This is a genomic window from Paenibacillus lautus (genome assembly GCF_050482385.1).
GTDB lineage: Bacteria > Bacillota > Bacilli > Paenibacillales > Paenibacillaceae > Paenibacillus_AQ > Paenibacillus_AQ lautus_B.
In genome coordinates, this window is sequence record NZ_JBCNHV010000020.1 from 57,672 (window position 1) to 115,342 (window position 57,671).

Consider the following 57,671-nt stretch of genomic DNA (forward strand, 5'->3'; position numbering starts at 1 on the left):
TCATTACGGCAGCATGGACGAAATGATTGAGGATTTATACGGATATTTGGACCCGTTACTGGATGAAGCTGATTTTGCTTTCTTCGGCCATAGCATGGGAGCCCTTGTCGCTTACGAGCTGGCGCACGCCGTAAGGAAGAAGAAGGGGCGCGAACCCATCCATTTATTCGTCTCGGGGACCTATCCCCCTCACGCCCGCCGGAATCTTACACTGCATCTGCTATCTGATGCAAGGCTGCAGCAAGAAATTAAACTGCTTGGCGGAACCGAGGATGAAGTGTTTGAACGTGAGGAACTGCTGAGACTGTTTTTGCCAGGTCTGCGGAGAGATCTGGAACTGGTGGAAACGCATTGCTTTAAGAGCAGAGAGGAGCTTATTCCCTGTGATATATCCGTGCTTAACGGAAAAGAGGATAAAGCGACAGAAGGCATCAACCTGATGGAGTGGTCCGCGTATGGCAGCCGAGACTGTCAACTTTATGAATTCGAAGGAGGTCACTTCTTCATAAACGAACATACCGAGCAAGTAGTGTCGCTCATCAACGATGTGCTAAGCAGCTCTGTTGAACTAATGTCCACCAAAAAGGAGTCGTGAATTCATGATACGAACCGTCGGAGTAGTCGGTGCGGGTGTAATGGGCAGTGACGTTGCTTTGGATCTGGCTTGCTATGGATACGAAGTGGTGCTCAAAGATATTAACGAAGATGTCTTGCATCAAGCGAAGGAGAAAATTAAGACAGATTTCAGGCTGTTAAAGCTGGTCAAGCCTCAGGCAAAACAGCTTACCGTAGAGGATGTTCTGTCCCGGATTACCTTTACCACAGCTTATGATGACTTCGCACGCGTCCAGTTTGTTATTGAGAACGTGACAGAAGAATGGGAACTGAAAAAGGCGGTGTTTATGGAACTGTCCGAGGTGTGCGCCTTACAAACCACCTATGCCGTTAACACAAGCTGTATTTCCATTACGAAGGTTGGCTCGTTAATCCCAAGACCGGAGAATGTCATCGGCATGCATTTCATGAACCCCGTCCCGATGAAGGAACTGGTCGAAGTCATCCGGGGCGAGCATACATCGGACGAGACCGTTGCCTGCGGGGAGGGGTTTTTAAAATCATTCGATAAAGTCCCGGTAGTGGTTAATGATTTTCCCGGTTTCGTAACGAATCGAGTCCTCATGCTGACGATTAACGAATGCGTCTGGACCGTGCAGGACGGAGTTGCAGAGCCGAAGGATGTCGATAAGATTTTCCGCTTGGGCTTCGGCCACAAAATGGGGCCGCTGGCTACATGTGATCTGATCGGTCTGGACACCATTCTCAATTCGCTGCTGGTGCTGCAGGACAGCTACAAGGATCCGAAGTTTCGACCCTGCCCGCTGCTCGTCAAGATGGTGGATGCCGGTTATCTGGGCAAAAAATCAGGAAAAGGGTTTTTCGACTACAGCAAGTAGGGAGGGATAACGATGAACAGAGCAGCGGATAAGCTTAAGGAAGTCAAATGCGTGATCTGGGATCTGGACAATACGATGTGGGATGGCATTTTGCTGGAGTCCGACGAGGTTAAGTTGAAGCCGCGCATGCGCGAGCTTCTCGTGGAACTGGATTCTCGCGGCATTCTGCAATCCATCGCAAGCCGCAATGATACGGAGCATGCGATGGACAAGCTGAAGGAATTCGGCATCGACACTTATTTCCTGTACCCCGAAATCAACTGGAATGCCAAATCAATGTCGATCGATAAAATACGTTTGAACTTGAACATCGGGATGGACACCATTCTGTTCATCGACGATCAGCCCTTCGAACGGGATGAGGTCCTAAGCGTCCATCCGGAGGTAGAGTGTCTGGATGTGACGCGATACGAGACATTGCTCGGTCACCCGCGTCTCAATCCCCGGTTCATTACGGAAGATTCAAGACGTAGGCGGGCCATGTATCTGGAAGACATACTGCGCAAAAATGAAGAAGAATCGTTTGCGGGACCCCAAGAGGCATTTCTAAGCTCGCTCGGCATGCGCTTTGTCATTAGCGAGGCTAGAGAGGAGGACTTGAAACGGGCGGAGGAACTGACCATCCGCACGAATCAGCTGAATGCGACGGGTTATACGTACAGCTATGAGGAACTGGACAGGATCAGACAGTCGGATGATCATCTCCTGCTCGTGTGTGAATTGACGGATAAATATGGCTCTTATGGCAAGATCGGGCTCGCTCTGATCGAATTGAAGGACAGCTGCTGGCATCTGAAAATGCTGCTCATGTCCTGCAGGGTGATGTCTCGCGGAGTCGGTACCGTCATGCTCACGTATATCATGCAGCAGGCGAAGAATGAAGGGAAAGTACTTAGGGCCGACTTTAAACAGACGGACCGCAACAAGATGATGTACGTCACGTACCGTTTCGCTAATTTCACGGAAATCTCCAATGACGGAGAAGGAAACATTCTGTTCGAGAACGATTTAAATCATATTCAACCGTTCCCGCCTTACATTGATGTGCTGGTAACGGTTGCCGGGAGAAAGGGGTAACTAAATGGAAATCAAACAAAAAATCCGCAGTTTTATTGAAAGCAATCTGGTTGTATTTGAAGACGAGGCCGTGTTCACTGACGATGATCATATTTTTCAAAAGGGCTTCGTCAATTCGTTGTTCGCGATGAAACTTCTCAGCTACATCGAACAAGAATTCGGATTCACGGTCAGCAATGAGGATTTGGATATTGCTAATTTCAGCACGCTTAACAATATCGTAAAGCTAATCGAAAAGCATAAGCAGGAGGCCTAAGCGATGATTGGACAGACATGCGCGTCTGCAGCCCAAGTCGTAGAGGAGGCTAAAATTTTTGCCGATCGGGAAATCCGGCCGCTCGCAGGAGAAATCGATGTCAAAGGCGAGCTGCCCCGCGGGTTAATCAACAAAATGGGACAATTGGGATATCTGGCGGCCAGCTGGCCGGTGGAATACGGCGGTCTCGGACTAGATCCTGTGGCATACGGACTGTTTACAGAGCAGATTGGCAAAGCATGCTGCAACACGAGAGCTCTGATAACCGTTCAAACCTCACTGCTTGGAGAGACCATCCTGCGCTTCGGCACAGAGGATCAGAAAAAACACTGGCTGCCACAGATGGCACGGGCGGAGAAGCTGGGCGCGTTCGCCTTGTCAGAACCGAATGTGGGATCGGATGCTCAAAGCGTACAGACCACCTACCGTAAAGAAGGAAGCCATTATATTCTGAATGGCAGCAAGAAGTGGATTTCATTTGCAGCAATCGCAGATTTTTTCGTTGTGATCGCAGCCGATTCTGGCGGGCAAATCACCTCATTTATCGTAGAGCGCGAGCGGGAGGGAGTGCATACAATCCCTATGCAAGGGATGCTCGGCAACCGGGGGGCTCACATTGCGGAGATTCAGCTTAATGAAGTGAGAATTCCGGAGGAGAACGTGCTCGGCATCGTAGGCGGAGGCTTTACGTATATCGTATCCACCGCGCTTGATCATGGCAGATACAGCATTGCTTGGGCAGGAGCGGCAATTGCAGGCGAGGCGCTGGAAGCGATGGTAGCCTACTCGATGTCGCGGTCCCAATTCGGAGAGAAGCTGCATCAGTTCCAATTGATCAAAGGATTGATTGGGGACGCGGTGACCAAGGTTCATGCCGCGCGTACGCTTTGTATAGCCGCAGGTGAAATGCGCAAAGGCGGGGCGGCGGAAGCGGTTGACGAGACAGCGATCGCCAAATATTTCACATCCAAAGTTGCTGTTGAGGTCACGAACGATACAGTGCAAATTCACGGCGGCAACGGCTGCCGCAGCGGTTACCCTGCCGAGCGGTTATTTCGGGAAGCCAAGGTGCTGGAAATCATTGAAGGCACCAGCCAGATTCAGCAGCAGGTCATTTCTCAATACGGACTTCGCAAATATGCGGCAAAGAAGCAGGGGAAGTTCGAATAGAAAAGGATGGGTGAGAGTGTGAAGAAACCTCAGAAGCTGGATAAAAGCAATGTTGAAGATATTTTGGCATTGTCTCCTATGCAGTCCGGGATGCTGCTTCAATACTTGAAAGATCCCGAAACTACGCAGTATGTAGAGTTGATCGCACTTGGCGTCAGCGGAGAGCTGAAGCCCTCGTTGTTTGAACAGGCGTGGGCCTACGTAGTGCAGACCAACGAGGCGCTGCGGTCCTTGTTCCGCTGGGAAGAGGTGAACCAGCCTGTTCAAATCGTACTGCGGGAACACCGTCCCATTATTCGTTATGAGGACTATTCCGATTATGAGGAGAATGCGCAGGCTGGGCTGATTGCAGACCGGATTGCCGCCGATAAAAAGGAAAAATTCCAGCTGGATCAGGTGCCCTTCCGCTTGACGCTGTGCAAGCAGACCGAGCGTAAACACACCATGCTGATGAGCTTTCACCATATCTTGTTCGATGGCTGGAGCACCGGAATCCTGTTGAAGGAATGGCGGAGCGCCTACCTGATGCTGGCGCAGGGACAGGAGCCGGAGCGGCAATTCAAGCCGCACCTGAAGCAGTTTATCTCTTTGCTGCAGCAGCAGGACAAGCAAACACAAGAGAACTACTGGAACCAGTACTTGCATGACATGCAGAACCGGCCCATTCTTACAAGGAGCGTAAAAGCTTCGGGGATACCGGTTATGGCTTCATACTCGGAAAAACGGGATAGCACCTTCACTGCCGGACTTCACCAGTGGGTCCGTTCCGAGGAAGTGACGCAGGCCACTCTATTTTATACGGCGTGGGGGATTCTGCTTCAGCACTATACGAACAGTGACGACGTATTGTTCGGTACTACTGTGTCGGGACGTAATACGATTATTCCCGGAATGGAGCACATGGTCGGTTTATTCATTAACACGCTGCCGTTTCGGATGACGGCGGGTCCGGATAAAATGATACCCGAGCTCCTGGCCGAGGTGAATGCATCGATTCAAGCAAGCGAAGAGCATGCGAACACTTCCTTGACGGATATCAAAACATACGGAGGGCTCCGAGCTGAAGGTAGTCCGTTCGATACCCTGGTCGTAGTGGAGAATTATCCGCTGGATGAAGTGGTTACAAGCACCGACGGACCGCTAATCATGGAACCTCATCATATTGAGGAAGAGACCGAGTTCGATTTGACACTGCGCATTACAGTGGCCGAAGAGCTGGAATTAACCTTCTCTTATAATAAACAGGCGTATCACGAGGATATGGTCAAGAAGCTTGCTCATCATTATCTCTACATTCTTGAACAAATCACACAAGTCCAAGCCCAGGTTACTACTTACCGGGAGACCAGGCTTAAGGATATTGGGATTCTTACCCATGAAGAGCGGGAGCAAATTCTGTTATTCAACCTGACTACTTCAAATTATCCCAGTGAGAGAATGGTTCATGAGCTATTCGAGGAACAGGTGCTGTTGTCCCCGGAGAGTACGGCTGTAACAGATGAGCATATATCCTATACCTATCGCGAGCTGAATGAGCAGGCTAACCGGATTGCTCGTTCGCTGCAGGCGAAAGGCATGGAAAGTGGTCAGATTGTGGGCTTGATGGCGCACAGATCCACAGAATTGATTGCCGGAATCTTCGGCATTCTGAAAGCGGGAGGGGTCTATCTGCCGCTTGATTCCGCGCATCCTGCCGAAAGGATTGCCTATATGCTGTCCGATGGCAATGTGCGCACGGTGCTCGCTTCACCGGGCCTTGAGGTTCTGATACCGGAACATGCCCAGGTGCTGAAGCTGGACGAAGCGCTGCTTCATCTCGGCGAAGCGTCCGAGTTGCCTTCGATAGGCAGTTCGGAACATCCGGCTTACGTCATGTATACATCCGGTTCGACCGGTAAGCCCAAAGGTGTCATTGTCGGGCACCGAGGAATTGTGAGGCTGGTTCGGAACACGAACCACGTCCAGTTCGAAGCGCATGACTGCGTCCTTCAGGCAGGAGCAATCGGCTTTGACGCTCTAACATTCGAGGTGTTCGGAGCGCTCCTGAACGGGGCTAGCCTGCATATTGCGGACAAGCATACGCTGCTTGACAATGCCAAACTGGATGCCTTTTTGCGTACGCGCGCAATATCGGGCGGACTGCTGACTCCGGCATTATTCAATCAGCTGGCCCAGCAGCGTCCAGATATGTTCGCCGGGATGCGGAACCTGGTCGTAGGCGGCGATGTACTCTCTCCGAAGCATATAGAGGCAGTTCGGCAGGCATGTCCTGGACTGACGATTTGGAACGCGTACGGTCCTACCGAAAACACGGTTATTTCGACCTGCTTCCGTATCGACCGTGAATTTAACGAGCATATTCCGATCGGGCCGCCTATCAGCAATTCTACGGCTTATATCGTCGACCGTTATGATAACCTGCTGCCGATCGGCATTCCCGGCGAGCTGATCGTCGGAGGTGACGGTGTTGCGCTCGGCTACTTGAATCGGCCGGACCTGACGGCAGAGAAATTTGTACTGGATCCCTTCCGCTCAAGCGGGATTATTTACAAGACAGGCGATATGGCGCGCTGGCTGGAAGACGGAACCATTGAATATATGGGACGAATGGACCAGCAAGTAAAAATCCGCGGCCACCGCATCGAAATCGGTGAAATCGAGACGATGCTCCTGCAGCACAAATCAGTTCAAGAAGCAGCGGTGACGGTGCAACAACGGGGCGCTCAAACTGAGTTATGCGCCTACGTAGCGGCTTGTGAGAAGGTGTCTGCATCTGACTTGCGGGCGTATCTTGCCGCGAAATTGCCCGATTACATGATACCGTCTCACATTGTCCAGCTGGAACAAATCCCGTTGACACCTAACGGAAAGCTGGACCGCAAGGCACTCCCTGAGCTTGCGGAGACTCCTCGCGTGGTTCAAGAAGCGGCGATGCCTAGGACAGAGCTGGAGAATCTGATCGCAGACGCCTGGAAGACTGTGCTTGAGCTGGACCACATCGGTATCCACGATAAGTATTTTGAAGTAGGCGGCAATTCGATTAGCCTTATCCAACTGCAGAGCAAGCTGCAAAGGCAGCTTAAGCGTGAGATTTCAATCGTCACGCTGTTCCAATACCCCACCGTGTATGATCTGGCTGTGCATTTGGCAGGCGAAACGGAACGATCGGCAGAACGGAAGAGCGAGAGCGCAGCACCCACCAGGAAGAACGAGCAGCCTTCCCTGGCACAACCCGGCCGTGTGAAGCACGAGAATGAAGGTCGCCGGGATATTGCAGTTATTGGTTTGGCCGGCAAATTCCCTGGCGCACGAAATATCAGTGAGTTTTGGAGCAATTTGCAGCAGGGCAGAGAGTCGATCTCATTTTTTTCGGATGACGAACTGGCGGAGTATGGGTTCGATCGCCAGCTTTTGGAACGTCCGGAGTTTGTCAAAGCGAAGGGCGTACTCGATGAGATGGATAACTTCGATCCTGCCTTCTTCGGTTATACTCCCGATCAGGCGGCGATGATGGATCCTCAAGTTCGCCTGCTGCACGAATGCGCGTGGCATACGCTGGAGGACGCCGGCTGTGACCCGCAGCGACACGTTGGGTCTATCGGGCTGTTTGCCGGGGTTACGAACAATTTCCACTGGTTGTCGCAGCTGTCTGACCGCCTGCACGGGAATTTATCGGATATGTTTGAGGTTGATTCGCTGAATGATTCGTATACGGTCAGCACCCGTATTTCGCATAAGCTGAATTTGAAGGGTCCTGCGATCAGTTTGCAAACAGCCTGTTCTACCTCACTGGTAGCTGTACATTTAGCTTGCCAGTCTATTCTTAATGGGGATTGCGATCTGGCTCTGGCCGGAGGCGCATCCATCGTGCTTCCTCATAAATCGGGCTATCTTTATCAGGAAGGAATGGTTAAGTCGCCGGACGGTCATTGCCGCACCTTCGATGCCAAAGCGAAGGGGACGATAGGCGGAGACGGCGTTGGATTCGTGGCGCTCAAATCGCTCGAGGCAGCTATCGCAGATGGTGACCGGATTTATGCGGTAATCAAAGGCTCGGCCATCAACAATGACGGCAGTCGCAAGGTCGGCTATACGGCGCCAAGCGTACAGGGCCAAGAGGATGTTATCGCCAGGGCTCAAGAGGCTGCAGGAGTTCCAGCCGAAAGTATCACTTACGTTGAGGCGCACGGATCGGGAACTACGCTTGGCGATCCGATCGAGATCGAGGCGTTGACGAAGGCATTCCGGACGGACAAGACCGGCTTCTGCCGCATAGGCTCCGTAAAAACGAACATAGGACATCTGGATGCCGCAGCAGGGGTGGCGGGTCTGATCAAGACGGCGCTGGCGCTTCATTATAAACAGCTTCCGCCCAGCCTGCATTATGAGACCCCGAATCCGAATATTGATTTCGCGAACAGTCCTTTCGTGGTCAATACCGGCCTGAGAGATTGGCGCAACGATGACTATCCGCTGCGTGCGGGAGTCAGTTCCTTCGGAATAGGCGGAACGAATGCCCACGTCGTCATGGAAGAGGCTCCTATACAGGAAGCAGCCGGGAAGGGCCGGACCCATCAGGTGCTGGTATTGTCCGCGCAGACACCGGATGCGCTCGATTCGATGACGGCCAATCTGGGCGTCTATCTCAAGGAGCATCCTTCAGTGAATTTGGCCGACATTGCGTATACCTTGCAGACCGGCCGGCGGCACTTCAGATACCGGCGGATGCTCTCCTGCAGCACGGTTGAGGAAGCGATAGTGGCACTGACGCCTTCTGCTGACAGGGCAAGCTACGATGCACGGAAAGTAATCTCCAGCACGACCGGGGAGGAGCGCGGTTCAATCGTGTTCATGTTCTCCGGGCAAGGCTCGCAATATATCAACATGGGGAAGGGTTTGTATGAGACCGAGCCCGTGTTCCGAGAAGAGATGAACCGCTGCTTCCGTCTGTATCTCGACATTACCGGCTCTGATATGAAGGTAATGCTGTATCCGGGCGCAGAAGCGGAGATTGCGGCAGCGTCCCTTCAATTAAATCAGACTAAACATATCCAGCCTGCCATGCTTATGCTCGAATATGCGCTCGCGCGTCTTCTCCTGTCATGGGGAGTGAAGCCGGATGCGATGATAGGTTACAGCTTCGGCGAGTATGCTGCCGCTTGTCTCGCCGGCGTCATGTCACTGGAAGAGGCGATGCGTCTCATCATACTGCGCGGAGAGCTTATGCAGCAGGTGCCGCCAGGCGGGATGCTCAGCGTGCCTCTTTCTGAGCAAGATATCAAACCCCTTCTTAGCGGCTCCTTATCACTGGCTGTTGTCAACGGGCCTTCCTGCATTGTATCCGGCCCAGAAGAAGAAATCGCTGCATTCGAACAGCAGATGAAGGCGGGCAAATTCGTTTGTATGAGATTGCCGGTGTCGACGGCTGCTCATTCTTCGCTTCTTCACGAAGTGGCGGAGCCGTTCGCCGAAGCCGTCCGACAGGTCCGTTTGAATCCGCCCCAAATACCGTATGTCTCCACAACGACGGGCAATTGGATAACGGATGAAGAAGCGACAGACCCGGGTTATTGGACTCGGCACATGACGGATACCGTTCGTTTTGCGGATGGGATTGAGCGGCTTGCAGAGCAGCAGGGCAGGCTGTTCGTGGAAATCGGTCCGGGACAGGATTTAACACTCTTGGCGCGTCGCTACATCGATACAGCGCGCGGACAGCAGGCACTCAACCTTATGCCGCCTGAGCATAGCAGTATACTGGACACCTCCCTGCTCGTTAACCGGATCGGGAGATTGTGGCTCTACGGCCAGTCCGTCGATTGGAGAGCATTTCATGGAGAAGAACCGCGCCGGCGTATCTCTCTGCCTCTTTATCCGTTTGCTAGACAGCGCTATTGGATTGAGTCTGCTGCCGGTACTTCACTGCCGGTGGGCAGCGGTAAAAGCAAGATTCAGGGCGCGGGTGGCAAGGCGGCCAAGCTGCCCGATATGTCCGACTGGTTCTATGTACCGACATGGAAAAAAGAACAGCTGCTTCCTGGCTCCGCCAGCATGAACGCAAACATTGCCGGAAATTGGCTTGTATTCGCCGATGAAAACGGCCTGGCTGCCGATATTATCAAATCCCTTGCTGAGTGTGGAGGGCAAATTATTGTAGTTCGTGCGGGCGAGCACTACGAACAGGCGGCAGCTCATCAATATACCGTGAATCCGCATAATGAACATCATTATACGAAGCTTTTTGCTGATCTGGAAGCTGGGGGAACCTTGCCTGACCTGCTGCTTCATACCTGGGGAATCTCCGCTCCATCTCCTCGTTACAGTGGTGCATCATGGCTGAGGGCCACACAGGAACGCGGATACTACAGCTTGTTATACACGGGCAAAGCGCTGAAAAAACAAGCTTCGGGGCATGAAATGCGCATGTGGGTGCTAACGGATAATATGCATGCCATTGCCGGTGAATCTATCTTATATCCTGAGAAAGCGACAGTACTGGGACCGTGCCGGGTTATTCCGCAGGAATTACCGCACATTCATTGTCACAGCATCGATATTAACCTGCCGGAAGCGGGGAGCTGGCAGAGAGATAGATTGATCCGCCGCCTGCTGGACGAATTTAGCGCTGCCCGGTTCGAATTGGCGGCTGCCTATCGCAACAACGAACGCTGGGTACTCGGTTATGAACCGGTTAAGGTAGCAGAACCTGAAGCGGGAGCGGCGGGAGTCCGTCAAGGCGGCGTCTATTTGATCACAGGCGGATTGGGATATATCGGTCAAGTCCTTGCAGGTCATCTGGCCCGAAGCGTACAGGCGAAGCTTGTCTTTACTAGCCGCTCACCATTTCCGCCAAACGATAAATGGGAGCAGTGGCTTGCCGAATACGGCCCAGAGAATACCGTCAGTATTCAGATCGGTAAGCTGAAACAGCTTGAATCTCAGGGAGCCGAAGTGCTTGTATTTACAGCGAACTCGTCGGATCAAGGGCAAATGAAGGAGGCTATCCGGCAAACCGAGGCGGTGTTCGGTTCATTGAACGGGGTGATTCACACAGCCGGTATGACAGGCGAAGCGGCATTTAGGATGCTGGAGGAGACAGACGAGGAATTAAGCGAGCAGCATTTTCAAGCAAAGCTATATGGACTCCATGTTTTGGACCAAGTGCTGGCTGACAAGGAGCTTGATTTCTGCCTGCTGGCTTCGTCGCTGTCTCCGATGCTCGGCGGATTAGGTTTTACCGCCTATTCGGCAGCGAATCATTTTATGGACGCGTATGTACACGATCGCAATCGCCGTATGCGAACACCTTGGACCAGTATCAACTGGGACGGTTGGCAGCTGGAGAAAGAGCAGATGATTCATGGGCAGGCGGGCGCTTCGATATCCGAGCTGCTCATTGCGCCAGAAGAGGGGATCGAACTGCTGAGGCGTGTGTTATCGGTCCGGGAAGCAAGCCAGATCGTCCTGTCGACCGGCAGCTTGCAGGATCGGATCGACAAGTGGGTGAAACGGACGGCTCAGGAAGAGGCTCCGCTCCCGAAAGGAGACGGCGGTTTCTACACCCGTCCCGCGCTGTCCGGTGAATATATCGCTCCCGTAACAGAGTCCGAACGCAGGCTCTGTGGGATGTGGGAGCAGTTTTTCCGGATAGACCAGATCGGGGTGCAGGATGATTTCTTCGAACTGGGTGGAGATTCACTCAAAGCAATTACGGTTGTTACCGGGATTCATAAGGAAATGAAGGTGGAAATCAGCTTGCCTGTCTTTTTCAATATGCCGACAATCCAGCAGTTGGCCGCCTATATCGATGAGGCGGAACAGAGTGCCTACCAAGATATTGAAAAGGCTCCGCCACGCGAATGTTACGAGCTGTCCTCTGCGCAGAAGCGTCTGTATTTGATCCAGCAGATGGAGAAGGGACATACGGGATATAACGAAATTGTGGCAGGCATTCTGATAGGCAAACTGGACAGGGCCCAAATGGAAGCGGTACTCCGGCAGCTGATAAAGCGTCATGAAAGCTTGCGTACTTCATTTGAATTGGTTAACGGCTTGCCCATGCAGAAAATCAACGGAACCGTCGAGTTCGAGGTTGAATATGCGGACTTCAGCGGCGAAATTGAGCTGGGGGCTTCGGACGCTGGACTCCTTGATGAGGAAGGGGAAACGGCTGCGAAAATCCGCGAAGCAGTGGCGAAGTTCGTGCGGCCCTTTGACTTGACCCGGGCGCCTTTGATGCGCGCCGGACTCATCAAGCTTGAGGATGAGCGGCATGTGTTGATGGTGGATCTTCATCATATCGTGTCGGACGGTTTATCACAGGACATATTCGTTAACGATTTTATGGCTCTGTATGCCGGTCGTGAATTGCCCGAGCTTGAGCTGCAATATAAGGATTTTTCAGATTGGCAGAACCGGATGAAGGAAACGGAGGAGCAAAAGCGGCAGGGAGAATTCTGGTTAAATCAGTTGCAGGAAGTTCCCCGGTTAGCCCTGCGCACGGATTATCCGCGCCCGGAGACAAGAAATTTCGCCGGCAGCCGAGTTCCCTTTGATCTGAGTATGGAGCAGACCCAAGCGCTGAAGTCGCTCTGCCTGAAGGAAGATGTGACGTTGTTCATGGCATTGCTCGCCGTTTTCAATCTGCTTCTATCCAAAGTTTGTGCTCAGCAAGACATCGTTGTAGGGACTCCGATTATTGGCCGCAAACAGCAGTCTTTGCAGCTTATTATCGGCAAATTCGTCAACATGCTTCCGCTGCGTAATCAATTGGATGAAGAAATGAGTTTCAGCGCCCTTCTACAGACAGTGCGAGCCACAACTCTGGATGCATTTGCCAATCAGGATTACCAGTTTGAGGAAATGGTTCAGCAGTTGGGGCAGGATCGTGATTTAGGACGTAATCCTATTTTTGATGTCGTATTCGCGCTCCAAAATATGCAGAACCCTGAGATGAGCATTCCCGGTCTGAAGATGGAACCCTTCCCGTTCGTTCACGACGCCTCTCATTTTGATTTGTCTCTGATCGCGGAGGAGGACGGAGAAAGACTGTCCTTCAAGTTTGAATACAGCACCCGCTTATTCCTGAGGGACACGATTGTGCGTTTTGCAGGTTATATGCAGGATATTATATCCGGTGTTCTGGCAAATCCGGACAAGAAGCTGAAGGACATCACGATTGCTCATCATTTAGCTGAGCCTGAACCTGTCTATCTTGCCGGAGCCCGGGGGGAATTCGGACTATGAGCGAAAGCCGGAGGAAGAAAGGGAGGAATAGGGATGGAGCTTGAAAATCGTTTGGACCGTCTGGCAGTGGCAGCTTCTCAAAAGAGCAAGGAACGGGATTACTGGCTGTCCGCATTGTCCGGAGAATATGACAAGAGCGGGTTTCCTGGCGATTACACGCGCGGAACAGGAGTGACGGTTGAAGAAACTTCGTTCTCCTTCCCGCAGGAACTGGCGGACCGCCTGCTGCAAGTCAGCAACGGATCGGATTCAAAGCTTCATGTCGTACTATCTGCTGCACTCGCCGTTTTGCTGGCCAAAATGTCCAATCGCAGTGTCGTTACGCTAGGGACTCCGATCTATAAGCAGAAGGAAGAGGCGGAATTTATCAATTCCGTGCTGCCTTTGCGGATTAAGATCGATCACTCACTCTCGTTCAGACAATGTCTTCTTCACACGCAAGATACGGTTGTGGCAGCCGTGGATCATCAGAGCTATCCGATGGAGATGGTGGCGGAACAGTTGGCGCTTCAAACGGATGATCCCATCGCCCATCCATTATTCGAGGCGGCATTGCTGCTCGACAACATTCATGAGGAGCGTTATTTCCGGAATGTGAAATGGACTACGTTGTTTTCTTTTTGCAGGAAGCAAGACGGCATCGGCGGTACGGTCCAATATAACGCACAGCTCTACCGCAGCGACACGATAGATAAACTTGTCTCGCGTTACACACTTCTGCTGCGGGAGACGCTGGCGAATCCGGATCTTCCGCTGAACAGCATCGACATTCTGCTGCCTGGGGAGAGAGAGGATCTTCTCGGCCCTCTGGCCGGCAGTCCAGCCGAATTTCCTGAACATAAGACCGTTCAGCAATGGTTTGAAGAGCAGGCGGCACGGACCCCGCATGCGCCTGCCATCGTTAACCGGGGGCAGCACATGACATATGGCGAGCTGAATGAGAAGGCCAACCAGCTCGCCCGGATACTGCGGACGGAAGGAATCGGGGAGGGGGACATCGTAGGCATGCTGTTTGCGCCTTCCGCTGACATGATGCTTGGCATGATGGCCGTCCTTAAAGCCGGCGGTGCTTTCCTGCCGATCGATCCGGATTATCCCGACGAGCGCATAACGTACATGCTGGAAGACAGTCGCACACAAGTAGTGCTGACACAACAGGCTTTTATCGGCAGAATGACAGGCCGCAAGACGCTGTGTCTGAATGATGAAGAGTTGTTTGCCGGCGAAGCAGGTAATTTGGCATTAGAGAGCACAGCGGATGATCTGGCCTATGTTATCTATACATCCGGGTCAACAGGACGGCCGAAAGGTGTCATGATTGAGCACCGTTCACTTGTCAATCTGGCCTTCTGGCACAATCGCACTTTTGGTGTAACAACATTGGATCGCAGCATCAAGTATGCCGGTTTCGGATTTGACGCTTCGGTGTGGGAAGTGTTCCCCTATCTGCTTGCAGGGGCATGCATTTATATCGTGCCATCCGAGATCAGACTGGATGCAAACAAACTGGATGATTTTTTCACGGAGAACGGCATTACCATCGCCTTCCTGCCGACGCTGATGTGCGAGCAGTTTATGGATTTGCCGGACCGGGAACAGACCCCGCTGCGAATCTTGTTAACGGGCGGCGATCGCTTGAAGTGGTATAAGCCGGGCAGCTACAGGCTGTTCAACAATTACGGTCCTACTGAGAATACGGTCGTGACTACGTTCACCGAAATTAAGCCGGACAACGGAGGCCTTCCGATCGGGCGGCCGGTCGATAATGCCAAGGTTTATATATTAGACGCTAATTTTCAACTGCTTCCACCAGGATTGCCTGGCCAAATCTGCGTTTCGGGTGCGGGTCTGGCTCGCGGTTATCTCGGTCGACCGGAGCTGACAGGAGAGAAATTCGTGCCTCACCCGTTCGCTTCCGGAGAGCGCCTGTATTTGACGGGTGATCTTGGACGCTGGCTCCAAGACGGAACGCTGGAGTACTTGGGCCGACAGGACGACCAGGTCAAGGTACGGGGATATCGCATAGAGCCCGGTGAGATCGAAGCTCTGCTGCGACGTCACGAGGAAGTTCGCGAAGCTGTAATCCGCATCATGGAAGATGAGAGGGGGCAGAACTTCTTATGCGCGTACTATACCGGGCCGGATGATCTCTCCGCTGCTAAACTTCGGGAGCATCTCTCCGGGCAGCTGCCCGCTTATATGATTCCGGCCTATTTTGTCTACCTGAACGAGCTTCCTGTAACGGCAAACGGCAAACTCGATATGAAAGCTTTACCGGATCCGAAAGCTCATGTTCATACTGGCAAGAGATACGTGGCACCACAGGGTGAAACAGAGAACACACTGGTCCGGATCTGGGCCGAGGTTCTGGCAGTTAGCGAAGACAAAGTCGGGGTCCAGGATACGTTTTTCGACCTGGGCGGCAACTCATTTCAGCTGGTCCAGGTAGTCAATATGCTGAAGGAAACCTTCGGGCATGACATTCCAGTACCTGTCATGTTCCAGTACACTACGGTTTCGGCTCTCGGCGGCTATTTGCAGAGGATGGACAATGGGGAGGCTCCAATGCCCCAGGATATGGCCGACAACGAAGAGATGGATGCGGGATTCGAAACCATGGAACAGACGATGCTGATTCTGGAGGGAGCGCATGATGACTAAAAGCAGACATTCACAAACGGCTACCGGGCTGGAAATCGCTGTGATCGGCATGGCGGGCCGGTTTCCCGAAGCCCGAAATATAGAGGAGTACTGGGATAATCTGAGAAACGGCAAGGAATCGATCCATTTCTTCTCCGATAGCGAACTTGAGGCGGCAGGCGTCGATCCCGAACTGATTCGAAATCCCAGATATGTAAGAGCGAAAGGGCTTGTACCGGATGCGGAATGGTTTGATTCTGATTTTTTTGATTATTCGCCGCGCGAGGCTGAAGTCATTGATCCGCAGCTGCGGATCTTCCATGAGTGCGCCTATGAAGCGTTGGAGCATGCAGGCTACGACACGGAGCAGACAAACGGCGCTATCGGTCTGTACGCAGGGGCATCATCGAGTATTTACTGGCAGCTAGTGGCCATGCTTTCGCGCAGCGAGAGCACAGCCGAGCAGTTCGCCGCACTGGCTTTGTCGGACAAAGATTTCTTGAGCACGCGTATTGCCCACAAGCTGAATTTAAAAGGCACGAGTGTGAGCGTGGATTCTGCTTGCTCCACCTCCCTGCTGGCCATTCATCTGGCCTGCCGAGCACTGCTTACGGGCGAATGCAGGATAGCGTTAGCCGGCGGAGTTACCGTAACGGTACCCCGGACGGAAGGTTATTTATACGAGGAAGGGATGGTCAGCTCGCCGGATGGCCATTGCCGTGCTTTCGCTTCAAATGCCAAGGGAACCGTTGGCGGTGAAGGGGCGGGGGTCGTTGTGCTGAAGCCGCTTAAGCAGGCATTAGCCGACGGAGACGCTATTTATGCGGTTATTAAGGGTTCGGCGGCAAACAATGACGGTATGCGTAAAATGGGTTACTCCGCTCCCAGTGTAGAGGGACAGGCCGAGGTAATACGGGCGGCGCAGCGGATGAGCCGGGTCACTCCGGAGAGTATTAGCTATATCGAAGCGCACGGTACCGGTACAGCGCTGGGCGATCCAGTCGAGATCGAAGCGCTTAAGCTGGCTTTCCAGACGGACAAAACAGGGTTCTGCCGGATCGGCTCCGTCAAGACGAATATCGGCCACTTAAACAGCGCCGCAGGGGTTGCGGCGTTCATCAAAACGGTGCTGGCACTGATGCACAAGCAGCTACCGCCGAGCTTACATTTCGATAAGCCTAATCCCAAAATTGATTTTGCCAACAGTCCGTTTATCGTCAATACAGAGCTCACGAGTTGGACGAGCGACCTTCACCCACTGAGAGCCGGGGTGAGCTCGTTCGGTATCGGTGGAACCAATGTGCATGTGGTGCTCGAAGAAGCACCTCCCCGGGCGGAAGAAGCCAAAGGAAGAGATTCACAGCTGCTCCTATTGTCCGCAAAAACGGAATCAGGACTTGAACAAGCTACGGCTCGCTTCCGCGAGTATTTACGGGCTAATCCAGGCCTTTCGCTACCGGATGCGGCCTATACACTGCAGATCGGCCGCAGGGCATATAAGCATAGGCGTATGCTCGTAAGTTCTTCTGTGGAGGAAGCGCTGGAGCTGTTGGACAGCCAGCTTCCTGAACGGGTTTACAACCGTGTTGGCGACAACGAACAGCCCAGGCTCGTATTTATGTTCCCTGGACAAGGCGCGCAATATGTCAACATGGGACTGGATCTGTACAACCGTGAGCCGGAATTCCGCGAAGCGGCCGACCGGTGCTTTGCCATTATCCGTCCGTTGATGGACGTTGATTTAAAAGATTTGATGTACCCCGCCGGCAGCCAAGCAGCCGGTGATCATAGTGATCGCTTGAAGCAGACGGACGTGACACAACCGGTCATGTTTATATTCTCCTATGCGCTGGCAAATCTGCTGATCGGATGGGGGCTGAAGCCCGCCTCCATGATCGGACACAGCGTCGGAGAATATGTGGCCGCTTGTCTGGCCGGAGTATTGACGATAGAAGAAGCGCTGGAGCTGGTCGTGCTGCGGGGTAAACTTATGCACAGTCTGCCGGGGGGAGCGATGTTAAGCGTACCCTTACCCGAGCAGGAACTCATACCGTTGATGAACGAAGGCTTATCGATTGCGGCAGTTAACGGTCCGGCGATGTGCGTCGTATCGGGATCTCATGAGGCGATAGAGCTTTTGGAAGAAAAGCTGACTCGGAAAGGGCAGGCCTGCACAAGACTGCATACGTCACATGCCTTCCACTCCGCCATGATGGAACCGGCAATGGAGCCGTTTCGCCAGAAATTAAGCGGCATGAAGCTGCAGGCCCCGGACATACCCTATATTTCCAATGTAAGCGGAGGCTGGATTACGAAGGAAGAAACGGTCGATCCCGATTACTGGGTCCGGCATTTGCGCGGCACCGTACGCTTTGCCGACGGTCTTCGAGAGCTGCTGCATGACGATAAGGCCTTATTTGTGGAAGTTGGTCCCGGCAACACATTAAGCGCATTCGTGCGCCGTCATCCGGACAAGAAAGAGCGGCACGCCGTCATCAATCTTATCCGGCATGTGAAGGAGCAGGTGCGCGACGACTATTATTTGCAGCAAGAGGTAGGACGCATGTGGCTGGAAGGAGTTCGGCCCGATTGGAAGGCATTCCATGCGCATGAACAGCGCCGGAGGATAGCTCTGCCGACGTATCCGTTTGAGCCCAAGCGTTATTGGGTTGATCCGCCGTTTGATACGGATGTTCTAAAGCAAGGTCTTGTCCGCAAGCAAGCGAAGGAATCAAGACCTCACAGCGTTGCCGGAGTTAAAAAGAATGCTGTACGGGAGTGGCTGTACACGCCAATCTGGGAACGTTCCTTGTTGAACGAAGAGGCGGTTGCGGCTGCGGGCATGAATGCCAAGACCACTTGGCTAGTTTTTGCGCCAGAGCATGGAATTGGTTCCCGGCTGGCAGCGGGGTTACAGGAAGCCGGTCATGGCATCGTTTCGGTTTATCCATCCGATTCGTTTACTAAGCTAAATGACCATGCGTACGGGATCGATCCGGGGCAGCAAGAGCATTATACCTGGCTGCTGCAGAATTTGAAGGAAGCCGGCACCATGCCGGAGCGCATTGTTCATGCCTGGCTGACGGAGGAGAGCGTACATACCGAGGAATGGACCGCTTCCCGCAGCGCAAGGGTACTGGGTAATGGTTATCTCAGCCTTATTGCACTGGCTCAGGCGATTGGGACTTGCGGGCTGCAGGAAGAGCTGCTGCTTACGGTCATAACGTCCGGTATGCAAGAGGTGACAGGAGATGAGCGGCTGCTGCCGGAACAAGCGGCGGTGCTTGGGGCATGTCTGGTTATTCCGCAGGAATACGGCAATGTGCGTTGTCGCAGCATCGATATTGCGGATTTGCCCGGGCAGGAGGTTTCAGAACATCGGCAGCAAGCGCTATTGGGCCGATTACTAGCCGAATTAACCGCTGGTTCTGCGGATATTCTCGTCGCGTATCGCGGTTCGAACCGCTGGGTGCAGACATACGTTCCAATTCCGGTTCCTGCCGCTGTCGAAGAGAATTCCGGCCTCAGGGAAGAGGGGGTATACCTAATAACCGGTGGCTTGGGTGGAATAGGAATGACCTTGGCGGAGCATCTGGCGAAGACCGTAAGGGCTAAGCTCATACTTGTCAGCCGATCGGGAATAGGAGAAGAAGCGGACTGGCGCCAATGCGCCGAACATACGGCAGACGAAACTCAGGTGATTCAGCTGAAAAGGCTCGAGGAGCTGGAGTTGTACGGGGCCGATGTCCTGGTCTGCAAAGCGGATGTAAGCAATGAGCAGCAAATGGAGCAGGTCGTAGCCCGGGCGGTCGACCGTTTCGGAACGATTCATGGCGTTATCCACGCGGCCGGCACGGCCGATGTTGCGCTCATCCAGCGGCGGACTCGGGAGATTGAAGAACGTGCATTGACGGCCAAGGTGAACGGTACGCGTGTCCTTGAGCGAGTGCTGGCGGGAGGGAAGCTGGACTTCCTCGTATTGTGTTCTTCTCTGACCAGTGTGCTGGGCGCCCTGGGCCAAGCGGGGTACTGCGCAGCCAATGCGTTTCTCGATGCTTACGCCTACCGTAAACGCGCACTGGACAATACACATGTCGTCGCGATTGATTGGGACGGGTGGCAGACTGTCGGAATGGCCGCGGCGGCTGAACAAGAAGTCGCCATCGCTGCGGCGCAAGCGGGAGTGTCCGCACAAGGCCCGGACAAGCAGACCCGGTTGTTCCCTGAGGAAGGAATCGCTGTTTTCCGGTATGCACTGGCTTGCGGTCTGCCTCAGGTAACGGTATCGACGACGGATTTGAGCTTGCGGCTGCATGCCGCCCGTACTTCATCCTTGCAATCCCTGGTGGACGGGGAGAGGAGCGGTATAGCCCGCACAACGGCACGTTCCCACGTCAGCAAGCCGTTTGCGCCTTCGGAGGACGAACTGGAGCAGACTTTAACTGAGCTTTGGCAGGACTATCTGGGTATTGATCAAGTCGGCCTGCATGATAACTTCTTCGAGCTGGGGGCTACCTCGCTCGATATTATTCAAATGAACTCCAAGCTCCAACGTTCACTTCAGCAGGAAGTGTCAGTGGTTGACATGTTCAGCCATCCGACCATTTATGCACTCGCTGGGTTGCTGAGAAGATTACAAGCGGGAACCGGTCAGCAGGAAGAGACAGCGGACCGCACAGAACTGATACAGGACGGAAAGCACAGGCTGCAGAAGCGGCTGCAAAAAAGGAATAGAACGTGAAGGAGGTGGCAAGATGAGTGCCGAGAACGAGAAGTACGGAGAAACCGGTTTGGAAATTGCCGTTATTGGAATGGCAGGAAGATTTCCGGGTGCGAAGAACCTCACGGAGTTTTGGGAAAACTTGCGTGCCGGCAAGGAGTCGGTCACTTTTTTTACGGATGAAGAGCTGGAGAAAGCAGGGATTGCCCCGGAAATGCTGAGGCATCCCCAGTATGTCAAAGCAAAGTCTCAGCTAGAGGACGTGGAGTCGTTTGATGCGCCGTTTTTTGAATACACGCCACGAGAAGCCGAGCTAATCGATCCACAGTTCCGTCTGTTCCACGAATGTGCATGGGAAGCGCTTGAGCATGCGGGACACCTTCCCGAAACCGAGGATCAACTCATCGGGGTGTATGCAGGGGCTTCTCCTAACACCTATTGGGTCGCAAGCCAAGTCATGAATGCTGTACATGCCAGTGATCAATTTCAAATTCTGCAATTAAATAATCCTTCGTTTACGACGCGAATTTCATACAAACTGAATCTGAAAGGCCCAAGCGTAAGCGTGCAAACGGCTTGCTCTACCTCTCTTGTATCCATTCATCTGGCTTGCCAGGGATTGCTGGCTGGCGAATGCGATCTTGCCTTAGCAGGAGGGGTTTCGGTCAATTTGCCGCGCACAACTGGCTATCTCTACCAGGAAGGAATGATCCAATCTCCCGACGGACACTGCCGGCCTTTTGACGAAGGCGCAAGCGGCACTTTGTTCGGCGACGGAATCGGAATCGTCGTGCTCAAGCGGCTCGCAGACGCCGTTAGGGACGGCGACGTTATTCATGCGGTTATCAAAGGCTCGGCGGTTAACAATGACGGCAGCCGGAAAGTAGGGTACACGGCGCCAAGCACGAACGGCCAGGTGGAAGTTATTCGCGCAGCCCACCAGATGGCAGAAGTTGATCCGGAAAGTATCGGGTACATCGAGGCCCACGGAACAGGGACTACACTGGGGGACCCGATCGAAGTGGAGGCGCTGCAAGCTGCTTTCGCCACGGATAAAAGGGGCTTTTGCAAAATCGGTTCGCTCAAATCCAATATCGGTCATCTGGACGCTGCGGCAGGAGTCGCGGGTTTCATCAAGGCCGTATTGGCGCTTAAGCATCAGCAAATCCCGCCAAGCCTTCATTTTCATCAACCGAATCCCAAAATCGATTTTGAAAACTCTCCTTTCAAAGTCAATTCGGAGCTTAGCGATTGGAGAAAAACAGAAGGACCTCGGAGAGCAGGAGTCAGCTCCTTCGGTATCGGAGGGACGAATGCCCACGTCATTCTGGAGGAGGCCCCGATTGGCGCGGCAAGTTCGGCGGGACGCGATCTGAAACTGCTCGTACTCTCTGCCCGGACGGAGGAAGGGTTAGAACGGGCGACTCGCAATCTCGGCGAGTTTCTGCGGACTTGTCCCGAAGCCGACTTGGCTGATGCGGCTTATACGCTGCAGACAGGCCGCAAACGGTTCCGTTACCGCCGAACACTGGTCTGCGCTGATGTCCGTGAAGCTTTGGAGCGTCTGGATGCTATCGATGAAGGCAAATTGCAAACGGGCGAGTCGGAGAGGGATCAGACCCGGGTTGTTTTCCTCTTCCCGGGGCAGGGTTCGCAGTATGTGAACATGGGAGCTGATTTATACCGCAAGGAGCCTTTGTTCCGGGCGGAAATGGACCGCTGCTGCGAGATCATTACAGCAGAGGGTGGCACCGATCCAAGGCATGTGCTGTACGGGGCTTCGGACAGTGCGGCAGCTGCTGATAGGATTAACCAGACGGAAGCGGCGCAGCCGGCTTTGTTCGCGTTCGAATATTCGCTCGCGCAGCTCCTGATGTCATGGGGCGTTAAGCCGAATGCCATGATCGGGCACAGTATCGGAGAGTACACGGCCGCGTGCCTGTCGGGTGTTCTGTCACTTAAGGATGCGCTGAAGCTCGTCACACTGCGCGGCAAGCTTATGCAGAGCCTGCCAGCCGGAGAGATGCTGAGCGTCTCCCTTGACGAGGCAAGTTTAGTAGAGCTTCTTCCGGAAGAACTGGCGCTTGCAGCCGTTAATGGACCCGAGCTCTGTGTTGTTTCCGGCCCGTATGCGGCCATCGCTTCCTTTGAAACCAAACTTATCGGGCTGCAGGTGGCGCACCGAAAGCTTCATACGTCACATGCGTTTCATTCGGCCATGATGGAGCCGATATTGGAGAAATATGCGGCTAAAGTCAAGCAGGTCGTCCTATCCGCCCCGTCAATTCCGTATGTGTCCAATGTAACGGGGACATGGATAACGCCGGAGGATATCGCAGATCCCGCATATTGGACCAGGCATTTGCGGGAAACGGTGCGGTTCGCAAGCGGGGCGGCCGAACTGCTTAAGGAGAAGCAGGCCGTATTTATAGAAATCGGACCTGGCAATGTTCTCAGCAGCTTCATCCGCAAACAACAGGGGAAGGACACGGAGCGTAAGCATGAAGTGTTCCATCTCGTCCGTCATCCGCACGAGCAGGCCGCAGATGATGCTTTCTTACTGGAGAAGATCGGCAAACTGTGGATTGCGGGCACGCAGATCGATTGGAAGGGGTACTACAACTCGGAACGCCGACGGCGGGTTGCTCTGCCGACTTATCCGTTCGAACGTCAGCGGTATTCTGTAGAGGGCACACAATTGTCATTGGGAAGCATGCACGAGAGAACAGCCCCGCGGAGAATGGCCCCTCCGGAAACGGAGACCGGAAGCGATACCGTTAAACAAACCCAAGCAGCTGCCCGTATGCGGTCTGCATCCTCTATAGAGCAGACGATTGCAGAACTTGTCCAGCGTCATTTCGGATTCGCGCATCTTGGGATCAATGACAATTTTTTTGAAATCGGGGCAAGCTCGCTCGATATTTCCCAGCTGGCTGATAAACTTGCGGAAGTGCTGGGGAGGGAAGTGCCCGTGGTTACCTTGTATTCCTATCCCTCCGTTCGAAGCCTGGCGGCATTCTTGCGTGAAAACGGGCAGGGAAGTTCAGCGTCCGCTGAGGCAGCGGTTGAAGAGGAAGCAGAGCGCCAGAATGCCATTAACAAGGGAATGGCGCGTTCCGCGCGGATGAGGACCATATCGGTCCAAGAAAGAGATCTGCCGGGAAGGCGGGAACAAACGGAACGTGAAGCCGCCGGGGAGAATGGTCTGGAGATAGCGGTCATAGGAATGGCCGCCAGATTCCCGGGTGCGGACAGCATCGGCCAGTTCTGGAGTAATTTGCGTGACGGCGTCGAGTCCATAACGTTTTTCACGGACGAAGAGCTGGTACAGGCAGGCGTTGACCCGCAGCTTGTATCCCATCCTTCCTATGTAAAAGCCAAAGGTGCTTTGAATGGGATCGATCAGTTCGATGCCGCGTTCTTCGGATATTCTCCGCGGGAGGCTCAGCTAATGGACCCGCAGCTGCGACTGTTTCACGAATGCGCATGGGAGGCAATCGAAGCCGCCGCATACAATCCGGACACCTACTCGGGACTTATTGGCGTCTATGCGGGCGCGACTCCAAATCTGGAGTGGGTTTCCCGCTTTGCGGCTGCTTTGGGCGGAACGGAACGATTCAGCGCCATGCTTCTTAATGACAGGGAATTTTTCAGCACCCAGCTGTCGTATAAACTCAATCTCCGGGGCCCCAGCATCTCTATGCAGACCGCTTGCTCCACATCCCTGGTTAATATCGTTCTGGCCTCGCAAGGATTATTGGCGGGCGCGTGCGACATCGCACTGGCTGGCGGCTCTACCGTCAGCGTACCCGACAAATCCGGTTATTTGTACGAAGACGGTATGATCCAGTCGCCGGACGGGCATTGCCGGGCCTTCGACGAGCAGGCGGCAGGAACTGTTTTCGGAGACGGCGTCGGTGTCGTCGTTCTGAAACGGCTGAGCGATGCCCTTGCGGACGGAGATGTCATCCACGCCGTTATCAAAGGCTTCGGCTTGAACAATGACGGCACCCGCAAGGTAGGCTTTACCGCTCCGAGCACAAAGGGACAAGCCGAGGTCATCCGTGCCGCTCATCGGATGTCGGGTGTGGATCCGGAAAGCATCACTTATGTAGAGGCGCATGGAACAGGCACAAGCATGGGGGATCCGATTGAGATCGAGGCTTTGAAGGAAGCCTTCGGCACGGATAAAAAGGGATTTTGCCGTATCGGATCCGTCAAGACGAACGTCGGCCATCTCAACAGCGCAGCCGGAGCGGCCGGGTTCATTAAAACGGTACTGGCACTCAAAGCGAAGCAAATTCCGCCGAGCCTGCATTATGAACGGGGCAACCCCAACATTGACTTCGCTAACAGTCCCTTTGTCGTCAATACGGAACTGGTGCCTTGGGAAGGCAGCCAGCATCCCCTGCGCTCCGGAGTCAGCTCATTTGGCATCGGTGGCACGAATGCGCACGTCATTCTGGAAGAAGCTCCCCCTAGGGAACCATCCGACGAAGGTCGTGCAGAGAAGCTGCTGATCTTGTCGGCAAGAACGCCAACAGCATTGACGGAGGCGAAAGCACGTCTGGCCGCATTTTTGACAGAGCATCCGCAAGTGAATCTGGCAGATACGGCGTATACGCTGCAAGCAGGCAGGAAGGCTTTTGAGTGGAGAGCCGCATTTGTGTGCAAGGATGCGGAAGAAGCGACCGCCATCTTGACTTCGATAGGGTCCGATAAAATTGCCGAAGGCCAAACGGGGACGCAAACACGTTCTGTCGTATTCATGTTTCCGGGCCAGGGGTCGCAATACGTTGGCATGGGATGGGAGCTCTATCTCAACGAACCTGAATTCAGGGAAGAACTTGATCGCTGCTTCGAGCTCGTTCAACCGTATGTACAGGTTGATTTAAAGGCTGTCCTTTATGCCGTTGGCGAACCGGACCAAGACGCGAGAGAGGAACTCCTGACGCGGACAGATATCGCCCAGCCCGTGCTTTTTATGATCGAATACGCGTTAGCCAAACTGCTGATCCGCTGGGGCATCCGGCCTGAAGCGATGCTGGGTCACAGTATTGGCGAATATGTGGCAGCCTGTCTGGCAGGTGTATTCACGCTGGAAGATGCGCTGCAACTCGTAGCGCTTCGCGGTCGGCTCATGCAGGGGCTGCCGGCGGGATCTATGCTCAGCGTGGCGATGTCAGAAGCGGAATTGCGCCCATTACTGCCTGATCATATTGCGCTGGCTGCAGTTAACAGCTCCTCCTTGTGTGTCGTATCTGGCACGTCGGCTGAGATTGATGCATTCTCACGGCTGTTAGAAGACAAAGGCTGTGCCTGCCGTCTTCTCCACACATCTCATGCTTTCCATTCTCATATGATGGATCCAATACTTGCGGCATTCGGGGATAAAGTGCGCTCGATCCAGCTGCATGAGCCTGAGCTGCCCTTTATTTCCAACGTGTCCGGCACTTGGATCACATCTGAAGAGGCTGCGGATGCGGAGTACTGGGTCAGGCATTTGCGCTCGACCGTGCGGTTTGCGGACGGGCTTTACGAACTGTTGAATAATCCGCGCTCTGTATTCATAGAAGCCGGACCGGGCAATTCGCTCAGCACATTCGTGCGCAAGCATGAAGCGGGTTCGCGTGACCGGATCGTTGTCAATATGCTGAGACATCCCCAGGAAGCTGTTTCTGATATCGCGCACTTGTTGAACAAAATCGGACGCCTCTGGCTGGCCGGCATCGACATCGATTGGACGGGCTATTATGCCCATGAGCGGCGTAGACGCATTGAGCTGCCAACCTATCCGATGGAGCGCCAGCGCTATTGGCTTGATGATGAGCAGCAGCCATTAACGGGAGCGAGGCCACCCTCAGCCCCAAGAGGCGGTAAAAATTCTGACATGGCAGACTGGTTCTATTATCCTTCCTGGGAACGCGCCCTGTTGGAGAAGCAACCGGAAGAAAGTCATCAGAATGGTCATAACTGGCTTGTATTCAAGGATGATTGCGGGATCGCGGATGAGTTGGCTGCAAGTATTCAGAATATGGGTGAGCGTACGGTGATGGTTAAGGCGGGTAACGCATTCAGCGCGCATGAGAATGGAACGTTCACGCTGACTCCAAGCTCTGCAGAGCATTACGTTCAGCTGCTGGAGGAACTTCAAAAGCGAGATTTCGTTCCGGACAGGGTTGCTCATCTGTGGAATGTTTCCTCCTCTAGGGAGGAAGAAGAGGAAATGGAACGCTCCAATATGGAAGCGATTGAACGCCGCCAGCAAGAAGAAGGCTACTACAGCCTGATCTATTTGGCACAGGCACTGCGCAAGCATAAGGAAGAGGATATCCGTATAGCCGTCGTGTCCTCAGGGATGCAGGAGGTAACCGGGATGGAGCGGCTGTCTCCGGGTAAAATGACGCTGCTCGGCCCATGCATGGTCATTCAGCAGGAATACAGCGGAATTACATGTTTGAGTATTGATATTGATGTACAGGAAGAGACCAGGCAAAAGCGACGAATCGCTGACAATATTATCGGGGAATTATCGTCTCCCCCTTCGGATCGGCTTATCGCTTATCGGGGGAATTACCGATGGGTTCAGAATTTCAAGCCGGTGGGACTGCGTCAGGCGGAGAAACCCGCGGCCCCATTCCGGCAGCAGGGTGTATATCTGATTACGGGAGGACTTGGAGGAATCGGGATGCTGACGGCAGAGTTCCTGGCGCGCAATTACGGCGCACGGCTCATTCTCACCGGACGTTCAAGCTTTCCCGACAAGAAAGAATATACGCGTTGTCTGAACGAACATGGAGAGGAGCATCCGCTTTCTCGAAAAATCAGACGTGTATTGCAATTGGAAGAACTCGGCGCTGAGGTTACCTATATGCAGGCCGACTTGTCTAATGAAGAACAGATGCGCCATGTCTTCAAGTTTATTGATTGCGAGTACGGCCGGCTTCATGGCGTCGTACAGGCGGCAGGACTTCCTGGCGGCGAATCTTTCCGAGCGATCGAGAATATTAGCGGAGAGCAGTCCGACGAGCAGTTCCGAGCCAAAGTCCAGGGTTTGCAGACGCTGGGCAGGCTAATTGCCGACAGGGAGACAGAGATCTGCATCCTGTTCTCATCCATCGCCAGCATACTCGGGGGACTTGGATTCAGCGCTTATTCGGCCGCGAATTTGTACATGGATGCCTTTGCCCGCAAACAGAATCGGGCTGGCGGGACGAAGTGGCTGTGCGTCAATTGGGATGCGTGGGAATTCTGGGAAGAACACCGCTCGACGATCGGAGAGTCGCTTGTCGAACTGGCGATAACGCCTGCCGAAGCGCCTGATCTGTTCCGGTACGTCTACAGTCCGTGCGGCAGCAACCAAATTATTGTATCGACCGGTGATCTTCAGACGCGGATCGATCAATGGATACGGCACGCAGGCAAGAAAGAAGACAGTCATGCGGCAAGCGGCGCCTCATTCAGCAGGCCGGATCTAACCACACCTTATGCGGCGCCCCGCAATCGGGTCGAGAAGACGATAGCCGAAGTGTGGAAACAATTTTTCCGTATTGACGAGGTTGGTATCCACGATAATTTCTTTGATCTGGGAGCCAGCTCGCTGGATATGATTCAGGTGACCACCAAATTGAATGAAGCGTTGGACGAGAGTATTGCCGTTGTTGATATGTTCACCTATCCCAGCATTCATGCCCTTGCTCAGCGCCTTACCCACAGCGAAGAAGACGAGGCGGAAGAAGCGGAGATGGAAAATCTAATGATCGACTCCGCCGCGAAGGGAAGAAAGCGGCAGCAGCAGCAAAAAGAAAAAAGACGCAAAGGAGAGGTCTTGCTATGAGCATATCGAACGGTAGAGAGTATAACGGTTCGGAAATTGCCGTAATCGGCATGTCCGGCAGGTTTCCGGGAGCCAAAAACTTGCGGGAATATTGGAATAATCTCTGCAGCGGCAAGGAGAGTATCTCTTTTTTCAGTGATGAAGAGCTGTTGGAAGAAGGCATCGATGTGAAAGCAGTGACTCACCCTAATTATGTGAAGGCCAAGGGAGTACTCGATGATCTCGAGTACTTCGATCCCGAATTCTTCGATTATACGCCTCGCGAGGCGGAGCTTATGGATCCGCAGTTCCGTCTTATGCACGAATGTTCCTGGGAAGCGCTCGAACAAGCGGGTTATGATCCCAAGACATATAGGGGCTCGATCGGGTTATATGTAGGCGCGGCTTTTAATTCCAACTGGTTCATGCGCGCGTTCAAGGGGCTGGGGACAGCGGAGGAGTCCGTCACCCTGGAGACGGCCATGTTGAATTTACGCGATTATATGGCCACGCTCGTTTCTTATAAGCTCAATATGAAGGGACCGAGCTTTACGGTGCAGACGGCTTGTTCGACTTCGCTTGTTGCCATTCATCTTGCTTGTCAAAGCCTGCTCAGCGGGGAGTGCAGCATGGCGCTGGCCGGCGGTGTATCGATACAACTACCCAAAAGAGCGGGTTATTTCTATCAGGAAGGGATGATTAATTCACCCGACGGCCACTGCCGGGCCTTCGACGAGAAAGGGGCGGGCACCGTCTTCGGTGAAGGCGCCGGGATTGTCGCCTTGAAACCGCTGGAGGACGCGCTTGCAGACGGCGACCATATATACGCTGTAATTAAAGGCTCGGCGATCAATAACGACGGCAGCCGAAAAGTAGGCTACACGGCTCCTAGTACGTCAGGTCAGGCGTCCGTAATCCGTGCCGCTCATCATATAGCTGAAGTGGAGCCGGAAAGCATCAGCTATATTGAAGCGCACGGTACAGGTACGACACTTGGCGATCCAATCGAAATCGAAGCATTAAAGACCGCTTTTCAAACGGACAAAAAGAGATACTGCGGCATCGGCTCGGTGAAATCCAACATCGGGCATCTGAACAACGCCGCAGGGGTAGCCGGATTCATTAAGACCGTGCTGGCTCTGACACATAAACAGCTGCCGCCTACACTTCACTATGAACGTCCGAATCCCAAAATCGATTTTGAGAACAGTCCGTTCTTTGTCAATGACCAGTTAAAAGACTGGACCAACGACTCCTTCCCTCTCCGGGCAGGCGTCAGCTCTTTTGGCATCGGTGGCACGAATGCGCATGTTGTCCTGGAGGAAGCGCCGCCGGCTTCCCCGTCCTCTCGGGGCAGGTCGGCGCAGCTCATCTCTCTGTCGGCCAAGACGGAAGCATCGCTCGACAGACTGACGGAGCGGATAGCGCTGCATTTGCAGGAGCATCCGGATGTGAGTTTAGCCGATATGGCCTATACGCTCCATGAGGGACGGGCTGCTTTCTCGTACCGCAGGACACTGGTCTGCGGAAGCGTGGATGAAGCGGCCGTGCTGCTGGCTCAGCCGGGATCGCCCGAAGTTCAGAACGGATTTGCCGCTGCCGATGAGCCGCCGGTCGTATTCATGTTTTCCGGCCAAGGCTCGCAGTACACCGGAATGGGCCGGGAGTTGTATGAACAGGAGCCGGTGTTTCGGGAGGAGGCGGACCGCTGCTTCGAGTTGATGCCGGATGAGATCCGCCATGAAGCGAAGCGGGTTCTATATCCCACCGCCGATGAACCGGATACGTCACTTATTAACCGGACTGACATTGCTCAGCCGGTCCTGTTTACGGTCGAATATGCGCTTGCCAGACTTCTGATGAAATGGGGAGTGCAGCCGCAAGCCATGATCGGGCACAGCATCGGTGAATATGTCGCCGCATGTCTGTCAGGCGTCTTCTCGCTGGAGGATGCCGTGCGGCTCGTTACCCTTCGCGGTCAATTGATGCAGAGTCTGCCAAGTGGTGTCATGCTGAGCGTCCCGCTGACCGAGCAGGAGATTCTTCCGCTGTTGTCCGGCGGCGTATCGCTGGCTGCGGTGAATGCTCCTTCCATGTGCGTTGTTTCCGGCACTTCGGAAGCGGTCGAGTCATTGGCCAGTTCCTTGGAAGATAAAGGAGTCGAATGTCGTCGTCTCCACACGTCACACGCCTTCCATTCCGCCATGATGGAACCGATTCTGGAATCCTATGAGCGCAAGGTAGGCAAGCTTGTATTGAAAGCACCGCAGTTGCCCTTTATCTCCAATGTCACAGGGACCTGGATTCAGGATGAGCAGGCAATCAGTCCGGCTTACTGGGCACAGCATCTGCGTGGAACGGTAAGGTTCTCAGACGGGCTCAGTACCCTGATGAACGAAATGGACGCTGCGTTTGTAGAGGTTGGCGGAGGCAATGCCCTGACCGCATTTGTGAAGAGTCATCGTGAATTCTCCAAAAACTCAGCCGGGACCCCTAAAGAGCGTGTTATGATGAACCTCCTGCGTCATCCGAAGCAGAATACCTCTGATGTCGCTTACCTGCTCCTTCAAGTGGGGCGTCTATGGAATGCGGGGATAAAAATAAATTGGACCCGCTTCTACGGGGAAGGGAAAAGAAACCGTATTCCTTTGCCAACTTATCCGTTTGACCGTCGCCGTTTCTGGCTGGATGAGGATGGAATCCAGATCGTCCACTCCGATTTGCCAGCGAAGAGGGCAGGACAACAAGCTAATACCGAGCGGGATGACCAGAAAGAGACCCAGAAAGAGAACGGGTTATCCGAACCAAGCAACCCGCTGGAAGAGACGCTGGCCGGCATTTGGCGCAATCTGTTCGGCTTGGAGCACATCGGAATTCATGAGGATTTCTTCGAAATAGGCGGGCATTCTTTGAAAGCGACCAGTCTGATCACTAAGATTCACAAGGAACTTGATGTGGAGCTGGCTCTGTCGGATATATTCAACATGCCGACGATAAGTGCGCTTGCCCGTTATATCGGACAGAAAGCTAAAAATAAATATTTTGCAATCGAACCGGCAGAGAGCAAACCTTACTACCGCTTGTCCTCTGCACAGAAACGCACGTTCCTCATTCATCAGCAAATCGGTTCGGTAACGACTTACAACATGCCGATGGCTTTGTGGGTGCACGGAAAAGCGGAAGCGGATCGTTTTGAGCAGGCTTTCATTCAATTGATTCACCGTCATGAGAACATGCGCACCTCGTTTCATATGGTAGACGGAGAACCGGTTCAGCAAATTCATGAGAGTTTCACGTTTACCGTGGAACGCATGGAAGCGGACGAGGAAGATTTGAAGAAAATCATGCGGAAGTTTATCAGTCCGTTTGATCTGGGCAAAGCCCCTCTTATTCGCGCCGCTTTTGTTCGAATAGAGCCGGAGAAACATGTGCTGTTTATGGATATGCACAATATTGTTTCGGATGGCGCTTCAATGAATGTGTTTATTAAGGAATTCAGCGATCTGTATGCCGGAAAAGATCTCCCGCCTCTGCGCATTCAATATAAGGATTTCGCGGAATGGCAGCATCGCCTGTTGAGCGGGGATGTTATTCGGAAGCAAGAGGATTATTGGATGAACCAGTTCCGGCAGACAATCCCTGTGCTGAACATGCCGTATGACTTCGAGAGACCTGAATTTCAATCGTTTGTCGGCAGAGCGCACAAGATCAGCTTGTCCAAGGAAACCGCAGACCGGCTGAATGCTTTGGCCAAATCGCAAAATGTTACGATTAATGTACTTTTGTTTCATCTATACACGATTGTGCTGCATGAATATACCGGTCAGGACGACATTACGGTCGGCTCGCTGGTGGCAGGCAGGCGGCATGCCGATGTGGAGCCTTTAATAGGCATGTTCACGAACTTCCTGCCGATCCGGGTCCGCTTCCAAGACCGGCTCAGTCTTCTCGATCAACTGTTTATTCTGAATGACACGATGATGAACGCCTATGAGAACCAAGACTTCCCGTTCGACCGGATGGTCGAGAAGCTCTCGGCGAAACTACCGCGCGGACGTAATCCTCTGTTTGATACGATGATGATTTTTCACAATGAATTTGATGGTGACACCGTGCTTACCGCCGAAGGACTCACTTTCGAGAATTTTGAAATTACGAAGGGAATTTCCAAGCTCGATTTTAAACTCGATATCGGCTATGCGGATCATGGCGGCTTGCTCTGTGTCATGCAGTACAATACCGCTTTGTTCGCGGAAGCAACCATGGCGGGACTCATGGGGCATTTTACGGATCTGATTGAACTGGCTCTGGACAACCCGGCTATTGAATTGAGCGAAATCCGGCTGTTCACCGAAGAGCAGGAGGCCGAAGCGGCGGCAAAAAGAAGCAGTTCACTGCCGGAGCGTGTCTTTACCGTAACGGCCGTCTCTACCTTTACTGCGGACCCGATCCGCCCTTATGTCAGCTGGTGGGGAGAGCAGTTCGGAACACGTGTCGACATCCGTTTTGCACCATATCAACAAGTGTTTCAGGAGCTATTGAACCCGGACAGCTCCTTCTCGTCCGAAGAGGCTGCCGGACTGCTGCTCGTCCGCTTTGAAGATTGGCTGCGGGATGACCGCTCTTCGGAGGCCCAGCAGATTAAAAAGCTCGAACGGGCACTGGCCGATCTGCCGCAGACATTATCTGCTGGCCGGAGAACGGGCCCAATATTCGCCGGAGTGTTTCCCGTATCCGCTTCTTTAGGGGCTTCTCCGGTCATGGAGAGCTACCTGGAAGAGCTCGGGAATCGTTGGAAGCGCGAATTGGAACGGCTGGATCATGTTCATGTTATCGATTTCAGAGAGCTTGACGCCATGTTCGGTATTGAACACATCCACGATTCCACTGCCGATCAAGCTGCACATATGCCGTTCACGCCGGAATCCTATGCGGCAATCGGGACCCTTGTTGCACGCCGGCTGCTCGCTTGGCAGGGACATCCCTTCAAAGTGATTGCGGTGGATTGCGATAACACGCTCTGGCGTGGGGTATGCGGGGAGGATGGAGCGGCAGGGGTAACAGCCTCGGATCCTTATCGCCAGTTCCAGCGGTATCTGCTGAGCAAGCAGCAAGAAGGCATGCTGCTGGTGCTGGTCAGCAAGAATAATGAAGCAGATGTATGGAATGTACTGGACAATAACCCGGACATGCTGCTTAAAAAGGAGCATTTTGCGGGAACACGGATCAATTGGAATTCAAAGTCCGAAAACTTGCTTTCATTGGCGGAAGAACTGCGATTAGGACTGGACAGCTTTATCTTCATCGATGACAGTTCGCTGGAATGTTCCGAGGTACAGTCACAGTGTCCGGAAGTCCTTACGTTTCAGCTTCCTGAAGAGCGGCTAATCCCGGCATTCCTGGGGCATGTCTGGGCAACAGATCGCCTGCGCGTCACAGAAGAGGATAAACGGAGAACCGAAATGTATGTCTCAGAGCGCAAGCGCAGAGAAATTCGTTTTTCGGCTCCCTCTCTGCAGACTTTTCTCGACGAATTGGAGCTTAGACTGGGCATATACGAAGCAACTGCTGAACAATTGCCCCGCATAGCCCAGCTAATGCAGCGCACCAATCAATTCACGCTGAACGCAGATATAATGGCAGAGCGTGAACTGGAAACCACAAGGGCTGAGCCGGATACGAAATGCTGGGCGATTGAAGCCTCGGACCGGTTCGGACATTACGGACTGACAGGGGCGGTTATAACGCGATTCGAGAAGGAGATTGTTCATCTGGATGTCTTCCTGCTTAGCTGCCGCATTCTCGGGAGAGGGATCGAGTCGGCCGTAATCAGTTCTTTAAAGGCTTATTGCCATGAACGGAAGGCCGAATATATGGAGGCTGTGTGCACAATTACCGGGAAAAATGAGCCGCTGCTCGCATTTTTGAGATCGGGGCCGTGGAGCATCACGGAGGAGTCCGAACGCAAGGTGCGTTTCCGGATTGCAGTAAAGGATATCCCTGATTCCATCAAGCATATTGAAATCCTTAACGAGTCTCTGCCCGGCGCAGGACTGACTCAGTCTCAGCTCACCGGCAGTGAAAATCAAGGAGAAGCCGGCACCGCCGCAGGGACGGTTCGAAGTTTAGAGATAACGGGCTGGGAAGAAGTTCTCAGCGGCCGTGATAATCAGCAGCATCGCCGTCATTTGCTTCCGCTGCAGTATTCTGACGCTTCAAGGCTGCTCCAGATTCCGGTGAAGGAGATAGAAGAGAGCGCAGCTCTGAGAGCTCCGTACCGGGCTCCGTCCAATCAGACAGAGGAAGCCTTGGTACAAATTTGGGAACGGGTGCTCGGGATCGGCGGCATCGGAATTGATGACGATTTTTTCCGGCTTGGCGGAACGTCCCTTCATGCTGTTCGGGTTGAGATCGAAATGGAGAAACAAGGTTTATCGGCAGAAGGACAGCAATTATTCAAATATCGCACGATTCATCAATTAAGTCCGTTCATTCGAATCTCTGTCATGGAATAATACGAGGCAAATCTATCAGCAAGGCATCATGAGACAGGGCTATCGCCTGTCAACGGATGCCTTGCTTTTTTATGGTAAATATAGGATAATGATTAAGTTTCTAGGGAATACAATAATATACAATTATTCATTGTGTTGGATAATATATTTATTAAAGGAGCCGGTGGTAAATATATGAATGAGGAACTGATAGATTACGTTTATTCTCAAGTGTCAATAAAGGAAGGAAAAAAAGTAATTGAGAATATTCTTCTGGATATTTATTTCAAACCGGGCATTTCCACCAAAGAGATTGCCAGAAAAACGCTGCTGCCCTTGCCGCTAGTGTCCGCAATTAAGAAAGAGCTAATCAAGGTTGGCCTCATTGAACAAAAACGGGGGGTGAACTGCACGGCAAGAGGAAGCCGTTTTGTCGAGCAAGTGATGGGGTTCGGCGATTTGGATCATGACTTGTATCAGCGCTTGAAGTACGAGCAGTGGCAGCCTGACGAGTTGAAGGACATGATGACCAAGCTGGAGAGCGTCTTTGAGGGACGGCCTCAGGTCGATGTTACGATTGACCAGTCAAGCTGCACTCTGGCTACGAGCATGAACCGGGCTGTTCTGGCGCTTCGTCACGAGGCTCTAATCGGCAGGGACATCGTTTGTCTGGGGGACGATGATCTCGTCAGCGTGTCGCTGGCGTTTCTGCTGAAGCAGCTTTATCGTAATGATGCCTCCAAGTCGAACACCCGTATTTACGTATTCGAAATTGACAAACGTATTACCAGCTATGTGAACTATCTGGCGGAAACCGAAGATTTGCCGATCGTCTGCTACGAAATGGATTTTCGCGAACAGCTTCCGTCTGAATTTCTGCACCGCTTTGATTGCGTGTTTACCGATCCGCCTTATACACAGCAGGGGATGTCGTTATTCGTCTCCCGCGGAATTCAATTGTTGAAGAAGGATGTAGGACTGCCTATCTTCCTGTCGTTCGCCCACAAATCACCTGACTTCACCTTGGGGATGCAGCGCGAATTTGCCAATATGGGTTTGTTAGTGACGAGTGTCTTGCCTCGCTTCAATGAATATATCGGCGCGGAAATTATTGGTAACACAAGCCAGATGATTGTGTTACAATCTACTGAAGAGACGCATGAAAGTATCGAACGTGAATACAGGCAAGCGCTGTATACCGGAGAAGTCAAACGTACGGTTCGCTTATACGAGTGCAAACGCTGTAATCGCGTGACCGAAGTAGGTTTCCAAATGGAGTGGCAAACGATTGAGCACCTGAAAAAAGAGGGCTGCCCGGGCTGCCGCTATGAGACTTTCGAGCTCATTCAAAAAAAGAACGCATAAGAATACAGATTGGAGTTACAGCACGATGCCGATTAGAGAAATCGAGCCCCAGGATATTCCCGTTATTACAATATTCGAGACAGAAATCTCCATGATTTCATTCGGAGAAGATGCGATTACCGATCCTCTATTTCATACGAAAAAGCTGGAAAAGGCTCTTCGTTATGAGAGGGAAGGAATGCTTGTTCTCGATGTGGATGGGGAGGTCTCAGGCTGGATGTGGATAACCCCGCGTAAAAACTCGGTTACCAAAGAGACGTATGCGAATTTCAAAAGTTTCTATATTGCTGAATCCTGCCGGGGAACCGCCTATGTCGATGAGCTCTTCGAGGCGGGAATGAACTACTGCAGAAGTGAGGAAGTTACGCAGATCGTTGGTAAGGTGCACGTGAGCAATTTGCCGATGCGGCTTCTCTATAAGAAATACGGCTTCAAGCCGACACATTTGACAATGGAGCTATTTCCTAATGGACCCCATGATTAAATGTCTAGTATGGGACTTAGACGATACGTTGTGGCAGGGGACGCTTAAAGAAGACGAAGCAGGCATTAAACTAATGCCGGGGATAATGAACGTCCTCGATATATTGGACCGACGCGGAATTGTTCAGAGCATAGCCAGCCGTAACAACTGGGACCAGGTGAAAAGCAAGCTGGAGGAGCTGGGCGTCGGTCAATATTTTCTGTATCCACAGTGTCATTTTGACTCAAAGGCGCTCAGTATGGAACGGATAGCGAAGGAACTGAACATCGGATTGGATACGCTGGCTTTGATCGACAATGATCCGTTCGAACGGTTTGAAATAAACTATTATGCTCCTCAGATACGTACATATGACGCGCGTCAATACCGGGATTTGCCTGAGTACCCCGAATTTCAGATCGGTCATGCGACCGAGGAATCGGAGAACCGGCGTCAATATATGCAGGCGCGATCTAGGAGAGAAGAAGCCCAAAAAGAGCACAAGGGAAGCCGGGAGCAATTTTTAAAGGAATGCGGTATGAAGCTGCAGATCCGATTAGCGCAGGAGAGGGATTACCCCCGGGTTGTTGAATTGTCCCATCGTACGAATCAGATGAACAGTTTGCTGGAGAGAATTGACATGACGTTCGTCGATTCCTATTGCAAGCAGGACGGCTGCTATTTGTATGTGGCCAAGCTTGAGGATCGGTTCGGCGCGCACGGGCTTATCGGGACCTGTTTTGTGAATATCGTCGACGCAGAGATCAATCTGGATCTCTTTTGCATCTCCTGTCGGATCGAAGGCCGTGGCATCGCTTCGGCATTTTTGTATACGGTTCTTGAACGGCTGGGACAACAGGTGCCGATGGCGGAAGCCGTACGGTGCCGATTGGTGCGCAAACAACGAAATTTACCGGCCAGACTGTTGTTGGAAATGCTGGGCTTCAAGAAATCCGCTGCGGATGACTTGGCATCTACCTACATACTGAAACTGCCGCTTCCGCACAAAGTATTTAATTGGCTTGAGATTGGAGATTGAACGATGAACCGCGATGCGATCGAACAAGAGATTACGGACATCATTAAGAAAATGTTTCAGTTGTCATTTGTTGATAATGATACCGTCTTAATCGGCACGGCCGGCGTATTGGATTCTATGACATTTATTAGACTGCTTGCGGAGTTAGAGAAGCGGTTTGACTTTACGGTGGACGAGGATGATTTGACTCTGGATTCCATCAGCAGTGTTAAGAACCTGACGGAATGGGTGATTAAGAGCAAACGGGAGAACTCCTGAATTTGCAGCAGGCATCAGAAGATAGAATCCTCAAAATACCATGACAAAGCGGGAATTATTCCTGCCTCGTCATGGTATTTTTCATTTTATTGAATAAACAGGTGGATAATCATGCAAGGATCGATCAATTGATAGCACTGCCAATATTCAGTAGATTTTATTTATTATAACAAGTTTTGCCTTCTTACCATAATATTTACATGCTATAATTCTATTATATCTCATACAACTTATGGAAAACTTTCGAAAACTTGTATGTGGTATAAGAGGAAGGAACCCAGGTGTTGTTCTCATCTTATTCATGGCAGGCATAACAGAACTGATTCACGTTTCACGTTGTACAAAGAAAAACTTTGAACTACGGGAGGAATGTAAGAATGTCCAAAGAAGATGTGAAAACGAATGTGACCGATCCGCAGGCGCCAAATCCTGTAACTATTGTCGGGTATTCGAATGAATTCAGCGTCCAGCCCGGTCAAGATCTGCACTTTATGATTGATACCGGAAGCTCGGTATATACGGCTAATGTTGTTCGTTTAACCGAAGGAATGCCTGATCCGGACAACTCGTTTTTTTTGCCGACGGAGCCGGTGACCGCAGATTGTGCGGGTGAATATCCCGGACGGCGACAGATAACGGCTCCAGGTTCCTATGCCGAGCTTCCCCTGCCGGGAAATTGGATGCAGAGCGGCGAATTCTCGGCACAGCTGTGGATTTACCCGACGGTTCCCGTATATGACCATATCCAGACCGTCTGGTCCGCACGCTCTGCAGAGGGCACATCCGGCGCTGCCCTGGCATTGGAAACTGACGGACGTCTGGCGTTATCCCTAACCGGGGGCTGCGGGCAATCCGTTACAGTCCGCACCGATATCCCGCTTAAGGAAAATAGTTGGTATTCCGTAGTCCTCCAGTATGCTGCAAGCACACAGGCAGCCAAGCTTTTTGTCACCAGCTGGGACGGGTGGAAGGCGGATGACGGCCTACAAGTTCATACCGCTGCTGCAAATCTGGATTACAGCAATGTCGCCTTAACGCGCGTCCTGCTCGCTGCGGATTCCGACCCTGCCGCTCCGGGACGCACCATTCATCATTACAATGGCAAAATCGGCAATCCCCGGTTCTGGGGAGAGCTTTTACCCGAGGAGTTATTACCGAACGTGCTGCTTGGCACAGACGGAATTGGCGTTGTTCCCCTTGCGGATTACGATTTCAGCGTCGAGATTGCATCAACACGCCTTGAGGACCTGTCGGCAGGCGGCTACCACGGCACCCTGCATCAGGGGGGCACAAGAGCGGTAACCAGTCACAACTGGACTGGGGAACACCTGGACTACCGGCACGCACCTAAACAATATGCAGCTGTTCACTTTCATGATAATGATCTTGTCGATGCCGAGTGGGAGATTGATATTTCCTGGAAGATCCCGGACGATCTGCCGAGCGGAATATACGCGCTCAAACTTGAAGCTGAAGGCAGCGTAGACTTTATTCCTTTCTTTGTTCGCCCTCTTCAAGGAACCGTAAGTGCACCCGTTCTGTTTCTTGCGCCGACTAATACTTATTTGGCTTACGGGAACGAACGGCTGTTTAAATTTGCCAAAGACTATCTGGGGGAGGACTACGTTCTTCCTTCCCAGGACGTTTATTTGGATGAACATCCCGAGGTGGGCAACTCCATCTACGACCTGCATAACGATGGCAGCGGCGTGCAATTCTCCTCCCGTCTGCGACCGCTTTTGAATATCCGGCCTCACTACCGTAACTGGCGGGCGGTACGCCACTTTTCCGCCGATCTGTACATTACAGGGTGGCTGGAGAAACGGGGTCAGAGCTATGACGTTGCTACGGACGAGGATTTACATCATGAGGGAGTTCATCTATTGAGCCCTTACAAGGTGCTGATCACCGGCAGCCATCCCGAATACTGGACGAGACCGATGATGAAGGCGCTGGAGCAATATTTAGCGAACGGCGGACGGGTCATGTATTTAGGGGGGAACGGGTTTTATTGGGTGACGAGTCTCGATCCGGACCGGCCGTCACTATTGGAAGTAAGGCGCGGTAACGCCGGTTCACGTGCTTCGGACTCTCCTCCAGGCGAGCTGTTCCACAGCACGACGGGAGAGTCCGGCGGTATATGGCGTCATCATGGTTATGTGCCCCAGCGTCTTGTTGGTGTAGGTACTAGCGCTTTGGGTGGCGGGTCTGCTACCGGCTATCGGCGGTTAGATGACAGCTTCAAACCGGAAGCCGGGTTTATTTTTGACGGTATCGGCGACAACGAGATCATTGGTGATTTCGGACATGCTGCCGGAGGAGCCGCTGGCGATGAGATCGACCGTTACGATCTGAGTTTCGGAACACCTTCGCACACGCTGCGTCTGGCGACATCGACCGGTCATGACGATAACTACCAATTCGTGCATGAAGACCTGCTTCATACCGCGCCAGGTCAGGGGGGCACCGCCAATCCGCTCGTGCGGGCGGACATGACTTATTTTGATATTCATGGCGGCGGCGCTGTGTTCTCCGTCGGTTCAGTTAACTGGGCAGGCAGCTTGGGTTGGAACAATTATAACAACAATGTAGTCCGTATCAGCGATAACGTGCTGAGCAAGCTGCTGCTGTAGCAAACAGGACATGCATCAGTCCATTTGAGACAACAGTGTGCAAATGGGGCTCGCATGTGCCCCGTTAATATTTGGGTTCTAGCTTCAGAATACCCGTTAAGGAAGGTGAGGAACTGTGAAAGTTAAGCTTTCAGCTGCTGCCATGTTGGCTCTTGTGCTGGCGTGCTGCATTTTTGGTTTGCAGGTTGCCCAACCGACGGAGGCAGCTGCCTCCAATTCTCGTGCGAAGGCCAAAAACGTAATCTTTATGATTCCGGATGGATTTTCACCTGCTTATGCAGCCAACTACCGCTTGTACAAGGGTGAGCCCTCTGTGATGGACTCCATGTTTGTAGGCATGGTAAGGACATATTCGGCTGATTCCGCGCTCACCGATTCAGCCGCTGCGGCGACGGCTATGGCCACGGGGTACAAGACGAATAACGGAATGATCGGGAGGACTCCCGATGGGATTGAGCGCAAGACCATTCTTGAGGCGGCCCGCGAACAGGGGAAGGCAACTGGTCTTGTAGCTACTTCGAGCATTACCGACGCGACCCCAGCTGCGTTCTCATCGCATGTATTTTCAAGGAAAGATGAAAGCGATATTGCGCAGCAGCAATTGCAAATTGCAGATGTTTTGCTAGGGGGAGGTAAGGCCTTCTTTCTTCCTGAGACTATGGGAGGGAAGCAAAGCAGCCGCAATCTGTTGGAAGAAGCGAAACAGAGAGGTTATCGTGTAGTTGAGAACCGTGCTCAACTGGAATTAGCAAGAGGAAACCGAATTCTCGGTCTGTTCGCGGACGGAGACATGGCGCCTGAGCTGGACCGGGAGCATACGAACGAACCAAGCCTGAAAGAAATGACGGGAAAAGCGATCGATATTCTCCGTAGAGACAAGGATGGTTTTTTCCTGCTGGTGGAAGGAAGCCAGATTGATTCGGCCGGTCACTACAATGATGCCGCATGGGCTATGAAGGACACGGAATCGTTCGAAGAAGCAGTGAAGCTGGCAAGAAAGTTTGCGGAAGATGACGGGAACACGCTAGTCGTTGTAGTCGGTGATCACGACACCGGAGGCATGTCGGTCGGAGGATATGATCAAACGGACGCCAAACTAGAGGTGCTGCGACAGGTACAAGCATCCGGACTCTATATGGCTAAAGAGCTGAAGACGGATAGAAGCAATGTCAAAGAGGTGCTCAAAGCTTATGCCGGCATCGATGCGACGGCTGAGGAAGAAGTCGCAATTATAAATGCTGCTGACGCTATGCAAGCTATAAATAGTGTCATTAGCAAACGTTCCCTCGTGGGATGGAATACCTATCTGCATACGGGTGTGGATGTTCCGCTGTATGTTTTTGGACCGGGATCTGAGCTATTCCGGGGACTACACAACAATACGGACTTGCCGCAGTTGGTCGCTCGGGTAATGAACATCGATTTCGGTGAGGACAAGTATAAAAAGTGAAGCGAGCACTTAAAGCCGAGGGAGAAGCTCCAGGCTATGTGCAGGACGAAGAGGAGCCTGATGAGGACGGATTTTTGGATCTCGTGTATGAGCGCAAACGTGAAACAGGCTGAATGTGAATTCCATATTCTGATAAGGCAATGATATGACAGCGGCTGCTCTCCGGTTATTTTGGCTAAACCATGGAGCAGCCTTTTTTATGGAGATGTGTGTCCGCTCGGCGGCTATAGCGAGGTTGCGATGTAATCGATCCAGGGGTGACCCGATGGAAACTGCTTATGGAGCGCATAGGAAAGCCATGTTTTAGCTTGCGGGTGAAGGAAGGGGAGCACCTTGATTAAATCCTGCTCGTCTTTTTCCCGAATGTTCTTACTGCCACCCTTATATAGAAGCTGTATCTCCGGTTTCAGATAGGGAATTCCTTGGTCAGTTTTTAAGGATATATCTTGGAGAGGTCTTCGGATCGACGGTTCTCTTCGATAAACCCAGCGGTCCTGTTCGGTTTCTACCAACATGATCTGGAATGAAAATGGGGCTTCATCGTTCCGACTTACCCATACATCGCCAACCGAATGCAAATACTCGCCTTCCTCCCAGATTGATAAGGTTCCTTGATCCGCTTTGTACAGCGTCCACTCTTTGGCTAATGCAGCGTAAATGGCGGCCTGCTCTTCGCGAAGGATCAGGACATCGATATCGCCGTGTTCCCTAGTCTGCTCTCCCAAATATAAATCCAAAGCCCAGCCTCCGGCGATATACCAACGGGCAGGGATTTCAGCAAAAATTGTGACGGTATCCGATACGCTGATCGGCTCCCAATGATCATAATCAGTTCTCATGCTCAACTCTCCCTTACGTTTTCATGCGTCTTCGATTCATTTCTCCATTGTATAGGTTTTATCCTGTCCGTGAAATGAGGATAAATAGATAGGGTCAGGCTTTCCCACCTTCGTTGGAGGCAATCTGCATAAAAAGAGTAGGTTGCTTGGTTCGTTCTCTCCCGATATTTCAGTCGGTGTTTATCCCATGCGCTGTATATTTCCAATTGTTTCATAATAGTCTGTAAGGAGGCGTTTATCCAATTCAAGGTGAAAGGGAGTAGAAGGATAACCATGACGGAAAGGCAATGGGGAGCAGGCAGTGAATTGGGAGAGCGTCGATTTGAAGATGAAGAGTTCATCGGAGCAGAGGAGATTATGGCAAACGAGATTTCTCCCGAGACGGATCTGCTGAAGCATTTTGCAATGGCAGGAGGAGTCACCCATGAGGAGGTATTGCTGTTACTGGCATCGCCTGACGATATTGAAGAAGCCCTCAGGGTTTCCGGGATCCGGCATAACGGTACGGACAGACCTTCTTTGACCCGACTGCTGGGGTGGAGTGACAGGAACCGAAGACTGAAAGTCATGAGCCGATCCGCAGACCCTGAATCCATAACACAAGATATCAGGCAAGGTGCTCAGGGAATCGGGCTGATACGCGGAGAGGATGCTGTGCAGCATGGCCTGCTGCAGGAGGTTTACACGGCGTGGTTGAATTCGCGGAGCGCAGAGAAGAGCGCCCTGTTAAGGCGGAGACTTATTATGCTATGGAAGACCTATTGGGTTTCGGTGTTTCAGGCGGCGGGTGGAGCCCGATGTGCGGTCAGCTTGCTGCACGATGCCCGGCTTTCCAACACGATGGAGTTACGAGAAGCGCAGGATGCTCAGCTGGAGTCTCTGTTCCGAGCTATGGAGCAGTGCAGCGAGGAAGGCGTAGAGTGCCAATTAGAGCTCCTGGCTGTACGTCCGGCGCATGCGGATGACTTTATATCGATTCATAATTTTATCGAAGAAGTGGCAGAGCAGACCCTTATGGATCAAAGGCGTTTTGTGCGTATTCGCTATGGGGCGCTGTTCGGAGAAGGGATGAACCCAGTAGCGGCAGCGGAGATTGCCCGTTTGGCCGATGTGATTGTATTCGATTCGGAGGGGACGGAGAATTCCGTATCGTCGGATGAGGCAGGACACAGGGTCTCGGCATTCTCAGAGATCATCCATCGAATTAGGCGAACGAAGCCACAATTAACGCTTCGGATCAATGGGGTGGCTACCACGGATTTACGGATGGTTTACCGGCAGGGCATACACGAGGTGTGCTGTCAGCCCTCAGAGATTGCAGCCATTCGAATAACTGGTGCAAGGCTGGAGATGCGCCGCAGATGTTCGACGATTGTCGATTGATGGAATGGGAGCGCTTTACAAAAATAGGTAATTGTATAAAGAGAAGTCCTTGCGAGAGATCGCAAGGGCTTTTTTACGTGTATAAGGTTCATCATCATCAGGGAACGTCAATAGGCACTCTTTAGCAATTAAAAAATGTGAAAAAATTGTGTTTACAAATCAAGATGAAGTGAGTATGATACATATAAAGTTGTACGAAGGAAAATAAATTGTATAAGTTCAAAAATGATTCTCATTCTCATTTAGCATGCTGCTCCGGCCAAGCCGGGGCAGCATGTGTCATTTTAAGGGTAGTAATAATGGATCTCATTCTCAACTAGGAAGGTGATTGGTTATGCAATGGATACAAAGTCAAACGACGACCGGACGCATATCGACAATAGAAAATGGAGCTGATCCGCGTGAGCCGCGGAAGCCTGGGAAGTGGGATATACGCAGCCTGCTGAGCAACGCAGAAGTCGTGGCTGCACTGGGCAGCGGCCTGCTGATGCTGGTGGCTTGGCTGACCAGCCAATGGTCTGAACCGCTCTCTGTTGTGTTGTACGTGATATCCTACGCCGTCGGCGGATGGGTAAAAGCCAAAGAAGGTGTGGAGACGCTTCTGAAGGAGCGCGATCTGGATGTGAATCTGCTAATGATTGCTGCCGCTATGGGAGCTGCAGCGATCGGGTACTGGAATGAAGGCGCAATGCTGATCTTCATTTTTGCCCTCAGCGGGGCGCTTGAGAGTTATACCATGGAGAGAAGCCGCAAGGATATCTCGTCCTTGATGGAGCTGCAGCCGGAGACGGCCCTGCGCATCGAGAAGGGAGAGATGGTATCGGTATCCATCAGCAAACTGGAGATCGGCGACCTGATTCTGGTAAAGCCGGGCGAGCTTATTCCTGCAGACGGCAAAATTTATCGCGGCAGCTCCTCCGTCAACCAGGCTTCGATTACCGGCGAATCCGTACCGGTCGATAAGTCCATAGGCGATGAAGTATTTACCGGAACCCTGAACGGGGAAGGCGTATTGTACATTGAGGTTACCCAGTCGGCGGAATCTACGTTGTTCGCCAAGATTATCAAGCTGGTGGAAGAAGCGGAGAACGAAGTGCCGGAATCGCAGCGCTTCATCAAGCGGTTCGAATCGATTTATGCCCGTGTCGTTGTCATTGCAACCTTGGCCCTGATTGTTCTGGCTACTCCCGTTCTGGGATGGGACTGGGATACCACCTTCTACAAAGCGATGGTGTTTCTCGTCGTAGCATCCCCTTGCGCGCTGGTATCTTCCATCATGCCTGCGATGCTGTCAGCGATTTCCAATCGCGCCAGAAAAGGCGTATTGTTCAAAGGCGGCGCCCATATCGAGAATATGGCACGTACGGCGGTTGTCGCTTTTGATAAGACCGGTACCTTGACGCTTGGTACGCCAGTGGTTACGGATTTTATCGCAGGTGAGGGCTGGGATCGGCATGAATTGCTTGGCATCAGTGCTTCTATTGAAAGAATGTCGAAGCATCCTCTGGCCTTGGCGATTGTCCAATCGGCTGAGAAAGAGGGAGCTCAATTGCAGCAGGTGGAGAACGGCCAGTCCATAACAGGCTGGGGTATGCAGGCAGATGTAGAGGGCATTACCTGGAAAATAGGAAAAAGCGATATTCTGGATCAACCGACTGTAGATCAGTATTCGAATGAAGCTTTCGCGCCAAATGAATGGAGCGCGCTTGAAGAGAATCGCCAGCACTGGCTGTCCATCCGGAACACGCTGGAATCCGAAGGCAAGACGGTATCCGTTATCCTGAAGGGAGACCGTATCGAGGGCATGATCGCTCTGCAGGATGCGGTCCGGCCTCAAGCGGCGATGGCCGTTAAGCGGCTTCAGCAGCTGGGTATCAAGGTAGCGATGCTGACGGGGGACCGCAAGGCGACGGCTGACGTGATTGCGAAGCAAAGCGGCGTAGACTTGGTGTTCTCCGATTTGCTGCCGGAAGATAAAGTTACACATATTAAGGAACTTCGGTCCCGTTACGGCCATGTGGTCATGGTTGGAGACGGTGTGAACGATGCGCCGGCACTGGCTACCGCGACCGTCGGCATCGGCATGGGCGTTTCGGGAAGCGGAACGGCGCTGGAGGTAGCGGATGCGGTGCTTATGAATGACAACATCGATGAAATTGCCGGCACCGTCAAGGTGGCACGCCGGGTTCAGCGCATCGTGAAGCAAAATATGATATTTGCCATCACCGTGATTTTGACGCTGATAGCAGCCAATTTCATTCAGGGCGTTGCGCTGCCACTGGGCGTCATCGGTCACGAGGGAAGCACCATCCTGGTTATCCTGAATGGGCTCCGTCTTCTGCGCTCTAATCGTTAATCGATCGGTCATTGCTAATCTGTGCTTGTGTTAATGATAAAATCCCCTTCTTTTGCTCTTCGGGAAGAAGGGGATTTTTTATTGGCTCTCAATGGCCGTGGTCGCTCTCGATTTCTCCCAAGCTTCTACGCTGCTAAGTTCGGCATTAGAGCTCGTGCCAGCATTATCCTTTTTTCATCAAACATTCATCTTCCTTTCGTTAAAAGAGTGGGGGAGGCACTTGGTAGCGTTACATTCATCTAACCTCATTTATGTGTACGATTGTTTTCGAAAGTAAGCGTTCCCATAACATCAAGATCGTCTTCTTCATTGGAGAACGGGGTCCATTTCCCAAAGACATTGGATTTCACTGCGATTTATGAAGAATGGATTAACAATATTTTCAGAGAGGGTGTGATGTGGCATATTGACAGACGGCTCTGATATAACCATAATTAATATTAATTTATAATGATTATAATTAAGCGTTCCATATATAGGAGGGAAACGATATGTACAAATCCGTTATTATAGGCACAGGCCCTGCAGGCCTTACGGCTGCAATCTACCTGGCTCGCGCGAATCTGAGCCCACTCGTCATTGAAGGTCCGCAACCAGGCGGACAGCTGACAACCACAACCGAAGTTGAGAATTTTCCGGGTTTTCCCGAAGGTATCATGGGTCCTGAGCTGATGGACAATATGCGTCAGCAGGCTGAACGCTTTGGCGCGGAATTTCGTACAGGCTGGGTGAACAGCGTGGAATTCGGAGAGCGTCCGTTTAAGCTGGACGTAGACGGTATGGGCGAGGTAGTTGCCGAAACGTTAATCATCTCTACAGGCGCAACGGCCAAATACCTTGGCATTCCGGGCGAACAGGATAATGTAGGACGCGGTGTAAGTACCTGCGCAACATGTGACGGCTTCTTCTTCCGCGGCAAAGAGATCGTTGTTGTCGGCGGCGGCGATTCCGCGCTGGAGGAAGCGAACTTCCTGACCCGCTTTGCATCCAAAGTAACGCTGGTTCACCGTCGGGAGGAGCTTCGTGCATCGAAAATCATGCAGGATCGCGCCCGCGCTAACGAGAAAATCGAATGGGCACTGAACCGCACACCGCAGGAAGTCATTGCGGACGAGACAGGCGTCAAAGGCATCAAAGTGCTCAACAATGAGACTGGCGAAGAAGAGACGATCACGGTCAGCGGCGTATTCGTGGCGATCGGTCATCATCCGAACACCGGTTTCCTCGGCGGAAACATTACGACGGATCCGAACGGTTATATCGTAACGACCCCGGGAACATCCGAGACGAATATCCAAGGCGTATTTGCTTGCGGCGACGTGCAGGATACCCGTTACAGACAAGCGATCACGGCTGCAGGAAGCGGCTGTATGGCAGCTATGGATGCCGAGAAATACATCGAGAGCTTGGAACACAACGCTGTCGTGTTGTAAACTGATAGATAGAGATCGAACGGGCTTTAAGCAGAGCCAAATCATGAGTAGAGGAGACTGACCAACCATGGAAAATGTGATTGTATACACTTCGAACAACTGCCCGCACTGCAAACAGGTAAAAGGCTTCTTGTCCGATCAAGGCATTGAATTTGAAGAGCGCAACATCGAGCAAAACGACGAATTCGCGCAGCAAGTATGGGATATGGGCGTTCGCGCAGTACCGCTCACCATCATCGGCGAGCACCGCATTCTTGGCATGAACAAACTCCAGTTCAACAAAGCGTTGAACCCGGAGGGTTAAACGAAATTACCTATCATCGCAAGCCGCTGGCTTGCTTCATGATATGAATAAAAAGCTCCTTCCCCGAATCCAGGGAAGGAGCTTTTTTAGCTTACGAGCCTATGCTGCCAACGTTCGCGCAGATCGTATTCACTTGCTAAAAAACAGACTCATGATGATCTGGAATACGACGTATGCAGCCACGCCGGAGCCGAGAAGAATGAAACCGGCTTTTTTCTTGCCTTGAAAAAACCGCATGATGGCGAGACTGAGCAAAGGTGCGATAACTAGGAGAAACAGCAATACGGTCACAAACATTTCCGCCGATATTTCCGCAGTGCTTACATAGGTCATTTGAGCGTTTCCTCTCCCTTTAGTATAACGATCACACGTTTCTCCACGAGGAGAATCGTGATTTAAATTACAGGACGAGATTAATTATAGCGGAAAATCACGGAATTTTCCTTAATATGCAGGGTGTTAATTACGACAAAATATCGTCAATTTTAATGAATCGGCATGGAAACCCGTACCGGTCCGAGAAATTGCGAGATGGCGGAGTAGGCCGCCCCGATCATGGTCGAGCGGCTGCCCAGCTCGGCAAACCGGATCTCCATCAGCTCACGGTGGTAGGGAAGCGTGCGCTGGGCAACGACCTGTCGCAGCGTATCCTCAATCCAAGCCCGTGCGTCGGACAACGGACCGCCGATAATGACCGATTGCGGATTGAATCCGTTGACAAGATTGGTAATGCCGACGCCGAGATAACGTCCGAGCTCTTCAAAATGCCGGATGGTCTCCTCATGGCCACGCGCTGCATGATGAATCAGCTCGGATGTCCGTCTGGACGGGAGAGCGGCACCTTTGTTGTCGTAGGATTTCTCCGAGGCATACAGCTCCCAGCAGCCGCGGTTGCCGCAGGTGCATTCCCGTCCATCGGCCTCGATGGACATATGGCCGCTTTCGCCGGCATATCCGCGGGCGCCCTTATACAGCTCGCCATTGATGATAATGCCGGAGCCGATACCGCTGCCGGCACTGATATAGAGGAGATGGCGAGCGTTCTGGCCGGCCCCGAAGCGCAGCTCGCCTTGAGCGCCCGCGTTCGCTTCATTGTCGATCGTAACGGGAAGTCCCAGCTCCTGCTCGAGCTGCTTCTGCAGCGGCACCATGTCCCATCCCAGGTTGGGGGCGAAGAGGACGGTGCCGTCACCGTCCACCATCCCTGGGACGCCTACGCCGATCCCGATGATGCCGTATGGGGAGGGAGGGGCCTGCCGCATCAGGCCATGAATCAGGCCGACCATCAGCCGCGTCACCGATTCCACGTCATGCCCTTCAAGGGCGGTATCCTCTTCGGCAAGGATCCGGCCTTCCAGATCCGTAAGCACGGCGGTCATTTGCTTGACGCGCAGCTCGACGCCGACAGCATAACCGGCTTGTCCGTTAAACAGCAGCAGCTGCGGCTTTCTACCGCCGCTGGATTCACCGGGTCCGATCTCCTGGACCAGGTGGTTGCTGCACAGCTCCTGTACGAGATTAGAGACGGTAGCCTTGTTCAGTCCGGTCAGCTTGGAGACTTTTGCTCGGGAAACAGGGGCGTGCTGCCGTATCGTATCGAGAATAATTGAGGTATTTATTTTTTTGACCAGAGCCTGGTCACCGGTAATATTCGCCATGTGTATTCATCCTTTTAGTCTTGCTTTCTGATCATTATAAGTTTTGGAGACTTGATATGCCATAGTCTAGGGGCAAAGCCCGGAAATTGCAACAGCCCGTAACGCTGCCCGGGTGCGCGAAATCCTTGGTCCGGTGGTTTCCATCGTCGTAACATTTGAATATGGATGTACATGAATCATAGGCAGTGCCAAACGGAGATATGTTGAACTTTAGTAGAAAATAATCCGAACAGGAGAGGGCATCGGTTTCGAAAAAGTTGTAAAGGCAATAACTTTGTTTAACCAATAGACAAAGTGGAAATCCTGTGATAGGATAGCCTTGTAAGCGTTAACCACACCTTAACAAGGTATAGGAGGATTTATTCATGGCCTATTTTAACAACATTAGCAAAGTCGAGTACGAAGGCAGCCAATCAACCAACCCTTATGCTTTTAAATTTTATAATCCAACAGAAGTTGTAGCCGGTAAAACGATGGAAGAGCATCTCCGTTTCGCCATGGCTTACTGGCATACATTGACTGCAGGGGGTTCGGATCCGTTCGGCGCCGACACTGCGGTTCGCCCTTGGGGCAATTACTCCGGCATGGACCTCGCCAAAGCACGCGTTGAGGCAGGCTTTGAGTTCATGGAGAAAATGAACCTTCCGTATTTCTGCTTCCACGATGTGGACATTGCACCGGAAGGCAGCAGCCTGCGCGAGTTCTACAGCAACATTGATACAATCGTGGATTCGATTGAAGACCACATGAAGTCCACCGGCAAAAAATTGCTCTGGAACACGGCGAACATGTTCACGAATCCTCGTTTCATGCATGGTGCGGGCACTACGTGCAACGCGGATGTATACGCTCATGCGGCTGCGCAAGTGAAAAAAGGACTTGAGGTGGGCAAACGCCTTGGCGCCGAGAACTATGTGTTCTGGGGAGGCCGCGAAGGTTATGAGACCCTCCTCAACACGGATATGGGCCTTGAACTGGATAATCTGGCTCGCCTGTTCCATATGGCGGTTGATTATGCGAAGGAAATCGGCTTTGACGCCCAATTCCTGATCGAACCTAAACCGAAGGAGCCAACGAAACACCAATATGATTTTGATGCGGCTACAACGATTGCATTCCTGCAGAAATACGGTCTCGACAAGCACTTTAAACTGAATCTCGAAGCCAACCACGCCACGCTCGCCGGCCATACCTTCGAACACGAGCTTCGCGTAGCACGTATCAACGGCATGCTTGGTTCCCTCGACGCGAACCAAGGCGATATGCTGATCGGATGGGATACGGACGAATTCCCGGTTAACATCTATGACGCGACACTGACGCTGTACGAAGTGCTGATGAACGGCGGTCTCGGCCGCGGCGGCGTGAACTTTGATGCGAAGGTTCGTCGCCCGTCCTTCGAGCCGGAAGATCTGTTCCATGCGCACATCGCCGGTATGGATACTTACGCAAAAGGCTTGAAAGTGGCAGCGAAGCTGATCGAAGACCGCGTATTCGAGGACTTCATCGCGAAGCGCTACAGCAGCTTTAATGAAGGCATCGGCGCAGACGTCGTATCTGGCAAGGCTACATTGGCTTCCCTTGCAGAATACGCGCTGAACAACGAGTCCCCGCGCAAGAACGAATCCGGACGTCAAGAAATGCTGAAAGCCATTCTGAATCAGTACATTCTTGCCAATTAATCGATACTCTCTTTAGCGCTTGTACCATGAAATCCAAACCTTCACCGGCTCCCTCCAAGGAAGCCGGTGTACTTATTTCAAACAGGAAACTATAGCGAGCTAGGGTCGACAGTCATCCAAGCATATTCCGGATCACGCACTGAGTGCCGGGGGAAAGTGCCAACGATGTTTTCATGTTCGGTTCATGAGGAGACGAAGGAGGATATAGATGAGTTACGTTATCGGAGTTGATTTGGGGACCAGTGCTGTGAAGACCGTGCTGGTGGACCGCAGCGGCAAGGTTGTCGCCGAGCATTCGGAGTCGTATCCGCTGAGCCAGCCGAAGCCGGGTTACAGCGAGCAGCGACCGGAGGATTGGGTGGACAAAACGGTATTGTCGTTACGGCAATTAATGACAGGAAACAACATTGACCCATCCGAGGTTGAGGGGTTAAGCTTTTCCGGCCAGATGCACGGTTTAGTCTTGGTAGACGGTGAGGGTGCAGTGCTGCGACCGGCCATCCTGTGGAATGACACGCGCACAACATCGCAATGCCGTCGAATAGAGGAGACTCTGCAGGAGAAGCTGCTCGGCATTGCACGCAATCGCGCGCTGGAAGGTTTCACCCTGCCCAAGATTCTATGGGTGCAGGAGTTTGAACCAGAGCTGCTCGAACAGGCTGCCTTGTTCCTGCTGCCTAAAGATTATGTGCGTTTCCGCCTGACCGGGCAGTACGCGATGGACTATTCCGATGCAGCCGGAACGCTGCTGCTGGATGTGGCGGGCAAAACTTGGAGCACCGAAATTCTGGATGCCTTCCAGCTGCCGCACACCTTATGCCCGCCGCTGGTTGAATCCTTCGACCAGTGCGGTACCTTGCTCCCTGAGATCGCCGAGCAAGCCGCTCTGCTGCCGGAGACGAAGGTATTTGCCGGCGGGGCGGATAATGCCTGCGGCGCCATCGGCGCCGGCATTCTCGAAGAAGGGCAGACGATGTGCAGTATTGGTACATCAGGCGTGGTCTTGTCCTATGAGGAACGTCGCGAGGTGGATTTTGAAGGGAAGGTCCATTTCTTTAATCATAGCGAGAAAGACGCTTACTATATCATGGGCGTGACCCTGGCAGCGGGATACAGCCTGACCTGGTTCAAGGATACTTTTGCGCCGACTATCTCATTTGACGCGCTGTTGAGCGATATCGGAAGCATCCCGGCTGGCAGCGGAGGGTTGCTGTTCACGCCGTATATCGTCGGTGAACGCACGCCGCATCCGGATGCCACCATCCGCGGCAGCTTCATTGGCATGGACGCCGGGCATAAGCTGCCTCACTTTGCACGTTCGGTACTCGAGGGGATTACGTTCTCTCTCCGCGAATCCATCGATATCCTCCGCGCATCTGGCAAGCAGATCGACCGCGTTATTTCCATCGGGGGCGGCGCCAAGAACGAAACGTGGCTGCAAATGCAGGCGGACGTGTTTAACGCTGAAATCGTGAAGCTGGAAAGCGAGCAGGGCCCGGCTATGGGCGCGGCGATGCTGGCAGCTTACGGCTGTGGCTGGTTCCCGAGCCTTCAGGACTGCGCAAAGGCGTTTTTGCGGCCGGCACGCTCCTATTCTCCGAACCCGCAGGCGGTTCAGACCTATGATAAATTGTTTGGACTCTATCAAAGCGTATACGGAGCAACGCGTGAACTCGGCGCAAAGCTGTCCGAATTCCGCGGATAACCTTATAGATGTTAAAGAGCAGGTCGGGAAGACAGTTTCCGGTCCTGCTCTTTTTGCGTGAACGCTTCGGACCGCATATACTTGAAGCAGGCTGAAGTTGCGGCCCATGCGATTTAGGAACGTGCCGGAAGTGTAAATAGAAATGGGGGAAGACATTGAAACTGAAAGCAGAACTCAAGCGTGAAAAAATCGTTGCCATCGTGCGAGGCATTACGAGAGAACAGGCGAACTTCGTAGGAGAAGGATTGGCCCAAGGCGGAATCCGGTTCATGGAAGTGACCATGAATACGGAAGGTGCTTTACATATGATCCAGGATTGGCGTACTCGCTATGATGGCGACGTATATATAGGGGCGGGAACCGTGCTTGATGTGGAGATGGCGAAGGAAGCGGTCTCAGCCGGAGCTCAATTTCTGATTTCGCCGAACACGGATCTTTCCGTCATCGAATTTGCTTTGGAGCAGGGAATTGATGTATGGCCTGGGGCAATGACGCCAACGGAGATCGTCGCGGCGTACGCAGCCGGGGCCGAGATCGTGAAGCTGTTTCCTATGGCCAGCCTGGGCTTGTCATTTATCCGGGAGCTTCAGGGTCCGCTGAATCACATTCCGCTGCTCGCGACGGGCGGAGTTACACTGGATAATCTTATGGATTATTTTCATGCAGGCGCGGCAGCGGTTGGTTTAGGCAGCGCGCTGCTTCCGCAGGACGCCCTCGCGTCCGGCAATATGGAGGAGATCAAGCGCCGCACTGCGGCTTTTGTTGAAGCGGCGCGGCTTGGTTAACATGTGTTCGAAAGGGAAATCCCCCTTCGCAAGAAGCGGGATCGAAATAGTTACACTTTGTTCATCCTTAACCATGCAGGTTATGTTTTGAAAGCTTATTACATAAGGAATATATAGACAAGTTATGGTATTATTTAGGTAGCTTGGTTATGTCATTGCTGCCGTGTACAGGCACTTGTTAAGGATATCATCATGTGTAAGTAAGACATGGTTAGGTTCAAGTAATGGAAGGGAGCGAATCAAGTGAATCCATCAGGTAAGAAGAAGGTAAGGGTAAAAAAGACCGTGTGCGCGGTTACGGCTACAGCCATGCTATGTTTGGCGCAGCCGGTATGGGGAGACAATTCCGTTCCGGGCAACCGAGTCGTTGTATCCGATACGGCAACTACCGTGACTAGCAGCGATAACGCCGGTTCGGAAAGCGTAACGGATAACGAAATACCGAAGGGTGCAAAAATTTCATCCAAGCAGGCGGAAGACATCATTAAGAAGGCTTTCCCGGAGCTCAAGAACGTGAAAGTGTCGAACGTGCAGTTCTTGGAGAATGATGGCATGAGATCGAGCGTGCTTGCTTGGGATCTGCAAATGGTACTGACCAAAGGGAACTCAAGCTCCGGCTTTAATGCCCAGGTCAATGCGGTCACGGGGGAACTTCTTAATATTTATATCCCTCATTCTTTGATGAACCCTGGTAGCGACAAACCGGTGTTAACCCGGGAAGCAGCCAAGGAGAAGGCGCTGAAATGGATCGGCGGCCATGTATCGGATGTGAAGACGAGTGAGCTTAAGGAGAATGAGGCTTATCTCGGGATGCAGACGGCATTGTTTAGCCCGCCGCGGTTTGAGTTTTATTTCCAGACCTCGGTGAACGGAATTGAATCGGATGTGAACAGCATCTCGATCACGCTTGACGGACAGGGCAATACCGTTAACTATTCCCGCAATCAAATCAATGAGGAGTTTCCTTCATCCACACCGAAATTAAATGAGGACTCCATCCGTAAATTGTTTGAAGAACAGTTCCAGGTATCCTTGGCTTATGTGCCTGATAATTTATATAACAACGCTAAAGGCAATTATTTCTTAGGTTACATACCTAATGATCAATCAGGCAATTCACTGGATGCCAATACAGGCAAGTTCATTAGTTTCACAGGGGAAGAAAGTGGGCTTACCTCGGTTGAGGAAGGCACGATTCCGGCATCCAAAGAGATCTTCAAGCCAATGACGGCTCCATTCTCTGGCGGAGAGGAAGCAGCCAGATGGGTGGAATCGCAGATCAAGCTCCCGTCTGGTTTAAAGACCGAATCCAAGAGACTGGGTACAAGATGGAACAACAGCGAGGTTAAGACGTGGAACATAAGTTGGGGCGAAAATAAGCTTTCCGCCATGGGCGGAGGGGAGACGGTATCCGCAGAGGTGGACGCCAGGACCGGACAGATTTACTCGTACAACCGATATCGTTTTGACCGGACCGAGGCTGCGGAAGTGAAGAACCCGATTTCGCAGCAGGCCGCGCAGGATCTCGCATTCGAGACGGTAAGCAAGCTGGTACCGCATGCTGCCGAGGAATGGAAGCTGACATCGGTTGATAAAATGGGCAAAGACACTAAAACCCTCAGCTACCAATTTTCATTCCAACGCTATGTCGGTGATATTCGCGTCATGGGCGATTCCCTGAACCTCACGATGGAGGCCAACGGGCAAATCCAGGGCTTTAGCGTGAATTCGGACGCCGTCCCGTCCAAACTGCCAACGGATGCAAAACCGGCCATCAGTTCGGAGCAGGCAAGAGCTAAATATCTGGAAGAAATTGATCTGAAGTTGAAATACGGTTACTACGGTGGCTACTCAATGGCCGGTAATGAGATTATGAAGCCTTTCATCAAGCTGATTTATTATCCGACCCACAAAAAGGCGGCCTTTGGCGGCATTACGGTACCGCTTGATGCCAAGAGCGGGGAATGGCGCGATATCATGCCCGAAATGAGCCGCAAGGATATTCCGGCGGTTACCGATACGTCGGGGCATTATGCGGAAGCGGCTCTTCAGGAGCTGGTGAAATATCGGGTGCTGGTTCCGGACAAGGACGGAAAGGTATACCCGGATGGCCAGATTTCCCTTGGCGAATGGTATCAGCTGGTGGCGGCTTCGGTAAGCCCGTCCTATGAGCAGCTGTATGGAAGATCTACCATGGATCCATACGCAGGCTTGCAGCCGGACCATCCGTATTACCAGGCCATTCAGGTGCTGATCGGGCAGAACTGGATCCCTTATGATCCGGACAGCCCGCTGCAGTTGGACCGCAAGCTGACAAGGGATGAATTGGCAAGCTCGCTGACCCGCATCCTGAATTATGAGAAGCTGTCCAAAGCCTTTATCCTTCCAACTGACGTGCAGGGGATATCGGATGCCAATGCCATCACTAACAAAGGTGCAGCCCTGATTGCTCTCAAGCTGGGTCTTCTGCCGGCAGTTGATGGCAAGTTCTTGCCGGAGCGTGAGGTGACGCGTGCAGAGGCTGCAGAGGTTCTGGTTCGCATGTCGAAGCTCGCGGGACGCAGCGATTCCTTCCTGTCCTCATTTTATTGGTAGTATTTGATATTCGTGCCCGGTCGACAAAACTAGAACCCTTAAGCCCTGATGTTATGTGTTACAATAATGGTGCATACGGATGAGGAAGATGAAGGGCGGGTGTACCGATGAAACGAAGCCGAGGAACAATCGTTAAATTACTGTTCATAGGGTCTTTGGCGGTAACCGTTGCAGCAGTACCTGAACCAGCTAATCTCAGTGATGTCTATGCCACCTCCAACAAAGCGGTCGTAAAGTCGGTCAATGGGATTCAGCAGAAACTGCTGACAGCGATGAGCGACAGGCAATCGACGGTGCGTTTTGTTTACCAGGGGGAGACCCAATCGCTGAAATCGCAGCTGAAAGATGCACTTGATCAGGCGATGGCCAGTGATCCCTATATTCATTACACCATTGCTAGTTATAGCTACGACTATCGTGGGACATCCAGTTCCGCCAATGTCACGGTTCGGTTGAGTTACCGCGAGACTGCGGAGCAGACGAACTATGTGAACCAGAATGCCGACAGCATTTTGAAGCAGATCATCAAGCCGGGCATGAATGATCATGAGAAGGTGAAAGCCATCCACGATTGGGTTGTCCGGAACTTGAAATACGATACTACGCTTACGAAATATACAGCCTATGACGGGCTCTACACCGGAAGCACAGTATGCCAGGGTTATTCCCTGTTAACGCATAAACTGCTCAAGGAAGCCGGAATCCAGAACAAAATTGTGGAGGGCACGGCTTATGCCTCCGACAATCCGAAGGGCCAGCTCCATGCCTGGAATCTGATCCTTCTGGACGGCAAATGGTACCATCTGGACACGACGTGGAACGATCCCGTACCGGATCGCGACAACGAGGT

28 protein-coding genes (2 of these 28 cut by a window edge) are annotated in these 57,671 nt (G+C 52.4%); 25 read left to right on the plus strand and 3 right to left on the minus strand.

What is annotated here, in order from left to right; translation table 11 throughout:
- The 16 genes from ABEW73_RS23970 to ABEW73_RS24045 form a co-directional block, all read left to right on the plus strand.
- Positions 1-595, plus strand: partial view of a thioesterase II family protein gene (locus ABEW73_RS23970; RefSeq protein ID WP_430161633.1) — the 3' portion only. 137 nt of this gene lie to the left of the window's left edge; the window shows 595 of its 732 coding nt (coding positions 138-732); the start codon falls outside the window, past its left edge; its stop codon occupies positions 593-595.
- Positions 596-599: 4 nt separating this feature from the next.
- Positions 600-1,454 (plus strand): 3-hydroxyacyl-CoA dehydrogenase family protein, encoded by an 855-nt coding sequence (locus tag ABEW73_RS23975; RefSeq protein WP_430161631.1) that lies wholly within the window; start codon positions 600-602, stop codon positions 1,452-1,454.
- Positions 1,455-1,466: 12 nt separating this feature from the next.
- Positions 1,467-2,531 (plus strand): HAD-IIIC family phosphatase, encoded by a 1,065-nt coding sequence (locus tag ABEW73_RS23980; RefSeq protein ID WP_430161629.1) that lies wholly within the window; start codon positions 1,467-1,469, stop codon positions 2,529-2,531.
- A 4-nt stretch (positions 2,532-2,535) separates the two neighbouring features.
- The gene (locus ABEW73_RS23985; RefSeq protein WP_053491437.1) at positions 2,536-2,787 is read left to right on the plus strand and encodes an acyl carrier protein; all 252 of its coding nucleotides are present in this window, start codon (positions 2,536-2,538) and stop codon (positions 2,785-2,787) included.
- A gap of 3 nt (positions 2,788-2,790) precedes the next feature.
- On the plus strand, positions 2,791-3,957 hold the full coding sequence (locus ABEW73_RS23990) for an acyl-CoA dehydrogenase family protein (protein WP_430161627.1): 1,167 nt from the start codon (positions 2,791-2,793) through the stop codon (positions 3,955-3,957).
- 6 nt (positions 3,958-3,963) lie between these two features.
- Complete coding sequence (locus ABEW73_RS23995) at positions 3,964-13,203, plus strand: amino acid adenylation domain-containing protein (RefSeq protein ID WP_430161625.1); 9,240 nt, start codon at positions 3,964-3,966, stop codon at positions 13,201-13,203.
- Between the two features lie 33 nt (positions 13,204-13,236).
- Positions 13,237-15,864 carry a non-ribosomal peptide synthetase gene (locus ABEW73_RS24000; protein WP_430161623.1) on the plus strand — a complete coding sequence of 876 codons (2,628 nt, stop codon included), beginning with the start codon at positions 13,237-13,239 and terminating at the stop codon, positions 15,862-15,864.
- Positions 15,857-20,584 carry an SDR family NAD(P)-dependent oxidoreductase gene (locus ABEW73_RS24005; RefSeq protein ID WP_430161621.1) on the plus strand — a complete coding sequence of 1,576 codons (4,728 nt, stop codon included), beginning with the start codon at positions 15,857-15,859 and terminating at the stop codon, positions 20,582-20,584. The genes ABEW73_RS24000 and ABEW73_RS24005 overlap by 8 nt, the downstream gene beginning before the upstream one ends.
- Positions 20,585-20,597: 13 nt before the next feature.
- Entirely contained in the window at positions 20,598-28,400 is a 7,803-nt protein-coding gene (locus ABEW73_RS24010) for an SDR family NAD(P)-dependent oxidoreductase (protein WP_430161619.1), read from the plus strand.
- Positions 28,397-34,894 (plus strand): HAD-IIIC family phosphatase, encoded by a 6,498-nt coding sequence (locus ABEW73_RS24015; RefSeq protein ID WP_430161617.1) that lies wholly within the window; start codon positions 28,397-28,399, stop codon positions 34,892-34,894. The genes ABEW73_RS24010 and ABEW73_RS24015 overlap by 4 nt, the downstream gene beginning before the upstream one ends.
- Positions 34,895-35,068: 174 nt before the next feature.
- Positions 35,069-36,238, plus strand: a complete 1,170-nt coding sequence (locus ABEW73_RS24020) for a bis-aminopropyl spermidine synthase family protein (RefSeq protein ID WP_430161615.1) — start codon at positions 35,069-35,071, stop codon at positions 36,236-36,238.
- Between the two features lie 25 nt (positions 36,239-36,263).
- Positions 36,264-36,722, plus strand: a complete 459-nt coding sequence (locus ABEW73_RS24025) for an N-acetyltransferase family protein (protein ID WP_430161613.1) — start codon at positions 36,264-36,266, stop codon at positions 36,720-36,722.
- The gene (locus ABEW73_RS24030) at positions 36,706-37,740 is read left to right on the plus strand and encodes an HAD-IIIC family phosphatase (protein WP_430161611.1); all 1,035 of its coding nucleotides are present in this window, start codon (positions 36,706-36,708) and stop codon (positions 37,738-37,740) included. Before ABEW73_RS24025 ends, ABEW73_RS24030 begins: the two co-directional genes overlap by 17 nt.
- Positions 37,741-37,743: 3 nt before the next feature.
- Positions 37,744-37,998 carry an acyl carrier protein gene (locus ABEW73_RS24035; RefSeq protein ID WP_430161609.1) on the plus strand — a complete coding sequence of 85 codons (255 nt, stop codon included), beginning with the start codon at positions 37,744-37,746 and terminating at the stop codon, positions 37,996-37,998.
- A 377-nt stretch (positions 37,999-38,375) separates the two neighbouring features.
- Complete coding sequence (locus ABEW73_RS24040; protein ID WP_430161607.1) at positions 38,376-40,631, plus strand: N,N-dimethylformamidase beta subunit family domain-containing protein; 2,256 nt, start codon at positions 38,376-38,378, stop codon at positions 40,629-40,631.
- Positions 40,632-40,746: 115 nt separating this feature from the next.
- Positions 40,747-42,081, plus strand: coding sequence for an alkaline phosphatase (locus ABEW73_RS24045; RefSeq protein WP_430161606.1), 1,335 nt, complete (start codon positions 40,747-40,749; stop codon positions 42,079-42,081).
- A gap of 224 nt (positions 42,082-42,305) precedes the next feature.
- Here ABEW73_RS24045 and ABEW73_RS24050 read toward each other — a convergent pair whose 3' ends face one another.
- On the minus strand, positions 42,306-42,920 hold the full coding sequence (locus ABEW73_RS24050; protein ID WP_430161604.1) for a nucleotidyltransferase domain-containing protein: 615 nt from the start codon (positions 42,918-42,920) through the stop codon (positions 42,306-42,308).
- 273 nt (positions 42,921-43,193) lie between these two features.
- Between ABEW73_RS24050 and ABEW73_RS24055 the strand changes: the two genes are divergently transcribed.
- The 4 genes from ABEW73_RS24055 to ABEW73_RS24070 all read left to right on the plus strand — a co-directional run bounded on the left by ABEW73_RS24055 (position 43,194) and on the right by ABEW73_RS24070 (position 48,396).
- Positions 43,194-44,303 (plus strand): PEP-utilizing enzyme, TIM barrel domain protein, encoded by a 1,110-nt coding sequence (locus ABEW73_RS24055; protein WP_430161602.1) that lies wholly within the window; start codon positions 43,194-43,196, stop codon positions 44,301-44,303.
- Positions 44,304-44,637: 334 nt separating this feature from the next.
- A complete protein-coding gene (locus ABEW73_RS24060) occupies positions 44,638-46,659 on the plus strand; it encodes a heavy metal translocating P-type ATPase (RefSeq protein ID WP_430161600.1) in 2,022 nt (673 codons plus the stop codon).
- 491 nt (positions 46,660-47,150) lie between these two features.
- Entirely contained in the window at positions 47,151-48,092 is a 942-nt protein-coding gene (trxB, locus tag ABEW73_RS24065) for a thioredoxin-disulfide reductase (protein ID WP_071219637.1), read from the plus strand.
- A gap of 67 nt (positions 48,093-48,159) precedes the next feature.
- Positions 48,160-48,396: a glutaredoxin family protein gene (locus ABEW73_RS24070; RefSeq protein WP_076325401.1), complete on the plus strand. Its 237-nt coding sequence runs from the start codon at positions 48,160-48,162 to the stop codon at positions 48,394-48,396.
- Between the two features lie 129 nt (positions 48,397-48,525).
- Here ABEW73_RS24070 and ABEW73_RS24075 read toward each other — a convergent pair whose 3' ends face one another.
- A complete protein-coding gene (locus ABEW73_RS24075; protein ID WP_430161598.1) occupies positions 48,526-48,729 on the minus strand; it encodes a hypothetical protein in 204 nt (67 codons plus the stop codon).
- Between the two features lie 152 nt (positions 48,730-48,881).
- Entirely contained in the window at positions 48,882-50,054 is a 1,173-nt protein-coding gene (locus tag ABEW73_RS24080) for an ROK family protein (protein ID WP_430161596.1), read from the minus strand.
- A gap of 365 nt (positions 50,055-50,419) precedes the next feature.
- Between ABEW73_RS24080 and xylA the strand changes: the two genes are divergently transcribed.
- The 5 genes from xylA to ABEW73_RS24105 all read left to right on the plus strand — a co-directional run.
- Positions 50,420-51,736 carry a xylose isomerase gene (xylA, locus tag ABEW73_RS24085; RefSeq protein ID WP_071219634.1) on the plus strand — a complete coding sequence of 439 codons (1,317 nt, stop codon included), beginning with the start codon at positions 50,420-50,422 and terminating at the stop codon, positions 51,734-51,736.
- Positions 51,737-51,944: 208 nt separating this feature from the next.
- Complete coding sequence (gene xylB / locus ABEW73_RS24090) at positions 51,945-53,441, plus strand: xylulokinase (protein WP_430161593.1); 1,497 nt, start codon at positions 51,945-51,947, stop codon at positions 53,439-53,441.
- A 155-nt stretch (positions 53,442-53,596) separates the two neighbouring features.
- On the plus strand, positions 53,597-54,226 hold the full coding sequence (locus ABEW73_RS24095; protein ID WP_430161591.1) for a bifunctional 4-hydroxy-2-oxoglutarate aldolase/2-dehydro-3-deoxy-phosphogluconate aldolase: 630 nt from the start codon (positions 53,597-53,599) through the stop codon (positions 54,224-54,226).
- 243 nt (positions 54,227-54,469) lie between these two features.
- Complete coding sequence (locus tag ABEW73_RS24100; protein WP_430161589.1) at positions 54,470-56,821, plus strand: YcdB/YcdC domain-containing protein; 2,352 nt, start codon at positions 54,470-54,472, stop codon at positions 56,819-56,821.
- A 107-nt stretch (positions 56,822-56,928) separates the two neighbouring features.
- Positions 56,929-57,671: the 5' portion of a transglutaminase domain-containing protein gene (locus ABEW73_RS24105; RefSeq protein WP_430161587.1), read on the plus strand. Its footprint extends 400 nt past the window's final position; 743 of the gene's 1,143 nt are visible here — the first part of the coding sequence; it begins with the start codon at positions 56,929-56,931; its stop codon lies beyond the right edge, outside the window.

Excerpts from the sequence above, each read along its gene's own strand:
- ABEW73_RS23975 (WP_430161631.1), top strand. The coding sequence starts at position 600 with ATGATACGAACCGTCGGAGTAGTCGGTGCGGGTGTAATGGGCAGTGAC.
- ABEW73_RS23980 (WP_430161629.1), top strand. The coding sequence starts at position 1,467 with ATGAACAGAGCAGCGGATAAGCTTAAGGAAGTCAAATGCGTGATCTGG.
- ABEW73_RS23985 (WP_053491437.1), top strand. The coding sequence starts at position 2,536 with ATGGAAATCAAACAAAAAATCCGCAGTTTTATTGAAAGCAATCTGGTT.
- ABEW73_RS23990 (WP_430161627.1), top strand. The coding sequence starts at position 2,791 with ATGATTGGACAGACATGCGCGTCTGCAGCCCAAGTCGTAGAGGAGGCT.
- ABEW73_RS23995 (WP_430161625.1), top strand. The coding sequence starts at position 3,964 with ATGGGTGAGAGTGTGAAGAAACCTCAGAAGCTGGATAAAAGCAATGTT.
- ABEW73_RS24000 (WP_430161623.1), top strand. The coding sequence starts at position 13,237 with ATGGAGCTTGAAAATCGTTTGGACCGTCTGGCAGTGGCAGCTTCTCAA.
- ABEW73_RS24005 (WP_430161621.1), top strand. The coding sequence starts at position 15,857 with ATGACTAAAAGCAGACATTCACAAACGGCTACCGGGCTGGAAATCGCT.
- ABEW73_RS24010 (WP_430161619.1), top strand. The coding sequence starts at position 20,598 with ATGAGTGCCGAGAACGAGAAGTACGGAGAAACCGGTTTGGAAATTGCC.
- ABEW73_RS24015 (WP_430161617.1), top strand. The coding sequence starts at position 28,397 with ATGAGCATATCGAACGGTAGAGAGTATAACGGTTCGGAAATTGCCGTA.
- ABEW73_RS24020 (WP_430161615.1), top strand. The coding sequence starts at position 35,069 with ATGAATGAGGAACTGATAGATTACGTTTATTCTCAAGTGTCAATAAAG.
- ABEW73_RS24025 (WP_430161613.1), top strand. The coding sequence starts at position 36,264 with ATGCCGATTAGAGAAATCGAGCCCCAGGATATTCCCGTTATTACAATA.
- ABEW73_RS24030 (WP_430161611.1), top strand. The coding sequence starts at position 36,706 with ATGGACCCCATGATTAAATGTCTAGTATGGGACTTAGACGATACGTTG.
- ABEW73_RS24035 (WP_430161609.1), top strand. The coding sequence starts at position 37,744 with ATGAACCGCGATGCGATCGAACAAGAGATTACGGACATCATTAAGAAA.
- ABEW73_RS24040 (WP_430161607.1), top strand. The coding sequence starts at position 38,376 with ATGTCCAAAGAAGATGTGAAAACGAATGTGACCGATCCGCAGGCGCCA.
- ABEW73_RS24050 (WP_430161604.1), bottom strand. The coding sequence starts at position 42,920 with ATGAGAACTGATTATGATCATTGGGAGCCGATCAGCGTATCGGATACC.
- ABEW73_RS24055 (WP_430161602.1), top strand. The coding sequence starts at position 43,194 with ATGACGGAAAGGCAATGGGGAGCAGGCAGTGAATTGGGAGAGCGTCGA.
- ABEW73_RS24060 (WP_430161600.1), top strand. The coding sequence starts at position 44,638 with ATGCAATGGATACAAAGTCAAACGACGACCGGACGCATATCGACAATA.
- trxB (WP_071219637.1), top strand. The coding sequence starts at position 47,151 with ATGTACAAATCCGTTATTATAGGCACAGGCCCTGCAGGCCTTACGGCT.
- ABEW73_RS24070 (WP_076325401.1), top strand. The coding sequence starts at position 48,160 with ATGGAAAATGTGATTGTATACACTTCGAACAACTGCCCGCACTGCAAA.
- ABEW73_RS24075 (WP_430161598.1), bottom strand. The coding sequence starts at position 48,729 with ATGACCTATGTAAGCACTGCGGAAATATCGGCGGAAATGTTTGTGACC.
- ABEW73_RS24080 (WP_430161596.1), bottom strand. The coding sequence starts at position 50,054 with ATGGCGAATATTACCGGTGACCAGGCTCTGGTCAAAAAAATAAATACC.
- xylA (WP_071219634.1), top strand. The coding sequence starts at position 50,420 with ATGGCCTATTTTAACAACATTAGCAAAGTCGAGTACGAAGGCAGCCAA.
- xylB (WP_430161593.1), top strand. The coding sequence starts at position 51,945 with ATGAGTTACGTTATCGGAGTTGATTTGGGGACCAGTGCTGTGAAGACC.